This is a genomic window from Nannocystis pusilla, assembly GCF_020073745.1.
Classification (GTDB): domain Bacteria; phylum Myxococcota_A; class Polyangia; order Nannocystales; family Nannocystaceae; genus Nannocystis; species Nannocystis radixulma.
In genome coordinates this window covers 230,685-288,355 of the sequence record NZ_JAIRAU010000011.1, presented here as the reverse complement: position 1 = coordinate 288,355, position 57,671 = coordinate 230,685, and the positions used below count along the sequence as shown (strand labels likewise).

The following is a 57,671-nucleotide window of genomic DNA, read 5'->3' as shown; positions in this document are numbered from 1 at the left end:
GGGGGCGGAGGCGTCGGGGCCGGTGCACTGACGGCCGTGTCCGGCGCGGGCTTCGCCGCGGTGTCGCAACCGGCGAACGCGAGGCAGACGACGAGGATGCGAGGGGCTCGCTGCGACATCACCCGGACATCTTGCCGCAGAACGCCGCGCACGAGCGCGCGTGCGGCGAGCCACCGGCACTGTCGGGGGCAGCAGAAGACAATGGCAACACCCAACATTCACCGGTGCGCCCCCGTTGCGCGCGCGGCGGGTGAACGCGGCAGTTGCCGCCGGGGCCGGCCCGGACCAAACCTCGCGGCGCGTGCTCGACCTCGTCCTCGTCCTGGCCTTCGTCGCCTACTCGGTGAACGCAGGCCTGCGGGCGCGGCGCTTGGCCTCGCGCGATCTCGGCGAGTACTTCCTCGCCGGTCGCACGCTGCGCGGCTGGCAGGCCGGCGCGAGCATGGCGGCGACGCAATTCGCGGCCGACACGCCGCTGCTCGTCACGGGCCTGGTGGCGCTCGGGGGCCTCGGGGCGCTGTGGCTGCTGTGGATCTACGGGCTGTCGTTCCTGCTGCTGGCGCACGTGTTCGCGGGGCCGTGGCGGCGCGCGGGGGTGCTGACCGACGCGGAGCTGGTCGAGCAGCGCTACGGCGGCCGCGGCTCGCTGGCGCTGCGCGCCTGCAAGGCGCTCTACTACGGCGGGGTGCTCAACAGCGCGGCGCTGGCGATGGTGCTGGTCGGCGCGGTGCGCTTCACCGAGGTGTTCTTGCCGTGGCACGCGTGGCTGCCGGCGGGCTTCATCGATCCGCTCGCGCGGGCGGTCGGCGAGTTCGCCGGCGGGTTCGTGGCGAGCAGCACGGTGGCGCCGGAGGTCGCCGGCGCCGACGCGCTGATCAGCGTCGTCGTGCTGATGGGCTTCACCGCGCTCTATTCGATGACCGGCGGGCTGCGGGCGGTCGTCGCCACCGACATCGCCCAGCTGGCGATCATGATCGTCGGCACGGTGATCTACGCCGGCGTGGTGCTGGTCGACCTCGGCGGGCCGGGCGGGATCGTCGACGCGCTGGTGGCCCGTCACGGGGCCGCGCAGGCGGAGCGCTGGCTGTCCCTCGGGCCAGGTAGTGAGCTGGGCCCGGCGCTGCTGGTGGTGCTGGCGCTGCCGTGGCTGTTCCAGGCCAGCTCCGACGGGACCGGCTACCTGGCCCAGCGCTGCATGGCCTGCACCGACGAGGCCGAGGCGCGCCGCGCCGGCGTGATGTTCGCGTGGCTGCAGATCGTGCTGCGCAGCCTGCCGTGGGTGATCGTGGCGCTGGGGCTGCTGGTGATCGTGCCGCCCGGGCCCGGGGCGGTCGACGTGGCGGCGCGCGAGCAGACGTTCGTGCAGGGCATCGACCTGCTGCTGTCGCCCGGGGCGCGCGGGCTCATGCTGGTGGCGATGCTGGCGGCGCTGGCGTCGACGATCGACACGCACCTCAACTGGGGCGCGAGCTACTGGAGTCACGACGTCTACGGCCGGCTGTGGTGCGAGGCGCTGCGCGGGCGCAAGCCGTCGGGGCGCGAGCTGGTGTGGGTGGCGCGCGCGGCCAACGTGGCGCTGGTGGTCGTCGCGTTGACGCTGGCGGCGCGGATCGGATCGATCCAGGCGGCCTGGCACATGAGCCTGCTGTTCGGCGCCGGCATCGGCGCGGTGCTGCTGCTGCGGTGGACGTGGGAGCGGATCAACGTGTGGAGCGAGTTCGCGGCGATCGCCGCCAGCCTGGTGCTCGCGCCGGTGCTGCTGCTCCACTGCGACGAGGTGCCGCTGCGCCTGTCGCTGATGGCGATCGCGTCGACCGGCATCACGGTGGGCGTCGCGCTGTGCACCCCGCGGGCGGAGCCGGCGGTGCTGGCCGAGTTCTACCGCCGGGTGCGCCCGCCCGGCTTCTGGGGCCGCACCGCGACGGCGCTCGGCGAGGAACCTCGCGCGTCGCGGCGCGAGCTCGCGCGCGGGCTCGGCCGCGTGGTGCGGGAGGGGCTGGGGCTGTACCTCGCGCTCTACGGGTCGGTGCGGCTGCTGTTCCCGCTGCCGGGGGAGGGACGGCTCGGGGCGGTGGTGGCGCTGGCGATCGCGGGGGGGCTGGTGCTGTGGTCGCGGCGGCGCGGCGATTGATCACAGGAGTGTGGGGACATGTCGAATGAGACATGTCTTCGTGATCATGTGCGGGCGCGCCCTCACGGCGACTCACCGGCGACGGCGACCGGGAGCTCGACGATGAACGTGGCCCCGGCGCCCGGGAGGCTGTCGCAACGGATCGAGCCGCCGTGCGCCTCGACGAGCCTGCGGCTGAGGTACAGCCCGAGGCCCAGGCCCCCGTAGTGCTTCTCCGACACCGCACGCTCGAAGCGGCCGAAGATCCGCTCGCGCTGCTCCGGAGCGACGCCGATGCCGTGATCCCGGACCGCGAGCTGCGCCACGCCGCCTTCCCCGCGGACGAACAGCTCGATCGGGGCGCCGGCCCCGAACTTGATGGCATTGGCGAGCAGGTTGGTCACGACGCGGTCGAGCCGCTCGCGATCCCATCTCCCCACGACGGGAGCCCCGCTGTCGATCGACAGCGGGCAGCGGGCGCGCGCGAGGTCCATCTCGAAGCGCTCGGCCACCTCGCGGACGAGGGCGACGAGGTCGACGTCCGCGAGCTCCAGCGCCAGCGGCCCCGCCTCCATCCGCGAGACGTCGAGCAGATCGTTGGTGAGCCTGGTCATCCGGGCTCCCTGCCGCTCGGCGAGCACGACCAGCCTGTCGATGGTCTGCGGATCGAAGGGCCGGCCCGAGAGCGTCGCCCGGCGCAACGACTCGAGCGCGAGCATGAGCGAGGTCATCGGCGTGTGCAGCTCGTGGGAAGCGACGGTGAGGAACTCGCTGCGGGCGCGGACGGCCTCCTGGGAGGCGCGGTAGAGGCGTGCGTTGTCGATCGCGGTCGCGGCGCGGCACGCTGCTTCCTCCGCCAGCTCGAGATCGGCGCGGCCGTAGCGGCCCGGGACGGCCGAGACGAGGGTCAGCACTCCGAGCGTCTCCCCGCGCGCCACGAGCGGGACCACCATGGCGCTCTGCGCTCCCAGCTCGCGGAGCAACCGCTTGTGCTCGGCGTCCACGGTGGTCGTTCGCATGCGCTCGTCGGGGAGCCGGGGGAACAGGAGCGGCGCACCCGTCCTGAGGACCACGGCTGCCGGGTGGGGCGAGTCCCAGCGAGGGGGATACCGCCGCTCGAGCTCCTCGAGCAACCGCTCCTTCGCGGGATCCTTGTGGGCCCCGGAGACGCGCTGGATCGCCCCGGCCTCGACGATGTCGATCAGGCAGAAGTCGCAGAACGAGCGCACGCACAGCCGCCCGAGGCGGTCGAACGTCTGCTCGTAATCGAGGGAGGCGGAGAGGATCTTCCCGGCCTCGACCAAAAAGGCGGCGCGCTGCAGGAGCAACGCGTTCTCGAGGGAGATGGCCGCCTGCGTGGCGCACAGCGAGAGCGCGACGAGCCGATCGGGCGTGAAGGCGCCGGCGAGGAGGTTGTTCTCGAGGTAGAGCAGGCCGACCACCTCGGCCTGCCGCAGGATCGGCAGGCAGAGGATCGACTTGGGTCGGTGCCGGTCGAAGTAGTCGTCGCCGGCGAGCTTGTCGGCGTCGGCGGCCGCGTCGCTCAGGATGACGCGCTCCTTCGTCCGGTGCGCATAGTGGGCGACGGACGCGGGGATCCGCTGGGAACCATCCACGGGCATGGGCTCGAGGACGGTCGTCATCACTCCCCTGGGTTCGAGGATCGCCTCCGCCTCGATCGAGAGGCTCTCGCCCCGGCACAGGACGAGGCAAGCCCGCTGCGCGCCGCCCTGCTCGAGCACGATCGAGAGCAGCGTGCGCACCAGCTTGTCGAGGACGATCTCGCTCGAGATGGTCTGCGAGGCCTTGGTCACCGACCAGAGGTCGAGCTCCACCGGGCGGACCGCGACGGTGGCGGTGGGCGCGAGGGTCCTCGGCTCGAAGAGGCGAGGATGCTGTCGGTCGAGCTGCTTGACCTTGCCGTCGGCCCCCCACAGGGCATAACAGGCGCGTGCGTCGCGGAGATGGGCGAGGCCGTTCCTGTCGAGGCCGCGGTCGAGATAGAAGCGGCCGGCCAGCTCGTCGGCCAGCGCCTCGTTCTGCACCAAGCCGGCGTCGTGGGCCGAGCGGATGGCCCGCTCGTAGAGGTGCATGGCCTCGAGGTCGCGGCCGGAGATGCGGGCGAGCTCCGCGCCCACCAGCGCCGCGCGGTTCTCGAAGTTCTCCGGGCAGTGCTGAGCCCATCGTTCGAGCTGTTCGTGGTGGGCGGCCAGCGCTTCGACATGCTGTTGCCGCTGGCCGGCCGCCGCGGCGGCGCCGGCGGCGGCGTGGGACAGCGCGTCGTAAAAGTGATAGTCGGCCGTCTCGATGAATGACGGCAATGTCCAGAGCAACCGTCGCGCTCGCGGCGCGGCCGCGAGGGCGGCTTCAGGATCGCCGGCGAGGAAGCGCGCCTGCAGCTTCTCGATCCAGTAGCGGCACTCGGCCTGCGCGAGCGCCGGGTTGCTGGCCAAATGGCGCTCGAACCGGCGCTCGTCGAACTGCCCGTCGTCGAAGGAGCCGAACGTCGGCGTCGCGCCGCGCAGCATCCGGACGAACTGCAGCTGCGTGGCGACGATGTCCGCGGCGAAGCCGAACCGCACCTTCTGCACGAATGCCAGGCCGTTTTCGGCCTCGCGTTGCACCTCGACCAGCGGATCTCCGGCCGTGAGCCTGATGCTGTTCAGCTGGTAGCAGGCGAACGCGGCGAAGGTGACGTCTCCGGTCTCGTTCGCCGTCTCGAACGCGCGACGCGCCAGGTCCCGGCCGGCCCGGACGTGCCTCATCCACGGCATGATCATCGTCCCGAAGACCATGTAGATCCTGGGCTGGAAGCGCTTCAGGCCGCGTCGTTCGGCCAGTTCGTAGCCGAGCTGGCCGAAGCGGAATCCAGCCGCGGGGTGACCGAAGAGCGGCCCGGCGACCATGCCGACGTTGGGATATGCGAGGCACGAACCATCGCTGTTGCCGCGCTCGAGGCTGAGATTCGCGGCCCTGCAGGCGACCAGGGCGAACAGCCGCACATCCGTGAGGATCGCAGGCGAGGCGACTTTGGTCAGGACATCCAGAGTAGCGAGGGATGCGGGGTCGGTCATCAAGGGCAGGTCGATGAGCGCCTCGATCGCGCGCTTCCCGAGCCGGGACCAGAGCTGCTCGTATTCGCGTCGCGCCTCCTCCTCCGTGGGATGCGGCGACCAGTCGACGCCCACATGGCGGAGGTAATCGAGGGCGACGGCGACGGCGCGGTCGCTCCGATCGAGGTTCATGTACACATCCAGGCGCACGCAGGCGACGGCCGCCTGGTCGACGACGGTTTCGGCCCGACCCCGGAGCATCGCCAGCCGCTGCTCCGCGGCCTCGAGCGCGCCGGTCAGGAACTCGCATTCCGCCCGGTGGAGCTCCAGCGCGAAGGTGAGCCCGTACAGGCGCTCCCAGCGGTCCTGGGGGAGCAGCGCCGCGCCGGCGGCGAGGTAGGTCAGGGCCGATGCATAGGCCGTCGCCTTCCTGGCGCGTTTGCCGGCCATGAGATTGAGCCCGGCGATCCGCTCCCGCTCCTCTTGTGATTCGACCAGGTCGCTGCCGCGATTGAGCTGATTGACGACATCGAAGATCTTCTCGGCGATCTCGTCAGGCGTCAGCCGCGAGGCCAGGATCCGGCCGATGCGCAGGTGGGTCTCGGCGCGCGATGCTTCGGGGATCAGCGAATAGGCGGCCTCCTGAACCCGGTCGTGGAGGAAGATGTAGCCCTCGTCCTGGCGGAACACGAGGCCCGCCCGCACGGCGGCCCAGAAGGCGGCGTGGATCGCCTCCGCCGGCCGCTCGAGCACGAGGCCGAGGGTCTTGAAGTCGACGGTGTTTCCCAGGCAGGCGAACTGTTTCAGGGCGCCCTGCGTGTCCTCCGGCAGGCGAGCGAGCTTGGCCAGCATCAGGTCGACGACGTTGTCGGTGTAGCCCTTGGCGTGGATGCGCGGCAGGGCCCAGGTCCAGGCGCCGATGCCGGGGTCGAAGCGCAGGAGCTTCTCCTCGGCGAGGGTCGTCAGGAACTGGATGGTGAAGAACGGGTTGCCGCCGGTCTTCTCGAACACCAGGCGCGAGAGCGGCCGGGCCCGCTCGGGCGGACCGTGGAGCGCGTCGGCGACGAGCCGCTCGACGTCTTCCAGGGCCAGCGGGGCCAGGACGATCTCTCGCACCATGCCGCCCGCCTCGCGGATCGCCGCGAGGCTGCGCGTCAGCGGGTGGCTGCGGTCGACCTCGTTGTCGCGGTAGGCCCCGACCAGGAGGAGGTGATGCACGTCCGGGTGGGTCGCCAGATCGGCGAGCAGGGCCAGCGTCCCGGCGTCCAACCATTGCAGGTCGTCGAGGAAGAGCACCAGCGGATGCGCGGCCCGGGCGAACACGCCGATGAGCCGCCGGAACACCGTCTGAAACCGGTGCTGCGCCTCCTGGGGCGGCAGCTCCTCGACCTCGGGCTGGGGCCCGATCACGAGCTCGAGCTCGGGGACGAGGTTCACCATGAGCTGACCGCTCGCGCCCAGCGCCTCGCGCAGGGCGTCTCGCCAGCGCCCGATCCTCGCCTCGCTCTCGCCCAGGATCTGGCGGACCAGACCCTGGAAGGCCTGGGCCAGCGTGGCGTAGGGGATGTCGCGTTTGTACTGGTCGAACTTGCCGGCGATGAAATACCCGCGCTTTTCGACGATGGGCTTGTGCAAGGCCGTGACCAGGGCGCTCTTGCCGACCCCCGAATAGCCGGACACGGTCACCAGCGCCGACGCGCCCGTCGCCGCCACGGCGTCGAATGCGGCCAGCAGCGCGGCGGTCTCCCGCTCGCGTCCGTAGAGCTTGTGCGGGATCAGCAAGCGGTCCGAGACGTCGTCGCGACCGAGCGGGAACGGCTCGATCCGCCGGCACGCCTGCCACTGGGTCCGGCAGCGCTCCAGATCGGCCGCGAGACCGCCGGCGCTCTGGTAGCGCTCCTCGGGCGTCTTGGCGAGGAGCTTGAGCACGACGCGCGTGAGGGGCTCGGGCAGCCCGGGGACGAGCTCGGCGGGGGACGGAGGAGCGCGGGCCACGTGACAATGGACCCACTCCAGCGGATCTTCCGCGGCGAAGGGGAGCTCTCCGGTGAGCATCTGATAGAAGGTGACGCCGAGAGAGTAGAGATCGGCGCGGTTGTCGATCGCCCGGTTCATTCGTCCCGTCTGTTCCGGCGACAGGTAGGGCAACGAACCCTCGATGAGGCGCACGGGCTGCTGCTCGCGCGGGAGGCGGGACGCGAGCCCGAAGTCGGCGAGCTTGACCTCGCTCGTCGCGGGATTGACGAGGATGTTGGCGGGCTTGAGGTCCCGGTGGACGACGTCCCGCCGGTGGACGTCCGCGACGGCCCGCGCGATGCCGATCGCCAGCGAGAGAAAGCGGTCCACCGCCATCGGCGCGCCGAGCAAGGCGTCGAGCGCCACTCCCCCGAAGTCCTCCAGGACGAGGGCCGGCATGCCCTCGTACGTCTCGAGGGCGAGCGGCTTGACGACGGCCGGGGAGGCGAGCCGCGTGCCGATCTCGAATTCGTGCTTGAGCTGCTCGAGGTCCTGCGGTCGGCGGCGCCGCGGATCGAGCACCTTGATCACGACGGGGCAGCCGTCGGCGTTCCTGATCGCGCGATAGACGACGGCTCTGCCGCCGTGGGAGAGAGAGCTCGTGATGGTGTACGGAGGGGGCGAGGTCATCGCGCGGATCCGAGACGAGCGAGACGCTCGCCGGGCTCTGCCCGATGACGGTTGGGCTCGGCGGCCTCGTCCGGCGGGTCGGGCGGCGCCAGGACTGCACGGGCCATGATGTCGCGCGCCCTCGGCATGACCGGACCTGCGGTGCCGGATGACTGTTGCATGCCAGGAGAGCTTTGCAAGCCGCGCCGCGGCGCGCGAGTCGAAGGCGCGTTCGGGTCGGTGCAATCGCCGCTCGGCTCCGCGGCTCGCGGTCGATGACGGCGAGCGCCGCCGCCGCAGCGGCGATCGCCGGCGTGAAGGCGACGGCCCGCGCGAGCACCTCCTGGCCGGCGTGGGCGGCAACGGTGAGGCGTCCGGCGCGGCTCAGCCCGTCGACCTCGACGAGGCGGGACAGACGCGGCGCCCTCGCCCGCGGCCGCGGTGTCGTCGGAGACGGGGCGCCCGCGGTCCGCCCGCGACGCCATCGCCGGCACGGGCGAAGGGGTCGCCTTCACGTGTGATGATTAACCGAGAGCGCGGCGCTCGTCGAATCGCGCAGCGGGCGTCGGTATGTGCCGACGGGACATGTTTTTTTGGGACATGTCCGTTCGGGCATGTGACTGCGGTCGCCTCGATCGCGAGTGAACCTGGCTATTCGGACAGGCGCACCGACAGCGCGTCGCCGGCGGGGATGGAGATGAAGACGAAGTCGGAGAGGCCGTCCTCGTTGAGGTCGGTCAGCACGAAGCCGCGGGCGTAGCCGAGCTGGAAGCCGGGCGGTCCCGGGGACACGATCGTGCCGTCGACCTCGATCGTGCGGGCCATGGTCTGGCCGTCGGTGGCGGTGTAGACGACGTCGGGGCGGGTATCGTGGATCAGGTCGCCGAGGGCCATCTGCCGCTTGCCGGTCTCGAACAGCGGGCTGAGGACGACCGGGCTCCAGGCCCCGCCGCCGAGGTTCACGGCGGAGCGCATCTGGAGGGTGCCGTAGCGGTCGGCGGAGACGACGTCGTTGTCGCCGTCGCCCTCGAAGTCGACGAAGACGACCGGGCCGCCGCCGACGAGGCCGTTGCCGGGGTGCAGCGGGCCCAGGTAGGTGAAGCCGCCGAGGCCGTCGCTGCGCAGCTGACGGGGCGACTCGACGCTGCGGTCGGTGGCGACGATCACGTCGGTGTGCACGCCGTCGACGCTGCCGATCCCCAACCACGGGACCCAGGCGCTGTACAGGACGTCGGCGACGAACATCGTCAGCGGCTGATCGGAGTAGGTCCAGGAGGTGCCCGCATTCGAGGTGATGCTGCTCAGCCGCTTGTGGACGGTGTTGCTGACGCCTTGATGAATGGCGACGGCGTCGAGGTCGCCGTCGTTGTCGAAGTCGGCGGCGGCCAGGTGGGTGCCGACGGTGGGACCGCTCGGGAACGAGTCCTCGAGCACGAACCCGCCGAGGCCGTCGCCGAGCAGCAGATCGATCCGCGGCACCGGGCCGGCGAAGCTGACCACGAGGTCGAGCTTGCCGTCGCCGTCGAAGTCGCCGGCCGCGGCGCCGGTCGGCGGATCGACGGGGGTCAGCACCGGCGTGGCGAGGGCACCGCTGCCGTCGCCCCGCAGGACGGCGATCCCGCCGGTCGCGCCGGGGACGATCAGGTCGGCGTGGCCGTCCTGATCGACGTCGCCGGCGAGCAGCAGGCCGGCGCCGGGGACGGGGTCGTAGACGATCGGGGCGGTGTAGCAGGTGCGCAGGTCGTCCCAGGCGAAGTTCTGCTCGCATGGCGGAGCGCCGCCGGTGGTGGTGGAATCACCGGTGGTGGAATCACCGGAGGTCGAGGTGGTCGAATCACCAGAGGTGGAGGTGCTCGTGCTGCTCTCGCCGGCGGTGGTGCTCGAGTCCGCGGAGGTCGAGCTGGTGCTGTCGCTGGTGGTGGAGCTCGTGTCGCCGGTGGTGGAGCTCGTTTCTCCGCTGCTCGAATGGCAGGACGCGCTGGTGGCGGACGAACTGGTGGTGGTGGTCGAGGTCGCCGGCTCGCCGCCGTCGGGCGGCGGACAGGCGCACAGGGTGAGGACGAGCCATCCGAGGGTGTGGGTATACGTCGACTTCAGTTGCATCGGCCCGGGAGTGTTGGCCGGCGCGTCGCGGCTCGCAAGCGCGGTCGCCGGCGGGATCCTCATTTCGCAGGAGGGACGGATCGAGGCGACGGCGGCCAGATTGTGACCACGCGGAGCGAGACGTCGACAGGCCGGCGGTGGAATACTCATTTCGGGCGCGCGACGGAACGGGACGAGGGCGGCCAGATTGTGAGGCGTGGACGTCCCCGGGTCGTCGGCGAGGTGCTGATTTCGCGTGCGCGACGGAACGGGACGAGGGCGGCCATGCCTCACGCCTGCCGGCGCGCTTCGGTGGCGCCGCGGCGCACGAGCTCGTCGAGCAGCGCGAACAGGGCCGTGTTGCGGAGCACGGAGCCGTGGCTGCCGGCGAGCCGCGGGACCGCGCGCCGCAGCTCGGCGCGGAACGCTGCGGGGCCGAGAGTGCCGCGCGCGCGCAGGTCGGCGGCGAGGGCGGCGAAGCTGCGCTCCGCGGCGAGGGCGGCGAACAGGTTGCGGTGGCGCGGGTCGTCGCCGAGGGCCGAGCGATCGCCGAGGATGGCGCGCTGCAGGCGGAGGAGGTCGACGTCGTCGAGGTCGCCGAGGGTGCGGATCTTGTCGTCGGCGAGGCCGGCGGCGCGCTGGTCGGCCTCGACGTGATGAATGCGGACGTGCGCGGGCAGGGCGGTGGCGTGCAGCCGCGTCAACACGACGCTGTTCGAGACCATGTCGACCCAGGCCCGCTCGCGCCGCCAGAGCTGACGCAGGTCGAGGCGGGGATCGGCGAACCCGGCCCACGGGGTGTCGACGGCGAGCAGATCGACGGCGGCGAAGTCGGCCACGCAGGCGGCCTCGAGCCGGAGACCGTCGCGCACGGCCTCGGCGCTGCCGCGCACGCGGATCTTCCCGCGGCGCAGGCGGCGGTGCGAAAACAGCGGGAACCACCGCGGGTCGGTGAGCGAGTTGAGGGCGCAGCGAGCGACGATGCCGCCCATCGAGTGGGCCACGATCACGACCTCCGGCCGCGGCGCGTGACAGGCGAGCTCGGCGAGCGCGCGGGCGAGATCGTCGCCGCTGCGGTCGAGGTAGCGGCCGATGTCGTCGTACACGAACAGATACGGCTGCACCTCGCCGCCGCTCCGCGCACGCTCGGCGAGCGCGCGCAGCTCCCCCGGGTGGCCCTTGATGCCGTGGACGAGCACGAGCGGCCGCATCCGCGGGTTGACGCGGCCGTAGGGCGCGAGCACGCCGCGGCCGCCGTGGGCGGCGAGCAGCGCCTGCTCGCGTGATTCGCCGAGGTCGTCGGGGCCGAGCGGATCGAGCGAGAGCACGACCTTCGAAGATACGGCGAATGTCTCCAGCGGCAGGCCGCGGCGCGACCGAGGTCACGCGACGAAATGCGAGTACGGCGCCGGTCGGCGCGGCGACCGCCGGCTCCGGACGTATTGCTGGGTGCGGCGAGATCCGTGTATCTCTGCAGGAGTGGCCGCGATGTCCGGCGCGGGAGCGGTGCCCTCAATGCCGCGGAGCGAAGCCCCGCGCCGATCGTTGGCGCGGTGGTGGAATACGAACACGACCCGGCGAGTCATCACACGCCCTCTCTCGACGCACGCATGATTCACCGGGCGCTGGTCTTCGGGGTGCTGTTCGGCGTCGTCGCCTGTGGCCGCGACGCCGCGACGCGGGCGCCCGAGGTCGCCGTCGCCGCGAGCGAGCCCGTCGACGTGTTCGCCGGGTCCGAGCTGCCGCCGACGCACGCGGCGCTGCCCGGCGATCCGATGGAGGTCTCGGTGCACCGGCTGGCCAACGGGCTCACCGTGTATGTCAGCACCGATCGCCAGCAGCCGCGCTTCTCGGCCAGCATCGTGGTGCGCACCGGCAGCCGCAACGATCCGGCGGACTCGACCGGGCTGGCGCACTACCTCGAGCACATGCTCTTTAAAGGCACCGACGAGCTCGGCACGCTCGACCACGCGGCCGAGCGGGTGCACCTCGACGCGATCGCGGGGCTGTACCGCGAGCTGCGCGGCGCGAGCGCGCCGGAGCAGCGGCAGGAGATCCTGGCGGCGATCGACCGGGCCAACGTCGAGGTCGCGGCGGCGGCGATCCCGGGCGAGTTCGACCGCGTGCAGGCCGAGCTCGGCATGCGCGGGATCAATGCCTATACCTCCCATGATTATACGGAGTTCGTCGCCGACGTGCCGGCGACCCGCCTGGAGGCGTGGGCGGCCCTCGAGGCCGAGCGGTTCGAGGACCCGATCTTCCGCCTGTTCTACCCCGAGCTCGAGGTGGTCTATCAGGAGAAGAACGACTCGCTCGACGACCCGGGGGAGCGCGAGCTCGACGCGACGCTGCGCAACCTGTTCCCGCGCCACCCGTACGGCACGCAGACGATCTTCGGCGAGACCGAGCACCTCAAGCTGCCGGCCTATCACGACATGGCGGCGTACTACGAGCGGTGGTACGTGCCGAACAACATGGCGGTGCTGCTGGCGGGCGACATCGACGCGGCGGTGGCGCTGCCGGTGCTGGAGCGGACGCTCGGGCGGCTGCAGCCGGCGCCGCTGCAGCCGCCTCCGGCCGCGTCGCTGACGCCGATCGCGGGGCGCGTGCAGTCGGAGTTCGTGGCCGACGGCCAGGAGGAGGTCGTGCTCGGCTGGCAGACGGTCGCGGCGGGCCACCCCGACGAGCCGGCGCTCGCGGTGATGGCGGGCCTGCTGTTCGACGACACCACGGGGCTGGTCGACGTCGAGCTCGAGCTGAGCCAGAAGGTCCCGGCGGCCGGGGGGTGGTCGCACGGGATGCGCGAGGCGGGGCTGCTGGTCACCTACGCGGCGCTGCGCGCCGGCCAGACGCACGCGGAGGTCGAGGCGCTGCTGCTCGAGGTGATCGCCGGGCTGAAGCGCGGCGAGTTCACGCAGGCCGACGTCGACGCGATCGTGCTGCACCACGGGCTGGCCGAGAAGCGCCGGCTCGAGCGGGCCTCGGGGCGCATGGGCAAGCTGCGCGACGCGTTCGTCGAGCGCCGCGCGTGGGCCGACGTGCTGGCGCGCGACCGGCGGCTGCGCGAGGTGACCCGCGCGGACGTGATCCGGGCGGCGAACAAGTACCTCGGGCGGGGCTTCAGCGCGGTGTACCGCCGGAGCGGCACGCCGGAGGTCGCGCGCATCGAGACGCCGGCGATCACGCCGTTCGCGATCGACACGACGCGCCGCAGCCGCTTCGCGGAGCAGATCCTGGCGATGCCGGGCGCGACGCTGGCGCCGGAGTGGCTGGTCGAGGGTACGCACTACGGCCGCGTGCAGCTGCCGGCCGGCCCGCTGGTGGCGGCCCGCAACGCCCGCAACGACCTGTTCGAGGTGACGTACCTGTTCGAGCGCGGCCTGCGGCGCGAGCCGCTGCTGTGCCACGCGCTCGCCGTGCTGGCGGAGTCGGGCACCGCCGGGACGCCGGCGGAGGCGCTGAAGAAGCGGCTGTACGCGCTCGGGACCCGGGTGCGGTTCGCCTGCAGCTCGCTCGGCTCGACGGTCACGATCGACGGGGTCGACGCCAACATGGACGCGAGCGTGCGCCTGGTCGAGCGGTGGTTCCGCGAGGTGCACGTCGACGCGGAGCGGCTGCGGGCGATCGTCGACAACGCGCTGTCGACCCGCCGGCACGCGCTCGCGGACCCGGCGGTGCTGGCCGACGCGCTCGCCGACTACGCGCTGCTCGGCGCCGACAGCCCGTACCTGCTCGAGCCGAGCAACGCGCGGCTGGTCGAGGCGACGCCCGCGCGGCTGGCCGAGCTGTTGCGCGAGTTCCCCGACCATCGCCACCGCACGTTCTACTTCGGGCCGCGCACGGCGGCGGCGGCCGCGAAGGCGCTGGCCCTCGGCGACCGCCACCGCACGGTCCGTGCGCGCGCGGCGTGGCGCTTCCGCGAGGTGGCGGCGCCGACGCTGTACTTCACCCACCGCGAGGTCGCCAAGTCGTCGATCGTCGTCGGCATCCCGACCGCGCCGCAGTCGCGCGAGCGCAGGCCGTCGGCCCGGCTGCTCAACGAGTACCTCGACGGCAGCATGAACGGGCTGCTGTTCCAGGAGCTGCGCGAGGCCCGGGGGCTGGTCTACGACGCGTCGGTGCGGCTGTTCCCCGGCGAGCGCCCGCGCGACGCGTGGCTGCTGCGCGGCGGCTTCGAGACGCAGTCGGAGAAGGCGACCGAGGCGCTGCAGACGTTCCTCGAGCTGCTGCGCCGGCCGCTCGACGAGCACCGCCTCGGCAGCGCGCGGATCGCCGTCGAGGAGGAGCTCCGCGGCGCTCGCGTCGACCCGCGCCACAGCGTGTGGATGGTGGCCCGCTGGGACGACCTCGGCGAGCGCCGCGACCCGCGCCCGTGGCTCCGCGAGCAGCTCGACCGGCTGACGCCGGAGGCGCTGCAGGCGTTCGCCGGCAGCTACGCCGAGCGCCCGCCGGTGGTCAGCCTGGTCGGCAACCGCGACCGCGTCGACCTCGACGGCCTGCGCCGGCTCGCGGCGATCGTCGAGGTCGAGCCGGCGAGCCTGTTCTCGTTCGGGGAGTTCCCGGCGGGGGAGTGATGTGTTTGATGGGACATGTTCAAAGAAGCATGTCCTGTCGAGCATGTCTTACCCGCGCTGGTTGACCTCGATGGCGGCGCGGACGGCCGACTCGAGCGCGCCCTCGACCCACGCATGCTTGAGCGAGGTGTGCTCGCCGGCGAAGTGCAGGGGACCCTCGGGGGTGGCCACGAAGGGGTGGAGCTCGAGCATCTGGCCGGGGATGAACACGGCGGCCTCGCCGAAGGCGTAGGGGTCGCGCATCCAGCTCTGGGTCTGGCCGCGGCCGGTGAAGAACGCCTCGACGCGGTCGCCGTGGACGTCCTGCACGCCGCGCAGGGCGTAGGCGTAGCGGTCGTCGTCGTCCATCGCGTCCCAGCGCGAGGCGTCGTCGGCCCAGGTGTAGGAGGCGAGGAGGACGCCGCCCTGGGCGCCGGGGATCGCGTGCGAGGGGTAGTAGATCGTGCGGTTGGGGTTGTCGGTGACCGAGCCGCCGCCGAACACGCGGGTGACCAGGCCCTTCTCGTACTCGTCGTAGAGGCCGGGCTGGATCGCCTCGAGCTCCTTGTGCCAGTCGTCCTCGGTGAACTCCCACCAGCGGCGGCTGAACTCGAGCACGATCTTGGTGGCCGAGTCGTAGTGCATCTCGATGATCGCGCGGCGCTTGCCGTACGACAGCGGCGGCTCGATCTCGACGTGGCGCAGGGCCGAGAACGGGATCGTCACGATCGCCAGGTCGGCGGTGTACTCGCCGGTCGGGTCGCCGGCCTCGTCGACGGTCTCGACGCGCACGGCCGGCCCGGCGACGCCGTCGCCGGTCTCGATGCGCACGACCCGGCGGTTCATCACCAGCTGGTCGCGCAGCTCGGGCTCCAGCGCGTACGGCAGCCGCCAGCAGCCGCCGTCGATCTCCCAGTAGCGCGCGCCGGGGTTGATGTCGCTGCGGCCGATGAAGGTGTGCATGAACCCGAGCGGGAGCCGCGAGGTCGCGTTCTCGATGGTGCCGATGGCGTCGACGGCGCTGGTGTCGAGCATGGCGTACTCGGTGAGGTAGCGGTACATCGACCAGCCGTCGAAGTCGTACAGCGCCTGGGCCCAGCCCTCGATCCACTCGGCGGTCGGCTTGTTCTCCCGCGTGCCGTCGGGCAGCTCGTCCGAGAAGTAGTCGCGGACCGGGTCGAGCGCGGCGTTGAACAGCTCGGCGGCGGTGCGCCCGGCGTCGGTGCCCATGACGCCGAAGCTGTCGTTGATCGCCTCCGGGTCGTCGGCGTAGTCGCGGCGGCGCACGCGCTCGCCGTTGACGGCGATCCAGGTGCGCAGCGCCTGGTCGGGCGGGGCGAAGGCGGGGGCGAGCGGGCCGTTTTGCCACACCTCGCCGGTGAACGACTTGTAGACGACCGGCGGCACCGAGGTGGGGGTCGGCGCGACGACGTCGACGTAGTAGAACAGGCGCCGCGGCAGGCCGAGCTTGTCGATCAGGGCGATCGTCAGCGGGTGGAAGTCGGGCAGGCGCATCGCCCCGGCCTCGGCGTACTGCTCCGGGTCGGCGAACGGCGGGTCGTGCGGGTCGGTGGCGCGGAAGGTCTTGATCCGCCCGCCGATCCGGTTGGCGTTGGCCTCGAGGATGGTGACGTCGTGGCCGGCGCGCTTGAGCAGCGTCGCCGCGGCGAGGCCGGCGATCCCGGCGCCGAGGACGAGCACCTTGCGCGGCCGCTCGGCCGGCGGCAGGCCGTCGTCGATCAAGATCTTGAGATACTCGAGCTTGAGGTCGCGCCCGTCCGGACCGACGAGCAGCAGGTCGCGCGCGACCTTCATCGCAGTGTCCCAGCGATCGCCGTCCAGCTGCGGCTCGGCCCCCCGCTGCTCGAAGTCGCAGGCGACGCCCAGCGCCAACCATCCACTCAGCTTGCCGAATTGTCTGCGCCCCAGCGTCGTCATTGCGCGCTGTCCATAGCGGAGCCGCTGCGGGTTGCACGTGCTCCGGCGCATGAGGCAGGCGCCACGGCGAACGCTGCGCCGAGTGTGCGAGCGGGCGGGCGATCGCGAATGCGAGGAGTGGCGGTCGCCCGGCGGGCGAAACTGCGCGTGGGTCGGTGCATAAGATGTCCCGAGGGACAGATTCGTTCGGCGCCGCGCGACCGGGTATCCTGGAACCCGTGAGGGACGCACCGCGCGACGATCGAGGGCTGCTCGCAGGCCGCTACCGGCTCGACGCGTGGCTCGGCGGCGGGGCGATGGGCGACGTGTACGCGGCCGAGGACGCGGCGACCGGCGGGCGCGTGGCGATCAAGCTGCTGAACGAGCGCCACCGCGAGCGGCCGGAGGCGCGCGAGCGGTTCCGCCGCGAGGCGCAGGCGGCCGCGCGCATCGACCACCCGCACGTGGTGAAGCTGCTCGACTTCGGGGCCGAGCCGGGCGGGCTGCCCTACCTCGTGATGGAGCTGCTGGCCGGCGAGAGCCTCGACTGCACGCTCGAGCGCGAGGTCCGGCTGCCGTGGCCGGCGGTGACGACGATCGCCGGGCAGGTGGCGGCGGGGCTGCAGGCCGCGCACGACCTCGGGGTCGTGCACCGCGATCTCAAGCCGTCGAATTGCTTCCGCACCGGCGACGGCGAGGCCCAGGTGATCAAGATCGTCGACTTCGGCCTGGCCAAGCTGCGCGGCGGGCCCGAGGGGGTGCGCGAGCTGACGGCGACCGGGGCGTGGCTCGGCACGCTGCGCTACATGGCGCCCGAGCAGGCGCACGACCCGGCGAGCGTCGACGGGCGCGCCGACCTGTACTCGCTCGCGGTCATCGTCTTTCGCCTGCTCACCGGCGCGGCGCCGGTGCAGGGGGACAACGAGCTGCACTTCCTCAACAACCTGCTGCACGCGCCGGCGCGCGCGCTGGCCGAGGCGGCGCCGGGCTTCGCGTGGCCGGAGGCGCTCGAGGGGTTCTTCCGCACGGCGCTGGCCCGGCGGCCCGAGGAGCGCTTCGCCGACGCGCGCAGCTTCGCGGCCGCGCTGCTGGCCGCCGCGCCCGGGGGCGTGGCGCCGCTGCCGATCGTCGGGGCCGCGCGCGACGACGAGGCGTTCGCGCCGACCGAGCTGGCTGCGCCGTCGCGGCGCGAGCCGGCGTCCGCCCGCGCGGTGGCCGACACGTGCCGGGAGATCGCGGCCATGACGGCGATCTATGTCGACGCGCGCCAGAGCTGGGACGACGAGCGCTACCCGCTGCCGGGCGGCACGACGCTGGTGATCGGCCTCGGCGAGCTGTGCGTGGCGCAGGAGCAGGCGATCGTCTGCCCGATCGCCGGGGTGGGGCCGAGCCCGCGATCGATGGCGCAGCGGGTCTGTGAATTCGCCGGGCCGCAGGTCGCGGCCGCGGTGATGTCGCTGCGGGCGCGCTCGCCCGGGCACCTGTATCCGCTCGACGGGGGGCGGCTGGCGGCCGGGCGCGTGCTGTTCGCGGCGATGGCGAGCGAGGCGATCGGGGTGCTGCGCATGCGCGAGTGGAGCGAGGTGTTCGCCGCCAACACGCTCGCGCTGGTCGAGCGCCTGCAGATCGCGGCGCTGGCCGTGCCGGCGCTGTTCTGGGGCGCGCCCGGGGCGGGGCGACGGTCGGGGATCGTCGCCGTGGTCGAGGCGTTCGCGCGCGTGCTGCTGGCGGCGCCGTGCCCGGGCCTGGCGACGCTGCGGCTCGTCATCCCCGACGGCGGCGAGGCGCTGGTGCGGGCGGGCGGCGAGCTGTCGCTCGACCTGTCGCCGCTGTCGCCGGCGCCGCTCGAGCGGACGCAGCGGTTCGTGCTCGGCCGCTATCGGGCGATGCACGAGCTCGGCGCGGCGCTGCGGGCCGCCGTGCCGCGCGAGCTGCGGGCCGACGAGTACGGCGAGCGCTGGAGCTTCCGGGTGGTGCAGACGGGCCGGACGCTGGCGCGCGCGGAGCTCGAGGGCGGGGTGACGCCGGCCGCGCTCGGGCTGAAGCACGGAGCGCGGCTGGTGCTCGCATTGCCGTGAGTCGGGCCCGATTCACGGTGTCATCATTGGAACTTCGGGACAGGGCCGAGGCGTCGCTGTCCGCGCCGGCGCGGGAGCGTCAGCGGTTGCGCCAGGCGACGACCTTCGGGTGGGCCGCGACCGCCTGCTCGAGCGCGCCGGCTCCCTCGTCGGCGCCGCCCCGTCGCTGGACCTCGCGCGTCACGCGCTGCGGCGCCGAATGCTCAAACTCAGGATCGAGCGCCCGCACCCGTGAGCCGTCGCGGTCGGCGGCGTCGAGGTATGAGCGGGCTACGAGCGCCGCAGCCTTCCACCTGTGTGTGACGGCCCGCGCGATCAGGAACGAGCCAATTAGCCACGCGGCGGCCAGTGCCTTGCTGACCCATCCCGGGTAAAACAGCAGGAGAAGGAACTCCAGTTCGGACGTCAATTGGACGACGCCTGAAAACCGGCCATATATGCGAGCATAGTAAACGTCCCAATCTTCTGCGGCAAAAGCTGGGACTCGGGGTCGTCTGTTGACGCCCGGGCTTGAATTCAGAGCCGGGGCCGCGACGGCGGCCGCCTGGAGTCGCTGCCGCCTGGCGAGGTAGCCTCTGGCGTAGCGCTCCACAAGGCCGCCCCATATTTCATGGTACAGCCAGAGCGCCAGCGCGACCTGCCACCAGACCAGGCCGAGGTGATCAAGCAGCGGGAAGTACACGAGCAAGCCGAGGTAATAAATCAATGCAATCGGCGTCAGCGCGGCGAGGCCCCAGAACTGATTCGTCGGCAAGATGCCCCACCGCTGCGGCGGCAAGGGCTTGGGCGTGGAGGTCGCCAGCGTCTGCGTCACTTGTTCTGCGCTCCGTTGCACTTGTCAGTAATCCAGCCGAACACCTTTTGGGCCACAAAGGTACCGGCGCTCCCGCACTGCTTCTTCTTGGTGAGAAGGAAGCAGCTTCCTCCAACCAGAGTGGCGGCGGTAGCGCCAGCGATCCCGCCGGCCACCGTACACTTTAGATCACGGGAATCGTCGAACGTGCCCGTGAAGTTGGCCTCTTGCCAGACCTGCGCGACGCTCGCGGCGACGGCAAGGGCCTGAGCGGGCTCCAGACCTGCGAGATCCGTCGCCTCCGCGGCCAGGTGCCCATCGCGAAACCATACCTCGGCGAGGACAGCATCGCCGAGCATCACTGCGCCGTACCCGGGGCCGTCCTCCTCGCCGGACACGTCCAGGGAAACGAGCCCGACCGCCGGCAATTCGTACGCGATCTCGAGGCGAACGCCGTCGCTCAGATCCAGGGAGACCTCGAGATTCTCGAGTGCCACTGGCGCCTGCAGCAGGCTCCCGAGGAAATCGCCGCCGGGCGCGACAGACGCCGGGCGGCGTGGCCGGAAATGGCGTGACCAGGAGCGAGAACATGACGGCGAGATTGCTGAGCATGGTTCCACGATGTGCCGAGCTGTGCGGCTCCGGCAAGCGAGCAGAGGGCGTGGACGGTGCTCCATCACACGTCGCTACTCGCCAGCGGCCTGCGCCTGCCTCGCCGCCGCCGCTCTGCGCTCGCCGGGGCGGTCGGGCTCGCCGTGCTGTCATCGACGCGCAAATACTCCAGGGCGAGCGCCGCGCTCGCGCTGTGGGACGAGGTCGTGGTCGAGCCGCGCCTCGTCGTCGACGTCGGCTCGACGTCGCGATCGCGCTGCTGCGGATCGCCGGGCGGTCGGGAGCAGCGCGACGAGCCGGCGCGGGAGCGTCAGCGGTTGCGCCAGGCGACGACCTTCGGGTGGGCCGCGACCGCCTGCTCGAGCCCGACGAGGCGCGGGAACTCGGCGAACACGTCGCGCGGCACGTGGTCGACGACGCCGGACGAGAACCACCGCGCGGCCAGGTAGAGCTTGAGGTCGGCGACGTGGATCGCGTCGCCGGCGACGAACGGCCCGGCGCTGAGCTCCTGCAACCGCCGCTCGACGCTCCGGCCCCAGCGCTTGAGGAAGCCGCCGGCCAGCTCTTCGCGCGCCTTGAGCTTCTCGGCGGGGTCCTGGATCCGCAGCACCGGCCCGACCGTGTGCCGCAGCTCCTCGACCGCCTGCATGAGCTCCTCGTGGCGGGCGGCCAGCCAGTTGTCGCGCGGGTGCAGGCCGTGCTCGCGGCCGATGTAGACGAGGATCGCGTTGGACTGGGCGAGCACGCCGCGGCCCTCGACCTCCAGGGTCGGCAGCGCGCCGTACGGCGTCTGCTCCTTGCGCGCGGGCCAGTCGTCGCCTTTGAGGCGCTCGTCTTCGAAGGCGACGCCGGCGATGTGGAGGGCGAGACGACACTCCTCCCCGCGGCTGGCGGGGAAGTCGAAGTAGGTCAGCTTGGGCATGCCGGGACCCTACGCCGAAAGTCCGGGCATCTGACCGGCCTCGTGCGCGAGCAACCACTTCTTGGCGGGGAGGCCTCCGGCGTAGCCGGTCAGCGCGCCGCCGGTCGCGACGACGCGATGACACGGGAGCACGATCGACAGCGGGTTGCGGCCGTTCGCTGCACCGACGGCGCGCACGGCCCGGGGGTTGCCGATCGCGCGGGCGAGGTCGGCGTAGCTGCGCTGCTCGCCGAAGCGAATGTCCGCGAGCGCGCGCCAGACGGCGCGCTGAAACGCGGTGCCGCGCGGATCGAGGGCGACGGTGAACTGGCGGCGGCGGCCAATGAAGTACTCGTCGAGCTCGCGCGCCGCGTGGTCGAGCAGCGGATGCCGGGCGACGTCGTCGCCGGCGTGCGCGGGGGCGGGGCGGTGCTCGGGGAAGTAGATGCCGACGAGGGCGAGGTCGCTGGCGACGAGGCGCAGCGGGCCGAGCGGCGAGGGCAGGATGCGCTGGACGAGGCGGGTCATGGGTTCATCCTCCGGAGGACGCGGCGCGCCACAGGTGCATCACGCCGTAGGCGCGCCACGGTCGCCACGCAGCGGTGCGGGCCTCGGCGGCGCGGGTGGTGGTGACGTTCAGGGCGCGGCGGACCACGAGGTCGCCGCCGGGGAACCCGTCGGGCCAGCGGAGCGCCCGCATGGCCACGTACTGCGCGGTCCACGGCCCGATCCCCGGCAGCGACTCGAGCGCGGCGACGGCCCGGTCCGGATCTGCCCCGATGGACAGGTCGACCCGGCCGTCCGCGACCGCGCCGGCGAGCGTGATCAAGGTGCGGGCGCGCTGCTCGGGCAGGCCGATCGCCCGCACGTCGGCCAGCTCGGCGCGCGCGAGGACGGCGGGCGCCGGGAACACGGCGGTCAGGCCCGGCAGTAACTTCGGGACAGGTCCACCGAAGCGCGCGACCAGCCGGGCGCACAGCGTGGTGGCGGCGCGGACCGAGACCTGCTGGCCGAGGACGGCGCGCGCGGCCAGCTCGAAGCCGTCGAACGCGCCCGGGACGCGCAGGCCGGGGCGCGCGTCGACACTGTCCTGAAGGACAGGATCGCGGCGGAGGTGGGCGGCGATGGTGTCGGGGTGGGCGTCGAGGTCGAACAGGCCGCGCAGGCGGGCGACGATCGGCATGAGGTGCGGCGCGAGCGACAGCGACACGCGCACGCGCAGCGCCGGGCGCGTCGGGTCGGGCGTGACCTGCAACCAGCCGACGCGATCGCCGAGCGCGACGGCGCGGGCGTAGCCGTCGTCGTCGACGCGCTCGACGCCGGCGACCTCGCGGCCGCGCATGAATTGGAGCAGCGCCGGCCAGTCGAACGGCGGGCGGTAGTCGAGGCGCAGGTCGATCGCGTCGCCGCCGTCGACCTCGCCGGCCTCGCGCCGCAGCGCCGAGGGCGGCCGACCGAAGCGCTGCTGCACCAGCGCGTTGAAGCGGCGCACGCTGGCGAAGCCGGCCGCGAACGCGACCTCGGCCGGCGGGAGCGCGGTGTCCTGAAGCAGCTGCTTGGCGAGCGCGAGCCGCCGCGTCTGCGCCAGCTCGACCGGCGTGGCCCCGAGCTCCGCCTCGAGCGCGCGCCGCAGATGACGCCCGCTGACGCCGAGCCGCTGCGCGAGCGCGTCGACCGAACCGTCGTTGAGGTCGCCGGCGTCGATGCGCGCGAGCGCGGCGGCCGCGAGCCGCGACAGCGAGTCGACGGCGGCGCGCCCCGGCGCGAGCTCGGGCCGGCAGCGGAAGCAGGCGCGAAACCCGGCCCGCTCGGCCTCGGCGGCGCGGCGGAAGAACTCGCAGCGCCCGCGCCCGGGCGTGCGCGCCGGGCAGACGGGGCGGCAGTAGATGCCGGTGGTGGTGACGCCGACGAAGAAGACGCCGTCGAAGCGGCGGTCGCGGGCGCAGAGGGCGTCGTAGCAGGCGTCGGGGTCGAGCTGCACGCGGACGATCTAGCGCGGCGGCGGACGGCAGTCTCGCCGTTTTCGGACGTCGCCGCGAGATCGCCGAATTGCGGCGAAACGCCGGCGACGGGGGCCGAGAGCGCCGCGGCCCCCGGGCGCGCACTACATCGGCTGGCCGCAGAAGTCCTTCGGCTTGGCCCAGGCGAACATGTTCACCCAGAAGTCCTGGACGTCGGCGTAGCCGAGCCAGTCGCTGTCGAACGTGATCCACTCGTCGCCCCACACGATCACGCGGCCGCCCTGATCCGCGGTCTGATGGGCGATGCCCGCGTTCGTCCCCTGGATCGTCGCGAACACCTCCGACGTGCCCTGGTTGCCGGTGTCGGCCGGCGAGATGCCGCCCGCGAAGTTGACGTCGATGATGCCCATCGAGATCGGGTGGTTCTGATCGAACGTCGGCGTGACCCCGTTGCCGAAGTAGCCGCCCTGGTAGGCGAGGCCGAACGGCGTGAGCACGCTGTTGGCCCGGTCGCGCTCGGGGGCCGGGTTGAGGTTGTCGAAGTTGTAGCCGATGAGCGTGATGAGGCCGCGGCCGTCCTCCTTGACGAACGCCTCGATCGCCGCCGCCTCCTCGGGGCTGAGCTGGCGCTCGATGCGGTCGATGATCAGGAGGTCGTAGTTGGCGAGCAGCGCCGGCGTGACCGCGCCGGGGTTGCCAGCCAGCAGCGTGCGGGTGACGGCGGAGCCCTGCGCCTCGAGCCAGGCCTCGAAGTTCGCGCTCGGCGCGTAGCCGGTGTCGCCGAGGATGCCGATGCTCAGACAGTCGCAGATGCCGTCGGCGCCGACGTCGACGTCGTCGATCTCGCCGTCGCAGTCGTTGTCGATGAGGTCGCACGTGACCTCGAAGTCCTCGGTCGGCACGCAGTCCGGCGGCTCGTTCGTCGTGCTCGAGCTGCTGTCGCTGGTCGAGCCGGTCGTGGTGTCGTCGGTCGTGGTGGTGCTGGTGCCGTCGGTCGTGGTCGTGCTGGTGCCGTCGGTCGTGCTCGTTCCCTCGCTCGTGGCGGTGCCGTCGGTCGTGCTGGTGCCGTCGGTCGGGTCGACGCTCTGCGTCTCGCTGTCGGTCGTCGTCGGCTCGCCGGTCGTCGTGGAGCTCTCGGTGCCCGAGACGGAGCCGTCGGTCGTGCTCGTCGGGGTGCTCGTGGGCTCGGTCGCCGTCGGCGTCCCGGTCTCGCTCGTGTCGGTGGACGTGCTGGTCGCGCCGTCGGTCACGCCGGCCGTGTCGTTGCCGCCGGGGTTGCAGGCCATCGCGATCAGCCCGAGGCTCGCCATCATTCGCACAAGAACAGTCTGGAACCTGTTATCTAGCATCGGGCCGAGGATAGCGGGCAGCCACGAGCAGCGCTAGCACGCGCGGACCCGGTCGCTGCAGCTCGACCTATCGTCTCCGGAGAATCGCTCGCCGCGTCGTCGCTCGCCGTTCGCGTCTGGACGGCTCCTGTCGGCCCGTTGGGCCGCGCTCGCGTGGACGTGTCGTTTTTACGAGTGCCGGCGGTCCCGCCGCCATGCATTCTCTCACGCTCGAGAGTCGCGTCCGTGCTCGGTGGGAGCGACGGATACAGCCGGGGCGAAAGATGATTAAGGAGATCGCTGTGAAGTGGATTGCCGACTGCTGCGATTCCGTTCCGGATGGAGAGCCCGCGGGCCGACGGTGCGCAGCGCCTCCTCGATCCGTCGAGGGCTGCGGGATCGCCGGGTGAGCGTCAGCTCACCAAACGCCCTGGATCGCCAGGAACGTGGCCCGTGCCCGGGGGGCGACGCAAATCGCCGAGCCTGGCGATTGTGGGGAGTCGGTTAATTAAGGTACATGCGGTCTCGTCGCGGCTCGCCGGCTGTCATGCCGGTCGCGCGGCTTGCCGCTGGCACTCGACGTCGACGACGCGGCGCACCGCGTGCACCAGCGGCAACATCTCGACCAACACCCGGCGCACCCGTCGGAGGTCCGTCGTCGTGTTGCGCCACTCGACGGTGACGATCATCCACTCGCTCGCGGGCCACTCGACGTGCGCGGTCGGTTCGGCGACGAGGACGGCTCGCTCGGCCCGGGGCAGGGCGCCGCGCAGGCGGATCACGAGCGGGCCGAGTCGGCCGCCGCGAGGGCCGAGCCAGCCGTGGAACTCGCGCACGGGGAACGGCAGGCGCGCGACCTCGGCGCTGAGCGCCTCGAGGGCGCGCTGGTGGCGGGCGATCGAACGCACGCGCAGGTAGTGACGGATCGCCAGGCCGACCGCGAGGATCCACAGCGGCGCGAAGCTCCGCGCGTCGGGCACGAACACCAGCAGCCCGACGGTCGCGGCGATCGCCGCGAGCGGCACGCTCCACGTCCACACGCTCTCGCGCCGCCGCGGCAGCGGTCGCGGTCCGTGCTCGATCCACCGCTCCAGCGCCGCCGCCTCGCTCATGCGCTGAGAGGCGCCTGGCGGGCGGAGCTGCGGCGGCTGATCGGCGTGCGTCGGCATCGGGAACGATGGTGGCGGCGAGGCTATCAGGTCGCGGGTCCGACGGGCGAGCGCAAGCGAGTGCGCACGCGAGGCTCATGGCCCTCGCACGCGCGGCTCCGCGACGCAGGGGATGGAGCGCAAGCCGGCGGCGTGCGATGCTCACGCGGCACGCCGGTAGGCGCCGAGGAGCCGGCCGTGTTCGTCGATGTCGCCGGGCTCGCCGCCGAGAGCGTCCGACGGGAGCGCATCGACGACGCGCTCGTCGCCGCCGTGGCAGCGCGTCGGGACCTGGCCGCCGCCGCTGAGAACCACGCCCACGATCTCCCCGCGATGGCTCATCTCTTCGATCGTCATCCCACGCCCGGCGAGCGTCGGCAGCTCGATCACCTCGTCGGCAGGCCGCGCGAGCGCGAGGTCGCAGCAACAGCGTCGCGCGTGCGCGCCAGGGCGCGGAGACACACGCGAGTGAGATCCATGCATCGACGAAACGTGGGCGACGCGCGGTGGCTCGCAAGCACGCTCAGGGAGCGCGCTCGCCGACGTCAGCGGCGGCGAACGAGCGCCGGGCACGGCGATGAAGCGCCGCATCGACGCGTCGGCGGACAGGCGGCCGCGCGCGGGCGGAGCGCGAGCGATGCTGCGTGGCGAGGTCGCAAGTCGATGGCAGACGGAGGAGCAGCAGGTCTTGCGAGAGGCGATGGCGGCGACTCGCGCTCGTCGTCGGCGTGTCGCGGACATTCGTCTCGCGACTTCCGCGACGGCCGACGCGAGAGGCGGCGCCTGGCGCTCCAGCGTGGAGCGCGCGAGTCGCGGTATCGCGCTCGTGAGGGCCGCAGAACGGCGTAGGCGACCGGCCGGCCATTCGCTAATGTCTACGGCCGCCGCACCGGTCGCCTGCGTATGCTCAAGATCCGTCGTCCGCAGATCGAGGCCCTTGCGAACCTGTCGCGGCGGCGATTCATCGCCTCGGCGATCGTGCATCTCCGCGACGCGCACCCGGAGCGCTGGGCCGAGGCGCCCGACGACGTCACGGGCGCGTGGGTCGAGCGACGCGTGGCTCGCGGCCTCGAGCTCGGTTTGGTCGAGGAGGTCTCGTTGCTGCGGCACCTCGAGGTCGCGTCGCAATTCGACGAGCGCTTCGCCGACAGCGACGACGCGATCGGCGTGCTCCACAACCTCGAGGAGCTGCAATCCTGGCCCGAGCCGATGGACCTGCTCGCGAGCCTTTACGGGAGCCCGGCAGAGACATGACCCAAAGACCAGCTCCACGACCCGCGCCACGACCCGCCCCGGGCAAGACCCCGCCGGCGGCGCTGAGGAGCAACGCCGGCCAGCCGGCCAACAAGCCGTGCGCGACCTGCCAGAAGCAGCAGCCGCGCAAGGTGCCGCCGTGCGACTTCGACAAGCTCGAGTTCAGCTGCTCGCACTGCGGCAAGCCGGGCAAGCGGGAGATCGTCAGCCTCGCGTTCTGGCTCGACCAGGGGCGCGGCATGATCATGACCAACCGGGTCAACTCGCCGAACCCGCGCCAGCCGAAGGTGACCGACCGGTTCGAGGTCATCGACCCCGACACGATCACGGTCAAGGCGTCGGGCGGCCCCGGCTACTCGCCCGGGCACCCGACGCTGACGGTCGTGCCCCCGGCCAGCCTCGGCACGACGAGGGTGCTGCGCGGGCCGAGCCATCAGGTCGCGGTCAAGTACGAGCCGAACTGGTTCCAGACCCGCCTCAACAAGGTCAACCAGCTCGGGTTCTTCGTCGGCCTGCGCCAGTTCTTCTTCCCGCCGGCCGCGGTGTGGCAGTTCGCGTTCGCGGCCTGCGGCGCCCGCCCGGCGCCGCAGCGCAAGGCGTTCTACGGCTGGAAGCACAAGGTCGCGGTCTACCCGCCCGACATCTTCAAGATCGGCCTCAGCCTGCCGTCGGTCAGGAAGAAGGAGAGGGCCAACTCGTCGGGCACCGAGGGCAAGGTCCGCTACGACAACAGCTCGGTCACCGACACGCGCGGCATGGCGCGCACGTCCCACTCGGTCAAGGAGGAGATGCGGACGTCGAGCAACACCGAGCTGTATCGCCGCACCGAGTCCGTCGGCAACAGCAGGGGCACGGTGACGCAGACCCAGCAGCTCGGGACGATCCGCGGCCGCGACTACAGTTCCGACCGCTACGAGGGCAGCGACGCGCCCGACAGCCGCAAGCTCGCCACCGCCAAGAGCTTCACGTTCACGCGCAACGGCAAGGACTGGACGTCGTCGTTCAAGGCGGCGGAGTTCATCGAGTTCGTCTTCACCATCCGCAAGCAGGTCCTGGGCCTCATCGAGTTCTTCAAGGCGCTCGGCCGCAAGATGCCGAAGATCGGCTGGAGCTTCTCGGTCGAGGTCGACGTGTGCGCCGGCAGCCTCGAGTACGAGTGGGGCTACAAGGAGTGGCCGAAGAATCACACCGTCTATCGCTACTACAAGCTCGAGGTGTCGCTGACGGTGGTGTCGGCCAAGGCCGAGATCGCGTTCGGCCTCGAGCTGCTGAGCGCCAAGGCCCAGGTCTACGGGGCCGTGACGGGCGAGCTCAAGATCACCGGCACCCGCGAGGCCAACCCCGACCGCACCGGCCCGGCCGCGACCATCTCGGTCCCGCCGACGGTCGGCGGCGAGATCGGGGTCCGCGGCGCGCTCGGCGACTGGGTCGAGGTGGTCGGCAAGATCAACGCCGGCTTCGAGGGCGCGGCGGTGATCGAGCTGGCCCCGTTCTCCCTCAAGGCCAACCTCGACCTGTCCGAAGGGAAAGGTACCTTCACGGCCAAGAGCAAGCTGCTGTTCAGCGTGACGAAGTCCGCGACCCTGTGGGACAAGCGGCCGATCTGGGCCAAGACCATCCTGTGATGCGATAGCACCGTGACCACCGTCGATTACCTCAACGTCTCGATCCACGGCTACGCCTGCGAGCTGTTCGTCAACGGCGCGCCGATCCTCCGCACGCCCGTCGACACGCCCTACACCGCGATCCCCTCGGTCGGCGAGTGGCTGGTCAGCGGCGACAACGAGATCGCGGTGCGCATCGACGCGATCGCGCCGCCGACCGCCATCGTCGATCCGCTGTCGCCGCGTCGGCTGATCGTCCAGCGCTGCGTCGGCCCGCTCGGCGAGGTCGTGCCCGCCGGCGAGGACCAGGTCGTCGACGGCCTGACGTTCGCGCCGCTGCCCGACGACCCACCGCCGACGCTGCCGCACCGCGTGGCCTACAACTTCAGATTGCCGCCGGGGCCGACGTGGGCCTGGCAGACGGCGGCGGTGCTGTCGCTCGACATGGCGACGACCGCCGAGCTGTTCATGTTCCTCGACGCGCTCCACGCCGACCTGGTCGAGGGCGACATCCCGGGGCTCCTGTCGCGGCAAAAGATCAAATTCGCCGAGCTGGCTCCCCTCTACGGGACGACGCCCGAGGCGGCTCGCGCGGCGCTCGAGCAGCAATTCTCGGAGCTGGCGAAGGACGGGGCGTGGACGGTGGCGCCGCTGCGGCACGAGGAGGTGCGCCTGCACCTGTGCTGCGGTGGGCGGGTGATCGAGCCGCGAAGCGCCCGCGACGACGGGCCGGTGTTCCGCGGGCTGGCAGCCGACGGCAACGCGTGGTCGCTTCCGGTGTTCATCAGCAGGATCGACGGGATGTTCGAGGTGGTGCGGTAGGGGAAGAACCCTACGACAGAGTAACCCTGCGGTAGCCCTTTCGGGGCCGATGCACAATTCCCGTTACGCTTGGCTGCTGATGTCCGGGCGAGTTTGAACTACGGCAGCGTACTCAGCCTGGATTAAGAATCCGAATGCTGGGCGGTCGAAGAGCGTGCGCAGCGAACTGCCTCCGTATGCTCTGTCGCAACTCTCGTGCTCCGTCCGTCGCTTGCAGAAACACTAACGCGACGCCCCGGGAACCCCGGCCAGTGTTCCATTCCTCGAGTAGTCGTGTCGAGACTTCGCGCGCTGCACCCTCCGAGCGTCCGTCTGCCTCACGCGGCAACGCATACAGATAGGTTGCCCCCACAGATGCGAATAACTCGAAGACATCATGGCGGTGAAGCCGGCCGATGTTCAGGTACGGAGCCAGTCGGGCGTCGAACACAAACCGTGGATGGTACGTCACTAGGATTTCGGCGAATTGCGTGTCCGTCAACCGTGATACGTCGACCAGTCCAACGAAATCGCTCGTTCGCTGTTCGGAGAACAGCGTCAATTGCTCTCCATCACCGATGATTGGTGGTGGATCGAGCGCATCCGGGACGAGGCGCAAATTTGGTGTCGATCGCCTCACGTTTCGGCAACCTCTTCCTCGGCGAGTTGGGCCTCGAGCTCGACATAACTCTTGCGGAAGATGTCCCATCCGTCGGTCCATTCCGCCTCGCCCAGTCGCTTCTCGCCGGTCCGGTCATCCTTGAGCGGACGGTCCTTTAGAAACGCGCGCTCGTAGAGGCGCGGGGCTACCCCCGTGAACGGACGAAACAAGACCTGCTTCGATCCACCTTTGCTTTCGCTCGGGCGTACCCAGCCCTGACGATTCGTCGTGATCGAATCCGAATGTAGATCAAGTGCCAGGCTCTTTGGATATGGTTCGATGAATTGGACCTCATCGACGCCTGCGCCGACAATGTGCCGGGCACAGTAGTGGCACGGAAAGGTCGTCACGAAAATCCGCGTGCCGAGCGTCGAGATACCTTGCCGCGCGACGGATAACAGGGCGTCCATCTCGGCGTGAACGGCACGACTAAACTCCAATAAGCTCCCCACGCGGGTCTTTCGAATTTGCTCGCGTAGATCATCTTTCGCGTCGGTGAAGATTAAACGTAGTGCTGCCTGCGTTTCCGGAGAGAGGTTTTTCAGTTCGGCCACGGCATTGGGGGGCAGTTTGGCCTCTGTGGGCAGATGGTCGATCAGGTCGTCAATGATCTCCGACTGCTTCTTCGTGTTCCAGCAGCCTTGCCAAGAACCGGGCCGATTGGCACATCGGTGGTCATCCCGGGCCGAGGACACGAGGGTTTGTCCATACACTCCGCCGCCGGCCTGAGGCACTTCATTGGTGCCGGAGGCGAGTACGTTGCCGCCGCGATCGACCACCGCCGCGCCAACCTGCCGTGACAGGCACGCGCTCCGCTGCTGTGCCCCGTAGGCGACGAACATGGCGTGTTCCTCGATCGTCGGGCGGACGACCTCCGTGCGAGCAACGATGTTGACTGTGCGCCGCAATTGGTCGGGGATATCCCATGCCTCGTTGGGGACCTTGCGCCGCTGTTGCTCGTCCGCACGCTCGGATTCGACTGTATTATCCAGAAATACGTCGGAGAGGAAGAACGCGTCCCGAACGCTCTGGCTGTGCTTGGCGCCGGCACGGGCGTCATACTCCATGATCTCGTCGACGGCTGGCTCACCGATATCCTCATACTTGCGGACGATGCGTTGACGGCGCACCTGCTCGTCACAGACCACACCGATCAACGCGAAGGCATTACCGTACACCGCACGCAAGAGATGCACCTCAGCCGGGTGCCGTACGCTGTCGAGCACATATGCGTGTCGCTTGCCGTCCGGATGCACTGGTCCCTTCGCGGAGCCCTGACCCAGCCGTTGTGCACGCTCGCTCTTGATCGCTCGCACGAGCTGGCGGGCGACTGCACCGTGATCCCGCACTCGAATCTCGTCCCCGAGATCCTGCATCGCGCGTAGGCGAGCACGACTCCGGGAGGCGTGCCCATCGACCGCTTTGTCCTGAGATTTCGCCCACTCGCGGATACAGTCGCTCGCCTTGATATAGCTGACGTGGTACTTTTCGCCTTCAAGCACGGCCACTAGGCGGCGGGCAATAGTACTCGTCCCCGAGCCGATGTGGCCGACAACTGCGAACACGAGTTCGCCAGAGGTCTCGGCTTTCACCACGCCCCGGCTGTCTCGGCGAGACGGAGGGCGAAGTTGCACAATAGCAGGAAGCACAGTCATAGTGACCTACGACCCCCGCCGACGGGCGGCCTTCTCGTCGTTGCTGGTACGGACAGGATATCCGAGGTAGCGCAGTAGTACAGCGAAATTCCTGTAATCTACAATACAGAAAAGGCTGTCGATGATGGTATTGGGACGGCCGTTCCAAACCGCGCCGTTTGTTTTCGCGCGGCGATAGTGCCTCAGCCCGGTGTAACGGCGATGATGATATACCGCACATATGTAGGTTTCCCAATAACGGCGCCTCGCCCGCGTCTTTCCAGGGGAAGGCGCCGTGGCGCTTTGCGCGCTTAATAGCTGCAAGCAGCCCGCAGTGGGAGACTCAGTCGGCCCTCGCACTAGCGAACTACGAACCGAGCTTGGGCAGGTGTCATTCCACAACGCCCATGTCGCTCGTGTTCGTCGCCGAAGAACGAAAGCGGCAGAGCCAACTCTTGATCGACGAGCGACCGCCGTCCTCCCGCGAAGGTGTCGCAGCCCGTTCTGGACCTCCGACCGGACTGGTCGTGCGCAGGGACGGAGCGTCGGTGTCACCCGCCGTCTTCGCAGAGGACGCCGCCCGCGGCGTCGCTGCACGCGCCGCCGCAGAACTCGTCGAGGTAGGGCTGCAGGCAGGCGCAGGTCGGCGTGCCGCCGCTGCACTCGAACGGGACCGGCGCGCAGGTGCTCGCGCCGGACTGGGAGTCGACGCAGGTCCAGCCGTCGCCGCAGGAGTCGGCGGTGCAGGGGCCGCCTTCGCAGTAGCGCGGGTCCATGCACGGGCCCCAGCAGCTGTCCTTCACGGAGTTGACGGTACCCTCGGCGCACTGGGGCTTCGCCTCGTCGCAGGCGACCGGGCCGTCGCTGCAGGTCACCCTGGCGAACTCGCACCTGCCCGAGAGGCACGCGACCTGGACGTCCCGCAGGCCGAGGGCGTCGCAGGTCGATTGCAGGCAGGTCGCGTCGCACTCGGGGAATTGGGCGCTCTTGGGCGCGGCGGTGCACCGGCAACAGTCGTTGAAGAGCGCGCAGTCGGCGTCCTCCTGGCATTCGGGCGCGGTGGGGACGCCGCCGGTGCTGTCGCCGGTGCTGGTGGGCTGCGTGGAGGCGGTCTGCGGGTCGCCGGTCGCGGCGGTCGACGTCTCGCTGCCCGAGGCCGTGCCGCCGTCGGCGGGGCCGCACGCGAGCGCGGCAGAGAGCGTGGTGAGAAGGATAAGCGAGCGCATGCGGGCATCGTACCGGCGCGCCGGATCGGTGTCACGCCGCGAGGCCTCGCAGCGGACGAATGCGCGAGGCAGCTCGGGGTCGCACGCCCTCGGCGGACTCGACGCGAGGGCCGGACCGCTCCCATCGAGCGGCCCGCCGAGGATTGGACGGCCCCACTCGAGCGTTCCATCCGAGCGACCCGACCTGCGCTGTCGCTCGCGCGCGCCGCGGAGGTCCTCGCCGGCTCAGCGCGCGTCGAGGCGCCACCAGCCGGATGGGTCGTCGATGTCCTCGCAGATGTGACAGCGGATCACGGTGCCGAACCACTGCGTCAGCTCGGCCGGGGTGCACGACTCGAGGAACACGCGCAGCACGCCCGGATCGTAGAAGCGGAAGTAGGTCGGCTCGGGGGTGCCCTCGCGCTGGACCAGCAGGAACTTTCGCAGGTGCTGCCGCACCTCGTGGAGCGACTTGTCGCTGACGAGCCACACGCCCCAGCGATAGCCCCAGCCCTCGCGCACGAGGTCGTCGCGCAGGCGGGGGTCGGCGGACACGTTGACCACGTGCGGGGCGGCCTCTTGCAGGCGGGCGCCCTCGACGCCGTCGAACAGGGAGCGCCACGGGGCGACCGACTCGCGCACGAGCTCGGCGATCCGCGGCTCGCTGCCGGTGTCGAGCACGGCGAACAGCTGGCCCGGGACGCGCTGCAGCCCGGCGAGGGCCCGCGCGGCCGCGGCCTCGTCGTCCGGCTCGCGCGACCACGGGGTCGGCGTGAGGGCCTCGACGTGGAACAGCAGATCGACGGCGCCGACGCGGATCCACTCGCCGTGCTCGATCGGCGCGGCGGTGGTGACCGCCTGTCCCGAGAGCAAGGTCAGCGCCTCGCCGCCGAGGTGGTAGAGCCGCGCGCGCTCGCCGTCCCACTCGATCGCGGCGTGGGTCGGGGCGAGCGACTCGTCGGCGAGCGAGAGCGTGGCCGACGGGTCGCGCCCGATCGTCCAGCGCTGCCCGGGGGTGATGACGGCCTTGGAGCCCTGCTGCGGGCCCCAGCACAGCTCGACGATGCCGCGGCGCGGCCGACTCATGCGATTCCCTGGGGCAGCGTGAAGACGACGATCTGCGCCCCGGCGCGCTCGAACGCGAGGAAGCGCGAGGGGCCCGACCAGACCGCGCCCTGCAGCCCGCGCGAGGGGCCGAGGTCGAGCAGGGTGCGCGGGCCGACGGCGAGCATCATCCAGGTGACGCCGCCGGTGCTGATCCGGACGTCGAGGGCGTCGCCGGCGGGGGCGTGGGCGCCGAAGGCGAGGTCGCCGACGGCGTGCAGCTTGGCGAATCGCCGCACCTCGAACGCGCCGGTCTCGGTCCAGGTGATCCGGTGCAGGACGAAGTCGCGGACGCCCATCATGTCGGCGGTGCCGGCGGCGAGCATGGCGATCGGTAGCGTCGGATGGATCCGCAGCGCGTGGACCTCGCTGGCGCCGGCCTCGGCGAGCGCGGCCCGGGCGGCGCGGGTGAGCGGGTGATCGGCGATCGGGCTCATGTCGGCGCCGAACACCGTGAGGCCGCCGCGCTCGGCGATCGCCACCACGCCGGCGCCGGCGGCCCAGCCCTGGCCGGCGGCGCGGGCCTTCGGCAGCGAGGCGGCGCCGAGGCGGCGGCCGCTCGCGCGCTCGAACACCTCGACGCGCCCGAGCACCAGGCCGCCGTCGTCGTAGCGGCTGGTGTCCTCGACCTGGACGGCGAGGCGGTTCTCCTGTCCCGAGAGCCAGATGCCGGCGATGACGACGTTGTCGCCGCTGACCATGCGGAGCTGCTGGGTGGCCCGCTGGTCGAGGTCGTAGCGGACCATCCGCCGGCTCTGCAGATACGTGCAGGCGCGGCCGGGCGCGGCCGGGCGGATCGGCGCGAGGTCGCCGCTGGCGATCGCGGGGACGACGTCGGTGACGAGCTCGCGGATGGCGGCGCCGTGCTCGTCGACGTGGAGCGAGCACAGGGCGTTCTCATAGGAGATCACGGCCGCGCCGCCGGGGGTGCCGACGGGGACGACGCAGGCGACGAGGGCGTCGTCGAGCGGGTAGTTGTGGAAGGCGACGGCGAGCAGCTCGCGGCGCTCGACCTCGGGGCCGGGGCTGACGATCACAGCCAGCCCTCCGGTCCGGTGAAGCGCAGCGGGCCCTGCTTGACCGCGGTCTGCATCTTGGTCATGCGCGCCTGGTCGCAGGCGGCGGCGAGCACCTGGTGGCGCCGCTCGAGGTCGGACAGCATCTTGGCCTTGTCGCCGCCGTCGAGCCGGCCGATCGCGGCGGTGAAGTTGTCCTTGAGCTTGTCGACGATCTTGTCGAGCCGGTAGAACTTGATCGGGTTGATGAGCGCGAACTGGTGGAACAGGAAGTGGGCGCTGAACTGGCCCTCGAGCGCCTTCGAGACCTCCTCGAGCGCCTTGATGGTGTCCTCGTACCATTTGCGGTAGCCGAGCTTGTCCATCAGGATCATGTACCAGTCGGTGCCGAACATCAGCTTGTCGACCATGTGCGGGTGGTCGCGCAAGATCTCGACGAGCGTGTGCCAGTAGGGCGTCTTCTCGCCGCCCCACGCCGCGAACTCCTTGAAGATCGGCAGGTACGAGAGGTCGGTGTAGAAGTTGGTGTATTCGCCGCACATCTCGACGATGCTGCGGATCCAGCTCTTGGCGTAGACGTTGCCGTTGGCGTCGACGGACGGCATGGCGTGGCTCTTGCCGTAGGGCGACTCGGGCCACAGCTCGTGGAGGTTGCGGTGGTAGCGGTTGCCGGCGCGGCCGATCGCCCACTTCTGGAACTCGCGCAGCTCGGCACGGGTCATGGCCGGCTTCTTGAAGTCGGCGACGGAGTCGCGCCACAGCTTGTCGTCGGAGGCCCAGTGGGCCAGGCACAGCCGCAGCGACGGGTTGTCCTGCATGACGAAGCGCCACGCCTCCGGGTGCACGAAGTGCTCCTGGAAGTATTGCATGCGCTCGTCGTCGTCGAGGTCGCCGGAGATCGGGTGCCTGTACTGGTCGCGCACGGCGTCGGTGGCGAGGTCGACGTAGAGCTTGCGGTGGTGGGTGTACCAGCCCTCCGGGGTGCAGTGGGTCTGGAGCGGCAGGCCCTCGCCGGCGAGGCGGCTGAAGAAGGCGCGGGTGACGTCGCCGGTCTTCTTGCCGCGCTCGGTCGACTCCTTCGGCATGTAGCCCTGCGAGGTGTACATCTTGAGGCCGACGTAGATGCCGCCGTTCTCGACCAGGTGCTTGAACGGGGCGTCGGGGGCCTCGAGCGTGATGTAGCGGCGCGGCTCGTAGTGGTAGAGCGGGAGCAGGCGCAGGGGGTTCTGCGCGGCGACCATCTCGGTGCGGCGCCGCTGCTGGCGCCACGTCTCGTAGCAATTGGAGCGCTGGTCCTTGAGGTAGCGGTCGAACTGGCGCGAGCTCTCGAGCGGCTCCTCCTGCGCCTGCGGGTCCTTCTCCTCGGCGTCCATCGGCAGGTCCTCGTTGGAGTCGAGGTAGACGCGCGAGCAATCCTCGTAGCGCTGGGTGGCGTTCTTGCGGTTGGCGTACCAGCGGCGGCCCTCTTCGTCCTCCTGATAGATGTGCAGGCCGTCGTAGCCGTCGAGGTGGCAGAAGTCCATGTCCATCGTCAGGACGATCGAGATGCCGACGAAGTAGCCGCCGGCGCCGCCGGCGAGGAAGTCGACGCCGTTGTTCTCGCTGATGAGGCGCTCGCCGACCACGTGGGTCGGCTCGGGCGCGACCTCCCCCATGTCGCCGACCATCAATGAGCTGAGGATCGGCACGCCGGCCATGAAGTTGACGGTGCCGCGGTCGATGCGGATCCCCATGGCCTTGGCCCGCAGCGGCGGCAGCGGGGCGCAGTTGCCGCTCTGGATGTGCATGTGCGCGTCGATGATGACCGGCGGGAAGCCCTCGAGCTCCGGCGGCAGGTCCTCGTACGGGCACTTCTCGCAGAACGGCTTGTCGGTCTTCAGCGCCTCGGTCTGCGCGGTCGAGCCGATGAGCACCGTCGGGCAGCCCTGCGCCAGCGCGCCGCCGTGGGCGGTGGCGTCGCCGAGGCGCGCGGCCGGCATGTTGCCGAAGATCACCGTGTTCTCGCCCTGCGAGATGAGGTCGGGGCCGCACGGGCAGATGAGCCCGTCGCCGAGCCGCGCGGCCGGGACGTTGCCGACGATGATCGTGGCGTCGCCGACGCAGACCGGCCCGCCGCCGTGCACGGGGCAGGTGTGTCCGTCCGTGATGCGTGCGCTCGGCGGCATGGCTCAGGTCTCCGCTCCGCGGTCGGCCGGGCGCGGCGAGAGCGGCTCGGCCGGGCGCGCGTCCTCGGGCTCGACGGGGCTGCAGCCGCTGCCCGACAGCGCCGCGCCGCCGCTGTTGACCTTGACCAGGCGGCCCTGGATGACCACGCCCGAGGCGTCGATGGTGATGAAGCCGCCGGGGCCCTTGACGGTGATGCCCTGGCCGGCCTCGATGACGATCGTCGGCGCCTTGACGTGGACCTCGGCGCCCGACTCGATCGCGGTCTTGCTGCCGACCTTGAGGTGCGCCTCGTCGCCGACGGTCAGCGAGGTGGTCTTGTCGACCCTGGCCATCGCCGAGCCCTCGACGTGGTCGTGGCGGTCGACGTGGACGAGGGTGTACTGGTTCTTGTCGATGATGACGTGCTGGTTGCCGTCGCCGTCGATGCCGCCGACGTGGACGTAGGCGTCGCCGCCGACGTGCTCGTGGCGGTGGCGGTCGATGCGGATGTGACGGTCGCGCATCACCAGCTCGTTGAAGTCGCCGACCTTCTCGCCGTTGACGGCGTCGCCGACCCGCAGGTGGCGGTCGTGCAGCACGTTCTCCATCCGGTCGTGGTTGACGTGGATGTCGAGGTCGCGCTCGGCGTGCATGAAGATCTGCTCCGAGCCCTTGAGGTCCTCGTAGCGGAACTCGTTGTAGCCGCCGCCGCCGAGCGAGCTCTCCGACTTGATCGTGCTCTTGGTCTTCTCGGCCGGCAGCGGGTAGGGGACGTGGTTGTTGCCGTGGTAGACGCGGCCGGTGATGATCGGCTTGTCGGGGTCGCCCTCGAGGAAGTCGACCAGGACCTCGTGGCCGATCCGCGGGATGAACATGGCGCCCCAGCCGGCGCCGGCCCACAGCTGGCTGACGCGGATCCAGCAGCTGCTGTGATCGTCGAACCGACCCTGCCGGTCCCAGTGAAACTGGACCATGACGCGGCCCTGATCGTCGACGTGGACCTCCTCGCCGGGCGGGCCGACGACGACGGCCGACTGCAGGCCGCGCACGAACGGCCGCGGGGTGGTCCGCGGCGGGCGGTAGACGACGGCGCGCTCGATGCAGGTGAAGCGCGACTCGTAGACGAAGGCGCCGGCGCTGGCGCTGGCGTCCTGGTCGAGCACCTGCGGCTGCTCGGCGCGGTGGTGCACGGTGAGCAGGGTGTAGTCGCCGTTGAGCTCACTGCGCCGGTGATTGGCCAGCGTGAACGCGTAGCCGGGGACGAGGCGCATGCAGTCGCCCTTGCCGGCGCCGCTGCGCCGGGTGGCCTGCATCGCCTCGAGCCGGTTTTTGGCGATGCCGGCGCCGCGGTCGGGGTCGTTGCCGGAGGCGAAGCGGTACTCGCCCGGGTAGTCGTAGACCTCGAGGTCGGGGTCCTGCTTGGCCTCGGCGCGGACCTCCATCGCGGCGTCGGGCGTCGGGAAGTAGAAGTCGCGCAGGCTGGCCTTGCCCGACCGGATCTGCTCGCCGAAGCGGAACTCGTGGATGTGCTCGCGGTCCTCGACGGCGCCGTCGGCGAGGTTCCACCACACCTCGGCGTCGCCGGCGATCGGGCGGTGGGTGCCCTTGTGGTCGGACATGACGAGGACGTGGCGGTCCTCCTCGTGCTCGAAGTAGTAGAAGAGGCCGTCCTCCTCGAGCAGCCGGCTGATGAAGTCCCAGTCGCTCTCGCGGTACTGCACGCAGTAGTTGCGCGGCTGGTACGCGCCGACGATGTCGAAGCGGAACATGCTCTGCTTGAAGCCGGCCACCTCGAGCACGCCGCGGATGATGTCGGGCGTGCGCTGCTCCTGGAAGATCCGGCAGTCCTGGCGCAGCGTCAGCCGCCACATCCGCGGCACCAGGGTGACGGCGAACAGCGCGAACTCGCGGCTCTCGCCGACGTACTCGCACTGCGCGACGATGCCGTGGACGAACCGCGGCTCGTCGACGCCCTCGATCGTGAGCACCGCGGTGCGGCCGACGAGCTGCTGCACCTCGAGCATGTGCGGGCAGGCGAGCTCGACGCGGAACTCGTAGAGGGCGCTCACGCCCTCGTGGCCGGTGAACCGCAGCACCCGCAGCGGCGCGTCGGCGCCGTCGACGGTGAAGGTGTAGACCGGCCGGTTGCCGATCAGCGCGAGAATTGACGCGAGCCCTGCCATCCGACCCCTCCCCGACCAGCGCGGCGAACGAGGCGGCGACGGTAGCCGAAGGGGCGCCGGGGGAACAAGGCCGCAGGTAGCCGGGAACGCCGTTTATGTGCGCGCAAATGGCCTTGGAGCGCGATGCCGGCGCCGGGGTTTCCCGGGCCGGGAGGCCGCCGGCGCGTCAGCGATAGTGGCCGCGGCGGCCCTCGACGTGCTTGCCGACGACCACGAGCGCGGCGAGCCGGTCGAGGTGCGCGAGCGGATCGGCGAGGGGGGCGTCGAGGGCGAGGCGGATCGCGGCGCCGTCGATCTCGATCTCGCTCGCGCCGGCGCACAGCGGCGCGAGCGGGAGCTCGCTGGTCGGCGCCGGGCCCTCGTCGGCGCGCCACACGAGGTGGTGCCGGCGGTCGATCGCGACCGCGGGGCGGACCTCGAACACGGTGCGACGCGGCCGGCCGGGGCCGTCCCACTCGGTGCGCACGGCGACGGGGAGGCCGTCGAAGCTGCCGGCGATCGCCATGCCCGCGCGCTGCAGGCGACCGCCGAGCCGGCCGGCGGCGCGCTCCCACGCGGGCACCAGCGCGGCCATCACCGCCGGGGCCGGGATCGCCTCGCGCGCCGCCGCGAGCGCGACCGCGACGGCCTTGACCTCCTCGACGAAGCGCTGCAGCTGCCCGGCGTCGCGGCCCGAGTCGTCGACCGCGAACACCAGCCCGTGGTCGGTGGCGGCGCTCGGCGGGCGCTGCAGCAGCAACTTTCCGACGTGTTCTTCGAGGCATGTCGTTTGCGACATGTCCCGGGAGACAAGTCGTCCGGCGACCAGCGCGAGGCCGAGGCCGAGGTCGGGGACGCTCAGGCGGGCGACGGCGACGGCGCCGCGGCCGTCGACGTGCTCGCGGGAGATCCGCAGGCGGGCGCCGGCGAGGCCGCCGTGCATCGCGCCGGCCTCCCAGGCGAGGCCGCTGCGGGCGGCGACCTCGCGCCAGAGGGCCTCGACGCGGCGGGTGCCGACGGCGAGGGGGGCGTGCTCCTCGACCAGCGCGGACTCGCGGCGGCCGACCACGGTGAGGGCGATCCACACCTCGGGGTCGCGCGCGCGCGGGACGTCGACCCGGGCGTGGAGGTACCACGAGAGGGCGACGCCGCCGTGGTCGAAGCCGGCGACGAGGTCGGTCGGCAGCTGCAAGGAGAAGGCGAGCGACTCGGCGTCGCGCAGGCGGTCGGCGGGGAGGGTCCAGCGGCAGACCTCGTGCTGGCGGACGGTGCGGCCGAGGAAGCTGTCGGTGCTCTCGAAGGCGACGAGGGCCAGGGTGGCCTGGCCGTAGGCGTGGTGGCGGGTGTTGGCGAGGGCGATCGCGCCGCGCAGCGACTCGCCGGGGCCGACGACGTTGGTGCCGAGCGACAGCTCGAACTGCGGCGCGGTGCCCTGCGCGGGGCCGGAGGCGAACACGCGGGTGGCCGGCGGGCTCGAGGCGAGCGGCGGGGCGCTCTCGACCAGGGCGACGAACTCGGCGCGGGCGTCGGGCCACCACGGCACGCTGGCGTGCACGTGGTAGGTGTAGGCGATCCGGTACGAGGCGCCGACGTAGCTGACGGGCGCGCCGGCGGGCAGCTGGAAGGTGACGCTGGCGTGGTGCTCGCCGACGTCGAGCCGGCCTGCCTCGCGCACGCGGGCGCGCCGGCGCAGGAACACCCGCGGCTTGTGGGTGGTGCCGAACTCGCTGTCGGCCTGGAACGGCTCGACCACGCCGCGCAGCTCGATGTCGACGAAGTCGAGCGGCACCGGCTCGTGGCAGCGCAGCACCACCCGCGCGACGAACAGCCGCTCCGGCACCACCACGCGCGGCGTGTACAGCTGGATCTGCGGCCGGCGGCGGAGCAGGGGCATCGGCCCCGAGGATAGCCGAGCGCGGGGACGGCGACGTGTGCCGGCGCGCGCTCGGGGGGCGGGGAACAGCGACTCGTGCGCGACGAGGGTGTGGTCGTCGCCGGCGAGGACGATGGTCTCGGCGATCTCGCCGCCCGGCCGGCGCTCTGCCGGACGACGGCGAGGCGCTCGTCGGCGTCGCCGGCACGAGGCGGTCGACGAGTCGCTCGCGCGCCAGGCCCGGCTCGGCGAAGGGGTGCTGGTGACGCCGGCGAATCGTCGGCGACGTCAGGCGAGGTGAGGTCGGCGGGCCGGGGGTGCGCGGTCGACGGGTCGCGCGTGACGCGGTATCGTCGCGCGGTGCCACGAGCCCGGCGCGAGTTCGAGAGGCGTTTCGTCCCGGTGGGGCCGCCGGCGTGGGCTGGCAATTTCTGCGCGCGCTGCGGCGGACTGTCCGAGCGGCCACTCTGCCGCCATTGCGGGGGCAGCATGGTCGCGCTGGCGTGGGAGGCCGCTGAATCGCCGGGGCCGAGCAGCGTACTCGGCTGGCTGTTCCTCGTGTTCGTGACGCTGTGGAGCGCGAGCGTCTTCGTGTTCTGCGGCGCGGCCCTGGTGTGGTTCATCGTCACGACGGCGCTGGACGACTCGCGGACGGTGGACGAGGCCATCGCGATGGCGCTGATGAGCGTCGTCCTCGCGCTCGTGATGGTGCTCATCGGCGTGTTCCTCAAGGGGGGAGTGCAGTCGTTCGGGCGCGAGTGGGCGTTCTGCGGCGCCGACGAGTCGTTGCTCGGGCGGGTCGAGTCGTTGTTCGGACGGGTGATCGCCAGCCACGGCACGCGGGTGGTGAGCATCACGCCGCTGACGCTCGCGGGGACCGCCCCGAGCGCGGTGGAGGTCGAGGCGGCCGGGGCGTCGGCGGTGGCGCGGGCGCTCGAGCCGCTGCTGCCGCCGGGGACCGTGGACAAACCCGGGTCGCTCGCCGGCGAGGCGGTGCTCGTGCTCGCCGCGGTGCTGCACCTCGCGGGGGGAGGCGTGGTTCAGCTCGAACGCGTGACGTTGCAGTCCTGGTGCCGCCCCAAGGGGCACGACGAGGCGCAGGACGTCCTGGCAAAAACGCGGGACGTCTGGCACGTGCGCCCCGGCGAGGGCTGGCCGGCGCCGCACACCGTCGAGTCGATGGTCTGGCGCGCGATGCTCGTGGCGGACGATGGCTCGTCGCAGCGCACGAGCGGGACGCCGTATCGGGACGGGGGCGCGACGCGGGCCGGGGCACGCGGGGGCCCGCTGCGGCTGGACATGCCGGAGCTGTTCTCGACGCTCCGGGCGCGCGTCGCCGACCCGCCGCGCGCCGAAGGGAGCGAGGCCGCGGGGGCCGTCGCGGCCCGGCTGGCGGCGGCGGCGGTGGGGAACGCGGACTTCGCCGCCGAGCTGATCGCGGAGGTGACGAGGCTGCGCCGGATCTTCGCGACCCCCCACGTGGTCCACGAAGACACGCGGTGCCGGGTAGAGACTTGAGGACATGTCGAATGAGACATGCCCGGAAGGACATGTCTACAGGAGCATGTCCAAAAGACCAACGTGATCCGCTCACTCGCAGCGGCGGTGGGCCTCGGGGCGGGCGCGGAAGTCGGGGCTGTCGACGGCGGGGCACGCGTCGCGGATCTGCCGCTTGAGGTCGTCGACCTCGGGGTGCGTCAGGGCCATCGCCGGGAACACCAGCGGGACCGCGCCGCCGGCGGCGAGCTCCGCGTGGAGGGCCGCGAGCGCGCCGTCGTCGCGGCCGGTGTCCCAGATCGCGGCGAAGTTGTCCTCGTAGCGGTCGACGAGCTCCGCGGCGGCGGGGCCGCGGAACACCAGCATGTTCTCGAAGGTGTTGTGCTCGGCGTTGCTCGACAGGTTGTAGCTGCCGGTCCACAGCTCGTCGCCGTCGACGATCATGTACTTGTGGTGCATCTGCTCGGCGTAGCTGGCGTGCCAGCGGTAGGCGTAATACTTGTAGCGGACGGCCACGCCCGCCGCGCCGACGAGGTAGCCGTAGAGGAACCCGCGGTCGTTGCATTCGCGCCGCTCCGCGGGGTCGTCGCCGGCGGCCGCGAGGCACTCCGCGAGCGCGTCGACCTGCTTCTCGTGGGTCGAGGCGGCGATGAACTCCTGGCCGTCGAGGTAGACGCGGACGTCGAGCGGTGGGTCCTCCGCGGCCCGGGCGATCAGCGCCTCGGCGACGGCGCGCAGCCGCAAATGGCCCGAGGCCAGGTGGATCGATCGGCGGGCGCCGGCGATGGCGGCGACGAGGGCGTCGCCGATCTCCTCGCCGCCGTTGACGACGAAGGTGTCGCCGCCGCGCACGTCGAAGTTGGCCGAGGTGAAGTGGACGTGGGTGTCGGGCTCGTCGGCGATCGTGGCGTCGTCGATCGTCAAGGTCGACGGCCGGCTGGCGAGCCCGGGGTCGCCGACGAAATCGCGGGAGTGGGTCCAGAGGTGCTCGAACTCCCGCTGCATGCGCAGCATCAGCTCGGAATGGCCGCGCAGGAACAGGGTGTTCTCGTCGTAGAACGTGGCGGCCCCCGGCGACCAGTTGGCGCTGCCGGTGACGAGGAAGCCGAGGTCCGCGGCGTCGAGGGCGTCGCGCGGGCCGTCGACGATCATGAACTTGTGGTGCATGATCTTGTTCACCCAGCGCACGTCGACGCCGTCCTGCTCGAGCTTGCCGGACTTCGAGCGCTGGCGGGCCTCGCCGGTGAGCTTGCGGTCGGCGCTGGCGGTCTCGAACAGGAACCGCACCTCGACGCCGCGCGCGACCGCGGCCGCGAGCGCCGCCTGGATGCCGGCGTCGGACAGCGAGTACATGGCGATGTCGAGGGTGCGCTCGGCCTCGCCGATCAGCTGCTCGACGCGGCGATTGTGGCTGTCGGCCGCGGGCTGGGGCGAGAAGACGACGTCGCTGACGCGCTCGGTGGCCGGCGATGCGTCGGCGCGGACGGCGACGGGCTCGAGCGGATCACAGGCCAGCGCGGTCGCGCCGAGCCAGGCGATTCGCAGGGGGGACAATGACATGAGGGCCGCCTCGCAATGGCAAGCGTCGCATCGCCGGCGGCGGCGCGCCAGGATTGTCTCCACCGCGAAATCCGCCGCGGCGGCCGGGTCTGCTGATTCGGGTCGCGGCTCAGCGGTCGGCTTCGCGGACGCGAGTGACGAAGTACAGCATCTGCAGCGCGGTGGCGACCAGGGCGGCCACGTAGGTGAGCGCGGCGGCGCCGAGCACCTTCTTCACGCCCTCGTCGTCGGCGCGGCTGACCAGGCCGGCGGCCATCAGCCGCCGGCGCGCCCGGGCCGAGGCGTCGAGCTCGACGGGCAGGGTGACGAGCTCGAACAGGAAGATGCCGGCGAACAGGAACACGCCGAACCACGCCAGGCCGAGCATGTGCAGCGCGAGGCCGGCGATGATGACGATGTACGACAGCTGCGAGCCGATCCGCGCCGGCAGCACCAGGGCCTGGCGCACGCGCATGAGCCCGTAGCCCTCGGCGTGCTGAATGGCGTGCCCGGCCTCGTGCGCGGCCACGCCGGCGGCGCTGACCGAGCGGCCGGCGTAGACCTCGGGCGACAGGCGCAGGACCTTGTGCGCCGGGTCGTAATGATCGGACAGCGCGCCGCCGATCGGCTCGATGCGGACGTCGCGGACGCCGGCCTGCGCCAGCACGGCGGCGGCCGCCTGCGCGCCCGTGACGCCCCGGCCGCCCTGCAGCGGGACCTGCGAGTAGCGGCGGAAAGTGGAATTGACGTACCACGAGGCCAGCAGCGACAGGAGCAGGCCGGGTACCATGTAGAGCATGTATTGTGGATCGAAGGCCCACATTGCCCGATCAACATGAGGCGGGGGCGGCGGAGGGCAAGAGCGGCGGGGGCGGCGCGTGGGGGCGGGGGCGGCGTGATCCGGCGCATGTGCGGGCGGGCGCGGCCGGTGGGGCGGTGCGGCGGAGCGCGGCGGCGCGGCGCCCCGTGCCATAAGCTCGCGGACGATGACCGCGGCGAGCCGGCCGAAGCACGGCGCCCACGACCGCATGCTGCGGGCGATCGCGCTGTTCAAGTTCTTCAAGACGGCCCTGCTCGTGACCGTCGGCCTCGGCGCGCGCGAGCTGCTGCGGCCGGAGGTGGCCGAGCAGGCCCAGGAATGGGTCGCGGCGCTGTCGCTGCGCTCGGAGCGGGTGGCCGCCCAGGATCTGCTCGGGCGGCTCGACGACGTCGCCCCCTCGCGCCTGGCGGCGCTCGCTGCGGCGTCGTTCGTCTACGCGACGGTGTTCGCGGTCGAGGGCGTGGGGCTGTGGCGCGCGCGCCGCTGGGCCGAGTACATCACGGTGGTGACGACGCTGTCGTTCGTCCCGCTCGAGGCGCATCACCTGCTGCGCTACCCGAGCGCGCCGGGCGTGTCGGCGCTGGCGCTGAACCTCGCGGTCGTGCTCTATCTGATCGCGCGGCTGAAGCGGCGTGGTGTATCAAAATGATACAGGTGACCGGCGAATCGCAAGACTGCCGGTTCGACGCGTGGTCGGTCGCAATGGTCGGAGTGCGGTCGCGGTACGAAACAGCATGTCCTTAAAAACATGTCGGTCCAGGCATGTGATCGCGGGTGCGCGCCCGTGGAGGAGGTCGAGGCAGGGGCGGTCTCGATCGCGCAGGCGAGTTCGCGGATGCGTGCGACGGCGGCGGCCTCGGCGAGGTCCGCGATGACGTGTGGGTGAACGGCGGCGAGGGGCCGCCCGCGCCGAGTGGCGACATCGGCGAGGCACGCGGCCAGGCTGGCGAGGCGCGACGGCGATTTCCATGGCGTCGTGGCTGCGCGACGGCGAGAGGTCGGGCGCCGGCCTCGACGACTTCCGTGGAGTCGCGTGCGCGACGGCGAGAGGTCGGGCGCCGGCCTCGACGAATTTTAAGAAGGCGCGTGCGGGACGGCGAGAGGCCGCGCGCCGGCCTCGGGCGCGGCCCCATCGCTTCGGGTGGCCTGCACATGCGCGCCCGGTGCGATCGACCGGCGGTGCGCGGTAGGATGGGCCATGCCGGGGACGAAGGGGGGGCTCGTCGCGCTCGTGCTCGTGGGCGCGTGTGCGAGCGGGCAGGGCCGTGACGACGAGGGCACGTTGCCGTCGGAGGCGACGACGACGGGCGAGACGGGCGACGGGGCGACGACGGGCGAGCCGACGGGCACGACGAGCACCGGGGCGCCGTCGACCGGCCCGGGCGACGCGACGACCTCGACGGACACGACGACGACGAGCGGGGCGCTGACCGGTCCGGACAGCGAGACCGCCGACACGACCGGGCCCGTCGCGGGCTGCGGCGACGGCGTTGTGCAGGCGCCCGAGCTGTGCGACGACGGCAACCTCGTCGACGGCGACGGCTGCAACGCCGACTGTCACCCGGCCGCCGAGGTGCTGTGGTCGGCCACGCACGGCGGCATGCTCGGCCTCGCCGACGAGGCGCTCGGCTGTGCGGTCGACGGCAACAACTCGATCTACGTGATCGGCTTCGTCGGTGTCGGCGCCGACGACACCGATTGGTGGATCCGCAAGTACGCGGCCGACGGCGCGGAGCTGTGGACGCAGAGCTACGCCGGCTCGGCGATGCTCGCCGATCAGGGGCGGGCGATCGTGGTCGACGCCGCCGAGACGGTCTACGTCGCGGGCCTGGCCCAGGAGCCGATGGAGGGCAACGACGTGGTGGTGCGCAAGCACGCGGCCGACGGCAGCCCGCTGTGGACGCGCACGTTCGCCGGCGCGGCGATGCTGAACGACGTCGCCAGCGGGGCGGTGCTCACGCCCGACGGCGGGCTGCTGGTCGGTGGGTCGACGGCGGTGGTCGACGCGGGCAACGACACGTGGCTGCGCAAGTACGCGCCGAACGGCGACGTGTCGTGGACGCGGACCTACAACGGGGCGGCCGGCAGCAACGACGCGACGCAGGCGGTCGCGGTGACCGAGGACGGCTACATCTACGCCGCCGGCTACGAGGCGGCGCCCGGCGAGAGCAACAACGTGTGGATCGCCCGCTACGACGCCGATGGCAACCTGCTGTGGTCGCGCCTGTACAACGGGGCCGACAGCAAGGCCGATTATCTGCACGGCGTGGTGGCGATGGACGACGGCGGGGTGGTCGTGTGCGGTTACGAGACGGCCGAGAGCGTGCCGTGGAAGAGCTTCGTCCGCCGCTACGACGTCGACGGCCTGACGGTGTGGACCGAGGTCGAGGCGGGCCCCGAGGCCGCGGGCGCGCTGTGCTACGGGCTGAGCCGCGCCGACGACGGCGACCTCCTGTTCGCGGGCGCGACGATCGTCGCCGGTCAGCGCGAGCCGTGGCTGCGCCGCCTCGCGCCCGACGGGACGCCGCGCTGGTCGACGCCGATCGCCGGGGCCGGCGCGGGGAGCAGTCACGCGCGGTGCCTGCGGCAGGCGCCCGACGGCACGCTGGTCGCGGCCGGCGGGGTCGACGGGGGCGTCGACGGTCGCGACGTGTGGGTCGCACGCCTCAGCCCGTAGATCCGTTGTGGCGGCGCGACCACGGGGCCGCGGCGCCTCGCCGGCCTCGTGGCGAGTCCCCGAGGACATGTCCCAAGAGACATCTATCGTGCGGAGGCCCGGTCCCGGCCGCCGGGGGTGCCGACATTTGCGGAGGAGCCGGACGCGCCTTGAAATCTCGCGGCGGGCGGACGATGGTCTGTCGTGACCAGTCAACCGGCTGCCCAGGAGAGTTCGACATGACAAGGCTCGCATCCCCGGTCGCGCGCGTGCTGTGCGGGGCGACCATCCTCGTCGTTCACGGCTGTGGAGATCCGTCGGGGACGCCCGGCGCGAGCTCGTCGGACTCCGACACGGCGGCCACGAGCACGAGCACGGGCAGCAGCGGCGAGGCGAGCGGGCAGGTGCCGACCGAGGGCGCGACGACCGAGGAGGACGGCAGCGGTTCGCACGGCCAGGACTCGAACTCGAGCAGCACGGGGGCGATCGAGCCGCCGCCGCCGGGCTGCGGCAACGGTACGGTCGAGCCGGGCGAGGCGTGCGACGACGGCAACGACGACGAGTTCGACGGCTGCCTGGCCGATTGCACCGAGGTGCCCGCGCTCGACGTGCCGCCGCTCGAATGGAAGTACGTCCCCGTGCCGGGCACCCGGTGCATGAACGGCGACACGGCGGGCTTCGGCATCAGCCTGAACCCCGACTCGAAGAACGTGATGATCTACCTCGAGGGCGGCGGGGCCTGCTTCAACGACGCGTGTGACTTCAGCGCGTTCAACATCCCGTTCATCCCCCCGCCTGACGGGATCTTCAACCGCGCGAACCCGGGCAACCCGGTCGCCGACTGGAGCATGATCTACGTGCCGTACTGCACGGGCGACATCCACGGCGGCGACAAGGACACGATGCTCGGCGGCCAGGTCCGGCACTTCCGCGGCTACACCAACATCACGAAGTACCTGCAGCAGTGGGTGCCGACCTTCGCCGACGCCGAGAACGTGCTGCTGACGGGGATCAGCGCCGGGGGCTTCGGGGCCGGGCTCAACGCGGTGCAGGTGGCCGAGGCGTTCGGCCCCGGGCCGCAGATGATCGTGATCGACGACTCGGGGCCGCCGGTCGGCAATCAGGTCATCCCACCGTGCCTGCAGCAGACGTTCCGCGCGGTCTGGGGCCTCGATCAGACGATCCTCGCCGAGTGCGGCGGCGACTGCTCCGACCCCGACGACTTCGCCACCGGGGTGCTCGCGCACACGCTCAAGAAGCACCCCGACATCCGCTTCGGCCTGTTCTCCAACACCGCCGACACGATCATCCGCGCGTTCATGTCGTTCGGCTGGGGCAACGGCGAACACGACAATTGCGGCGGGGTGCCGCTCATCGTCCCGGCCGACGTCTACGAGGACGGGCTGCTGTCGCTGCGCGCCGACCACGAGAGCACGGCTTCGACGTACTACGTCGGCCAGACGCAGGTGCTCTACAACTTCGGCCTGGGCCACACGGTGCTGCGCTCGCCGACGTTCTGGACGACCGCGGTCGACGGCGTGCAGGTGTCGGAGTGGGTCGGCCAGGTCATCGCCGGCGAGGTGAGGCACGTCGGGCCGTGAGCGGTCAATGACGGGCTGTCCCTCGGGGCAGCCCGTCTCGCAGCGGCCGGCGCCTCAACGGCCGCGGCTGCTCTCGACGATCTCGACGAACAGGGCGGTGATGTTGTCCTTGCCGCCGCAGAGGTTGGCGTAGCGGATCGCCGCCGGGGCCGCGACGCGCGGGTCGAGCCGGAACAGGTCGATCAGGGTGTCGGCGGCCTGGTCGAGGTACTCGTGCAGACCGTCCGAGCAGAGCAGCAGGCGATCGCCGGGCTGCAGCGGGAAGGCCATGATGTCGACCTCGACGTGATCGCGCAGGCCGATCGCGCGGGTGATCGAGCTCTTGCGCCCGCGGACCTTGTCGGCCTCGACGAGGCCCTGCTTGACCTGCATGTTGAGCAGGGTGTGATCTTCGGTGAGCTGGCGGACGTCTTCGCCGCGCCCGAGGTAGACCCGCGAATCGCCGACCTGGCCGACGATCGCCAGCTCGCCGGCGACGAGCACCACCGAGGCGGTGGTGCTCATGCCGGAGTAACGCGCGTCGACCTCGGCCATGCTGTGGACCATGTAGCAGGCGTTCTGCAGGCCGCCGCGGACGAGGGCGCCGAGGCGAGCGACGGTGTCGGCCCCGAGGCGGATCTGCGGGCCGTCGTGCGCGTGGCCGTGCACGACCATGCGCCGCGCCATGCGGGCCTCGTCGGCGGCGGCCTGGATCAGCGCGGCCTCGCGGTCGACCCAGTCGCGGATGAGATCGACCGTCACCTGCGAGGCGACCTCGCCGCACGCGCGCCCGCCGACGCCGTCGCACACGACGAACAGACCGAGCTCGTCGGTGGCAAAGAAGGCGTCCTCGTTCTGGCTCCGACGCCGCCCGACGTCGGTGGCCCCGTGATGACGGGTGCGCACGCGGGGGAAGATACAACACGGCCTGCGCGCGAGCATCGCCGCGGCCCGCCCTCGCATGTCGCGAACTCGTGCCCGCGGCGGGCTCGCTCGCACGGCGAGCTCCGAGGTCGGCGCCACCCGCAACGTCGACGTGGTGCGCCGATCCTGCGGTCCTCGGGTCGCCTTCGTGAGGCGTCGATGGCGCGGGTGCGGCGTTGCGCGCGGCGCTCGCATTCGCCGCACCACGACGCGGGCGAGAGGCACACCGATGAATGTTCGATTCCGCGCATAGGCGTGAGCAGGCGCAATGACGATGTGTTCGATGGGACATGTCCTCATCGACTCACGAGGCGGAACGGGGGGCGTGGAGCCGCGGGTGCTGCCGGTGGTGCCACAGAGCGGCGAAGTCGGGCCGCAGCGCGAGCAGGCGGGCCCGCAGGTGCTGGCAGCGGCCGGCGAGGGCCGCGGTGTCGAGCACGTCGAAGGCCTGCACGAGCCAGGCCTTGAGGGTGGCGTCGTCGCAGTGGGAGCGGGGCTGGGCCCCGAGGACCCACTCGCGCGCGGGGTCGCTCAGAATTTTTTCGCGGACGCCCGGGCGTCGGCCAGGAGGGCCTCGGCCTGCAGGGAGGTCAGGTGCGGTTCGGGCAGGCACGGCTCGAACTTGGAGAGCCGGCCGCACATCGCGCTGGGGGCGTAGCGGAGGGCGTCCGCAAAGGTCGGGCGCCCCTGAGCCGTACAGCGGGTCAGCAGCTCGCGGACGGCCGCCTCGCTGGCGCCGGCCTCCTGACGAAAACTCAGGGAGACGTCGCGAGCGACCACCTTGCCGCCGAGCTCCGCCTCGAGGAGCCGCGCGAGGAGGAGGTTGGTGCGGCCTCCGGCGAAGTTCCACCAGCACAGCTCCGACCCGTCGCGCAGGAGTGGCGCGTCTTCGTCGCGGAGGAATGCGTGGAGCGCTCGCTGCTCTCCCAGGATCTTGCGAGCTCTCGTCGACCAGATCGGAGGCACCGAGTCGTCGCAGAGGATCCGCCGCATCGATTGACAGAGGGCGGCAGACAATGGGCGAGGGCTGCCGCTCCAGCGCGTTTGACCGCCGCGATCGGCAGGGACGACCCGGCAGATCGCGCGCGACCAGTCGATGCTCGTGATTTGCCAGGCGCGGCCGTTCAGTGTGAAGGTCGCGGGGTCGCCCGATTCTCCGAGCGTTTCGAGGAATCTGGCATCGACGGTGCCCAGTTCGCGATCGTGGGCGTGGACGCGGATGAGGCGCGGTGTGCTGAAGACGGCGTACAGCTCGGCGAAGTGACGGCGACCGTAGAGCCGCTCCCCGCGCGGTCCGAGCCACAGGCGACCGCCGTGGTCGGCGAGGATGTCGCGCGCGAGCATGGTGGTGACGAGCTCGGCGGCCTCGCCGGGGGTGATGTCGGCGAAGGCGTACGGGACCCGGCGCGGATCGTCACCGGCAAGGCCGAGGAAGGCGAGCAGGTCGGTGGCGGGAGCGCCCCCGAGCTGGAGCGCGAGGGCGAGGAGCTGATGGGCGAGGATGTGAAAGGCGCGCCGACTCGGCCGCACCGGTTCGACACACCCGCGAGCGTGCAGGTCGAGCAGGGCGGCGGCTTGCAAGGTGGCGGCCTCGCTGGTGGTCAGGAAGGTGCAATTGGCGACGGTCCCCGCGCGCCGGCCCGTGCGGCCCATTCGCTGGAGGAAGCTGGCCACGCGGGCGGGGCTGTCGATCTGCAACACGTGATCGAGGTCGCCGACGTCGATGCCGAGCTCGAGGGCGCTCGTGGCGACGATGACGCAGTCCTGGGCGCTCTCGAAGGCGCGCTCGGCCTCCCGTCGCGCGGCCGCCGAAAGCGACCCGTGGGCGACGTGGGCGGTGACCCCGAGCTGCAAGAGGTGCTGCGCCAGCTCCTCGACGGTGCGACGCGAGTCGGCGAACACGAGGCGCTTGCGGCCTCGGTGGAGCTGCTCGATCACGTGGGCGGCGTTGGTCAGGCCGCCGACGTAATCGAGGGTGAGCTGCGGCTGGCCGGCGGCCGAGGGCGGGCGGATGACCTGCGCGGGCCGGCGCGAGCTGCCTTGCAGCCAGACGAGGAGCTCGTCGGGGTTGCCGATGGTGGCCGACAGGCCGACGCGCTGGAGGTCGCGGCCGGCGAGGCGGGTGAGGCGCTCGAGCAGGGCCGAGAGGTGCGCGCCGCGATCGTCGTCGGCGAAGGCGTGGACCTCGTCGATGATGATGCACCGGAGGCTCGACAGGAGGCGGCCGGTGGAGATTCGCGGGCTCATCAGCATGGCCTCGATCGATTCGGGGGTGGTGAGGAGGACGTCGCCGGGGTCGGCGAGGAATCGCCGCCGCGGAGCGGGGCCGACGTCGCCGTGCCACACGAAGGCGCGCCGGCCGAGGAGCCCGGCATAGCGCTGGACGCGGGCCTCCTGGTTGTTGAGGAGAGCACGGATCGGGGACAGGTAGAGCAGCGAGACGGGGCGCCAATCGTCGCTGTCCATCGCCGACAGCGCGGGGAAGAACGCGGCCTCGGTCTTGCCGCCGGCGGTCGGGGCGAGCACCACGCAATTGTGACCGTCCAGGATCGCGTCGATCGCCAGGTCCTGGACGGGTCGGAGCTGGCGAAAGCCGAGTTGGTGCACGATCTGGTGCTGGAGTGTGGCGCTGAGCCGGTCGAAGGCGGTCATCGCGGTCCGGGCGGCGAGGGGGTGTGCCATAGCCGTTCGAGCGCGTCGATCTCGGGGTGGAGGCGGCGGAAGTGGTCGCGGAGGAGGTGAAAGAACTGCGGATCGATGTAGCCGGCGCGGCGCAGCTGGTCGCAGACCTGATGGACGACGTCGGCGTAGTTGCTCTCCCACACGATGTTCTGCGCGACGCGCTCGGCGTCGAGGGCGGTCTCGACGAAGCGCTTGAGCGAGGTCGACTCGAATCGCTCGAGGACGAACACGTAGAGGGCGTTGCGCTGGTTCTGGGCGGGAGGTACCGGCAGCGAGACGCTGGCCTCGGTCGGAGCGGGGGTCGGGATGAGGCGCTTGATCTTGGAGTTGTGCCAATGGATCTTCTGATCGGCGACCAACTGCTCGAGGACGGCGAAGAAGCGCGTGGAGGTCCACTGGAAGTGGCCTTGCAAGCTGCCGAGCTCGACGTCGTCGCCGTTCTCGGGCAGGCGGCGCCACAGCATCTCCTCGTCGCGCAGGACCTCGGGCGGCCGGGGCTCGACCGGAGCGGGCACCTCGTCGGTGAGGACGACGGTGTCGAGGCGGACGCGGCGCAGGCTGCCGCCGCGGCCACGTCCGACCTCGACGAGGCCGCGCTGGCGCAGGCGCTTGCGGGTCTCCCAGTAGCGCTCGTCGTCCCAGCCGTAACGATTGACGAGCTCGTTGCGCAGCCGGGTGTTGCCGATCGCGCCGGTCTCGGGGATGAGCTCGAGCAAGTGGCGCTCGTCCTCCGCGGGGTCGCCCTGCGCGGCGGGGGCGTCGCGGGCCGGGTCGTCGTCGGCGTCTTCATTCTGAGCGCGAGCGATCGCGCCGCGGCGGCCGGGACCGACCTCGAGCCGGCCCTGCTCGAGCAGGGCGTCGAGCACCTGCTCGAGGTAGTCGGGGTGCCACTCCATGTAGCTCTGCAAGGTGGCGCGGGTGCACGCGGTCCCCTCGGCCTCGAACTCGTCGATGGCGTCGAGGAGGGCGCGTCGGTCGTTGCGGACGTGGCGGATGCTGCCGCCGGAGCCGCCGCGGCCGACGATGATCTCGCCGAGCTCGCGGAGCTCGCCCATGACGTGCTCGATCTCTCGGGTACGCCAGCCGGCCTCCTGGAGCTGGGCCATGAGGCCGTAACCGCTGATCGCGGAGCCATCGTCGGGCAAGAATGCGAGGAGTTGGCGTTGATCTTCGGAGAGTCGTCGCGGCATTGTCGTTAGGTTCGGTGCCGTTCCGCGCGGAGGACGATCAAGGCGAGCGCAACAGGGCGGCTGCGTGAACTCACTCGATTGCGGCGGTCAAGGCAGCTCGAGGTGGATGTCGTCCACCGTGGGGGCGGCGATTCCCGCGGCGGCGCGCTCCTCCGCGGTGAGCTCGCCGGCGCTGACGACGAGGTGGAAGTGCTGGGCGGGGTCGTAGTCGGGGTGGGCGTCGACCTTGTCGAGGAGGTCGAGGACGAGCTTGCGGAGGAAGACTCGCGGGGCGACGCCGATCTTGCCGCCGAGTTGGCCGGTGATGCCGTGCGCGAGCCGCCGCAGGGTGTCGTCGGTGACGCGCGCGGCGACGCGTTCGGGGTGCCTGGCGGGGTAGAGGGCACGGACGCGGCGGCCGACCTCGAGCAGCTTGGTGTCGTCGAAGGTGCCGAGGCGGAGCTGGGTGCCGCGGCCGGTGTCGAACCGCTCGGGGCCGCTGAAGTCGGTGTGGAGCCGTTGCTCGAGCGGGGGGAGGCGGCGGATGCCCTGCGGGCCGTCGAAGAACTGTGGGGTGCCGGTGACGACGACGTAGAGCCCGGGGTAGACGCGCGAGTCGAGGTCGTCGACGAGCTGGCGGAGGGCGTTGAGGCTCTTCTCGCGGCTGTCGGCGCGGACGCGCTGGATGGTCTCGACCTCGTCGAGGACGAGCAGGAGGCCGCTGCGGTCGGTCTGATGGAGGACGGCGAGCAGGCCGCGGAAGAAGCCGGAGGCGCCGCGGTGGTCGAGGTCGCCCTTGATACCGGCGGTGCGCTTGATGTCGGCGCCGACGTTGGGCTGTCCCATGAGCCAGGCGAGCAAGCCCTCGGCGACGGTCTGCTCGCCGGCGATGCGGGCGCGGTGGATGGCCCGCAGGGCGGCGGCGAACAGCGGCTGGGTGGCGCTGATGCTGGCGAGTCGCCGCTCGAGCAATTCGCCGACCGCGCGAGCGATGCCCTCGAGGTCGTCGTCGGCGATGCCGGGGGCAGCCTCTTCCTCGAGGTCGAAGAACCACCGGTCGATGAGGCAGCGAAACGCGCCGGTGGTCCACTCGCGGGTCTGCAGCGACTCGAGGGCCCGCCGGTAGAGCGTCTCGAAGCGGTAGAGCGGGGTGTCGGTCTCGGAGATCTGGACCAGCGCGGTGGCGTAGCCGCGCTCGCGCGCGCGGTGCTCGAGCCAGCGGGCGAAGAAGGTCTTGCCGGTGCCGTAGTCGCCGCGGATGGCCTTGAAGCCGGCGCCGCCGGTCGCCACGTCGGCGAGCTCCTCGTCGAGGACGGCGACGAAGCGATCGAGGCCGACGGCGAAGGTCTCGAGGCCGTGGTGGGGGACGGTGCCGCGCCGCAGCGCGTCGATGATCTCGCGGCGTTTGAGCAGGCTGATCTCGGTCACGGATGCCTCCAAATTCACGCGCCCGCGAGCTCGAAGCAGTGGCGCAGGCGCCCGAGGTGGAGCTCGGCGCGGCGGTTGTGAGAGTCGTATTGCAGGACCGCGTAGCCGTCGACGTTGAGGACCTCGCTCGCCGTGACGATGAAGCCGGCGACGCGCCGCGCGGGCAGGCCGAGCGCGGACGCGAGGGCGTTGTCCTCCGCCGAGTTGCCGAGGGCCAGCAGGGCCTCGACGGCGCGCCTGGCGAGGTCGCGCTGGCGCGGCTCGGTGGCGCGGGCGGCGAAGATCGGCGATGCGAGCAATTGGCGGAGAGTGGGGTGATTCGAATCACCGGTCGAGGCCGGCGCGGCGGGCGTTTCGGGCAATAGTGGCAGTTGTGGGCCGACGTCCTTGGAGGTCGGCCGCGAACGACGGGTCTCTCGCGGCGGCTGCGGCTCGAGGTGAAGGTGCCACCACGGCGGCGGCACGGCTGGGCGGATCGACAGCGCGGGATCGTCATGATCGCTGTCCATGCCCTCCCACCCGAGGAGGCACATCGGAGTGACGACCTCGGCGAGCGTGGCGCCGCCGCTCTCGCCAGGCGAGGCGCTCGCCGGGGTGTGGCGGTGCTCCTCGTCGTGCACGACGATGACGCCCTGGGCGCCGCGCGGGCTCCAGGCATCGTCGGCGGAGAAGGCGGTCTCGTATGCGTGGACAGCGGCGCCCGCCAGCCGCGGACGCCAGCGCGAGCTGGCCCGCGGGTTGCGTTCTCCGGTCGGTTGCAGGCGGCCGGCGGGGACGTGCCCGTGGTCGCTGGCGAGGAGCACCGCGCGGCCGGCGGCCTGCGCGGCGTCGAGGAGCTCGAACAGGGGCCGAATGCTGCGAGCGCGCCAGACGGAGGTCTGCGGCGCTTCGAGGTCACGCGCGCTGTCGGTGGCGTCGAGGATCACGCCGACCAGTCGCGCGTGGGGGTCGCGGATCTGCGCCAGCACCTCGGTGCCGGCGGAGTCGTCGAGGGCGCGGCGATGGAACAGCGGCGGCGGTCCGCCAGGCGAGAGGCGGGCGAGGCCGCGGTGTTCGGCGAGACGCTTGCGGTCGCCCCCGGGGTCGGGATTGAAACCTGCAGGCACCGGTTTGCCGGTGAGCAGGGCGCTGCGGGAGATCGCGGCGACGGACGGGATCGCGGCGAGGACCGCGGGACACGGCACGCCTGACCTCGCCTCGGGCAAGCCGTGCCACGCGAGCGGCCCCCAGCGCGAGGCGTCCTCGTCGAGCGAGGCGAGCAGCTCGAGCGTCTGCGTCCACGCCATCGCAGGGAGCAGGACGACGAGCAGGCGGCGCGCGGGACGATCGTGGAGGAAGCGGACGGCGAGGACGTCGAGGGCGTCGACGATCGGGATCGCGGCGTCGCCGACGGTGTTGTCGACGAGGGCGCGGGCGAACCGGTGGTCGAGCTCGCGGCGCTCGTCGTCGACACGGGCGGCCACGGCGGCGACGCCAGTGCCGAACGGATCGCCGGCGGAGCCGCGCGCGGTCTGGCGAGCGCTGTCGAGGTAGCCGCCCTCGTCGACGTACCAGCGCGCGAGCGCGTCGGCGCGGCTGGCCTTGAGGACATGCGGAGATTCGCCGCGCGCGACCAGCCAGGCGAGGAGGCGGACCCCGGCCTCGGCGCGCGCGAGCTCGCCGGCGGCGCGGCCGTCGGGGCTGTAGCGCGGGCGGTCGTGGTGCTCGAGGTTGCGCAGGACGGCGATGGCCTGGTCGAGCTGCTGGTGGGTCGGTGCCGCGGCGGCGCGGCTCAAGAGCCGGCCGAGAGCGGCGAGGCGCTGCTGCCAGGAGGAGAGCAGGCGCCGGCTGTCGATCAGCGCGTGGCGGACGTGATCGTCGGCGAGGGCCTCGGCGGCGTCGAGGGCGGTGCGCAGGGCGATGCGTTGCGAGCCGCGGCGGAGCTCGCCGAGGGTCGGCGCGGCGAGCTCGCCGAGTCGGTGCAGCAGCTCGCTGCGCTGTTGGGCCTTGCCCTTGGCGCCGAGGAACGCCTCGGCCTTGAGCGCGAGCCAGGTCCGGAGCGATTGATCGTGGTTTGACTTGGGGACCAGGGTCTCGCAGAGGATGGCGAAGCCGAGCAGCATCGCGCCGCGATCGGCCAGCCAGGCGCGAAGGATCGCGGTGGCCGGCTCGCCGAGGCGGCGGGCGAGGACGGCCTCGAGCTCGGACTGCACGCCCGTCGCGGCCTCGTGGGCGAGGGCGGCGGCGAGGCGAGGTCCGAGACCGTTGCCGGCGGCCCAGGCGAGCAAGGTGCTCAGGCCCGAGGTGTCGAGGTCGAGGCCGCATTCGTGCTGAAGCCAGGCGTCCCACAGGCCCTTGAACGTCAGGCGACCGCCGGGGCTCGGCAGCGGGGCGGGCGGCGGCACGCGGAGGAGCCAGGCGACGAGCTTGCTCGACAGCACCTCGGGGTCGATCGATTCGAACGGGGCGGTGAAGAGGTGCGAGACGCGGACCTCGGTGTCGATGCGGAAGACGCGGCCGTCGTGGGCGAAGTAGCCGGCGACGTCGAGCGGGATCCGCGCGGTCCAGGGCACCAGGTACACGGTGCGCCGAGGCGCGGCCTGCCCCGGCTCGTGGAGCAGCCGGCGCAGGCCGAGCTCGCAGTCGGCGAGGACGACCTCGAAGCGACCGACGCCGGGGAGATCGATGGGGCGCGGGTCGTCGCACACGCCGTGGATCGCTATCAGCGGCCGATGCTCGCGGCCGCCGGCGAACATCCGCGCGAGCTGGTGACTGAG

Annotated in this window: 37 protein-coding genes (1 of these 37 only partly in view); 10 read left to right on the top strand and 27 right to left on the bottom strand. The window is 71.6% G+C overall.

Annotated features, from left to right (window positions below; all coding sequences use genetic code 11):
- The first annotated feature begins 301 nt into the window (after window positions 1-301).
- Window positions 302-2,131, top strand: coding sequence for a sodium:solute symporter family transporter (locus K7C98_RS12685; RefSeq protein ID WP_224191884.1), 1,830 nt, complete (start codon window positions 302-304; stop codon window positions 2,129-2,131).
- A gap of 62 nt (window positions 2,132-2,193) precedes the next feature.
- On the opposite strand, the gene K7C98_RS12680 is transcribed toward K7C98_RS12685, so the two are convergent.
- The 3 genes from K7C98_RS12680 to K7C98_RS12670 form a co-directional block, all read right to left on the bottom strand.
- Window positions 2,194-7,809: an AAA family ATPase gene (locus K7C98_RS12680; protein WP_224191883.1), complete on the bottom strand. Its 5,616-nt coding sequence runs from the start codon at window positions 7,807-7,809 to the stop codon at window positions 2,194-2,196.
- Window positions 7,810-8,439: 630 nt separating this feature from the next.
- Window positions 8,440-9,891, bottom strand: coding sequence for an FG-GAP repeat domain-containing protein (locus K7C98_RS12675; protein ID WP_224191882.1), 1,452 nt, complete (start codon window positions 9,889-9,891; stop codon window positions 8,440-8,442).
- A 269-nt stretch (window positions 9,892-10,160) separates the two neighbouring features.
- Complete coding sequence (locus tag K7C98_RS12670; RefSeq protein WP_224191881.1) at window positions 10,161-11,198, bottom strand: esterase/lipase family protein; 1,038 nt, start codon at window positions 11,196-11,198, stop codon at window positions 10,161-10,163.
- 282 nt (window positions 11,199-11,480) lie between these two features.
- On the opposite strand from K7C98_RS12670, the gene K7C98_RS12665 reads away from it, so the two are divergent.
- Window positions 11,481-14,444, top strand: coding sequence for a M16 family metallopeptidase (locus K7C98_RS12665; protein ID WP_224191880.1), 2,964 nt, complete (start codon window positions 11,481-11,483; stop codon window positions 14,442-14,444).
- 48 nt (window positions 14,445-14,492) lie between these two features.
- Here K7C98_RS12665 and K7C98_RS12660 read toward each other — a convergent pair whose 3' ends face one another.
- A complete protein-coding gene (locus K7C98_RS12660; protein ID WP_224191879.1) occupies window positions 14,493-16,361 on the bottom strand; it encodes a flavin monoamine oxidase family protein in 1,869 nt (622 codons plus the stop codon).
- Between the two features lie 218 nt (window positions 16,362-16,579).
- Here K7C98_RS12660 and K7C98_RS12655 point away from each other — a divergent pair, with 218 nt between their 5' ends.
- The gene (locus tag K7C98_RS12655; RefSeq protein WP_224191878.1) at window positions 16,580-18,418 is read left to right on the top strand and encodes a serine/threonine-protein kinase; all 1,839 of its coding nucleotides are present in this window, start codon (window positions 16,580-16,582) and stop codon (window positions 18,416-18,418) included.
- Between the two features lie 79 nt (window positions 18,419-18,497).
- Here K7C98_RS12655 and K7C98_RS12650 read toward each other — a convergent pair whose 3' ends face one another.
- The 8 genes from K7C98_RS12650 to K7C98_RS12615 form a co-directional block, all read right to left on the bottom strand.
- Window positions 18,498-19,232 carry a hypothetical protein gene (locus K7C98_RS12650; protein ID WP_224191877.1) on the bottom strand — a complete coding sequence of 245 codons (735 nt, stop codon included), beginning with the start codon at window positions 19,230-19,232 and terminating at the stop codon, window positions 18,498-18,500.
- Complete coding sequence (locus K7C98_RS12645) at window positions 19,229-19,708, bottom strand: hypothetical protein (protein WP_224191876.1); 480 nt, start codon at window positions 19,706-19,708, stop codon at window positions 19,229-19,231. Before K7C98_RS12645 ends, K7C98_RS12650 begins: the two co-directional genes overlap by 4 nt.
- Window positions 19,709-20,133: 425 nt before the next feature.
- Complete coding sequence (locus K7C98_RS12640; protein ID WP_224191875.1) at window positions 20,134-20,745, bottom strand: glutathione S-transferase; 612 nt, start codon at window positions 20,743-20,745, stop codon at window positions 20,134-20,136.
- Between the two features lie 9 nt (window positions 20,746-20,754).
- Window positions 20,755-21,252, bottom strand: a complete 498-nt coding sequence (locus K7C98_RS12635) for a methylated-DNA--[protein]-cysteine S-methyltransferase (RefSeq protein WP_224191874.1) — start codon at window positions 21,250-21,252, stop codon at window positions 20,755-20,757.
- Window positions 21,253-21,256: 4 nt separating this feature from the next.
- A complete protein-coding gene (locus K7C98_RS44725; protein WP_224191873.1) occupies window positions 21,257-22,705 on the bottom strand; it encodes an AlkA N-terminal domain-containing protein in 1,449 nt (482 codons plus the stop codon).
- Window positions 22,706-22,828: 123 nt separating this feature from the next.
- A complete protein-coding gene (locus tag K7C98_RS12625; RefSeq protein WP_224191872.1) occupies window positions 22,829-24,034 on the bottom strand; it encodes a hypothetical protein in 1,206 nt (401 codons plus the stop codon).
- 524 nt (window positions 24,035-24,558) lie between these two features.
- The gene (locus K7C98_RS12620; RefSeq protein WP_224191871.1) at window positions 24,559-25,182 is read right to left on the bottom strand and encodes a hypothetical protein; all 624 of its coding nucleotides are present in this window, start codon (window positions 25,180-25,182) and stop codon (window positions 24,559-24,561) included.
- A gap of 141 nt (window positions 25,183-25,323) precedes the next feature.
- A complete protein-coding gene (locus K7C98_RS12615) occupies window positions 25,324-25,551 on the bottom strand; it encodes a hypothetical protein (protein WP_224191870.1) in 228 nt (75 codons plus the stop codon).
- Window positions 25,552-26,064: 513 nt separating this feature from the next.
- Between K7C98_RS12615 and K7C98_RS12610 the strand changes: the two genes are divergently transcribed.
- From K7C98_RS12610 to K7C98_RS12600, 3 genes are read left to right on the top strand one after another with little or no spacing between them, the layout of a single operon-like run.
- Window positions 26,065-26,415 (top strand): hypothetical protein, encoded by a 351-nt coding sequence (locus tag K7C98_RS12610; RefSeq protein ID WP_224191869.1) that lies wholly within the window; start codon window positions 26,065-26,067, stop codon window positions 26,413-26,415.
- Window positions 26,412-28,040 (top strand): hypothetical protein, encoded by a 1,629-nt coding sequence (locus K7C98_RS12605; protein WP_224191868.1) that lies wholly within the window; start codon window positions 26,412-26,414, stop codon window positions 28,038-28,040. The genes K7C98_RS12610 and K7C98_RS12605 overlap by 4 nt, the downstream gene beginning before the upstream one ends.
- Window positions 28,041-28,052: 12 nt before the next feature.
- Window positions 28,053-28,841, top strand: a complete 789-nt coding sequence (locus K7C98_RS12600; protein ID WP_224191867.1) for a hypothetical protein — start codon at window positions 28,053-28,055, stop codon at window positions 28,839-28,841.
- A 615-nt stretch (window positions 28,842-29,456) separates the two neighbouring features.
- On the opposite strand, the gene K7C98_RS12595 is transcribed toward K7C98_RS12600, so the two are convergent.
- The 7 genes from K7C98_RS12595 to K7C98_RS12565 form a co-directional block, all read right to left on the bottom strand.
- Window positions 29,457-31,076: an anti-phage dCTP deaminase gene (locus tag K7C98_RS12595; protein ID WP_224191866.1), complete on the bottom strand. Its 1,620-nt coding sequence runs from the start codon at window positions 31,074-31,076 to the stop codon at window positions 29,457-29,459.
- Window positions 31,077-31,666: 590 nt separating this feature from the next.
- Complete coding sequence (locus tag K7C98_RS12590) at window positions 31,667-32,341, bottom strand: hypothetical protein (protein WP_224191865.1); 675 nt, start codon at window positions 32,339-32,341, stop codon at window positions 31,667-31,669.
- Between the two features lie 225 nt (window positions 32,342-32,566).
- Window positions 32,567-33,406: a DUF4123 domain-containing protein gene (locus K7C98_RS12585; RefSeq protein WP_224191864.1), complete on the bottom strand. Its 840-nt coding sequence runs from the start codon at window positions 33,404-33,406 to the stop codon at window positions 32,567-32,569.
- The gene (locus K7C98_RS12580; protein ID WP_224191863.1) at window positions 33,403-34,461 is read right to left on the bottom strand and encodes a hypothetical protein; all 1,059 of its coding nucleotides are present in this window, start codon (window positions 34,459-34,461) and stop codon (window positions 33,403-33,405) included. The genes K7C98_RS12585 and K7C98_RS12580 overlap by 4 nt, the downstream gene beginning before the upstream one ends.
- Window positions 34,458-36,605 carry a PAAR domain-containing protein gene (locus K7C98_RS12575; protein WP_224191862.1) on the bottom strand — a complete coding sequence of 716 codons (2,148 nt, stop codon included), beginning with the start codon at window positions 36,603-36,605 and terminating at the stop codon, window positions 34,458-34,460. Before K7C98_RS12575 ends, K7C98_RS12580 begins: the two co-directional genes overlap by 4 nt.
- A 3-nt stretch (window positions 36,606-36,608) precedes the next feature.
- Window positions 36,609-38,768: a type VI secretion system Vgr family protein gene (locus K7C98_RS12570; protein WP_224191861.1), complete on the bottom strand. Its 2,160-nt coding sequence runs from the start codon at window positions 38,766-38,768 to the stop codon at window positions 36,609-36,611.
- Window positions 38,769-38,934: 166 nt separating this feature from the next.
- A complete protein-coding gene (locus K7C98_RS12565; protein ID WP_224191860.1) occupies window positions 38,935-40,641 on the bottom strand; it encodes a hypothetical protein in 1,707 nt (568 codons plus the stop codon).
- A 468-nt stretch (window positions 40,642-41,109) separates the two neighbouring features.
- Here K7C98_RS12565 and K7C98_RS12560 point away from each other — a divergent pair, with 468 nt between their 5' ends.
- Window positions 41,110-42,138 (top strand): hypothetical protein, encoded by a 1,029-nt coding sequence (locus K7C98_RS12560; RefSeq protein WP_224191859.1) that lies wholly within the window; start codon window positions 41,110-41,112, stop codon window positions 42,136-42,138.
- 72 nt (window positions 42,139-42,210) lie between these two features.
- Here K7C98_RS12560 and K7C98_RS12555 read toward each other — a convergent pair whose 3' ends face one another.
- Together K7C98_RS12555 and K7C98_RS12550 are read right to left on the bottom strand one after the other, a co-directional pair.
- Window positions 42,211-43,677 (bottom strand): phospholipase D-like domain-containing protein, encoded by a 1,467-nt coding sequence (locus tag K7C98_RS12555; protein WP_224191858.1) that lies wholly within the window; start codon window positions 43,675-43,677, stop codon window positions 42,211-42,213.
- A 109-nt stretch (window positions 43,678-43,786) separates the two neighbouring features.
- Window positions 43,787-44,455 carry a zinc metallopeptidase gene (locus K7C98_RS12550; RefSeq protein ID WP_263429434.1) on the bottom strand — a complete coding sequence of 223 codons (669 nt, stop codon included), beginning with the start codon at window positions 44,453-44,455 and terminating at the stop codon, window positions 43,787-43,789.
- 187 nt (window positions 44,456-44,642) lie between these two features.
- On the opposite strand from K7C98_RS12550, the gene K7C98_RS12545 reads away from it, so the two are divergent.
- The 3 genes from K7C98_RS12545 (at window position 44,643) to K7C98_RS12535 (ending at window position 48,733) form a co-directional block, all read left to right on the top strand.
- Window positions 44,643-45,125, top strand: a complete 483-nt coding sequence (locus K7C98_RS12545; protein ID WP_224191857.1) for a DUF2127 domain-containing protein — start codon at window positions 44,643-44,645, stop codon at window positions 45,123-45,125.
- 549 nt (window positions 45,126-45,674) lie between these two features.
- The gene (locus K7C98_RS12540; RefSeq protein ID WP_224191856.1) at window positions 45,675-47,153 is read left to right on the top strand and encodes a hypothetical protein; all 1,479 of its coding nucleotides are present in this window, start codon (window positions 45,675-45,677) and stop codon (window positions 47,151-47,153) included.
- Between the two features lie 218 nt (window positions 47,154-47,371).
- Window positions 47,372-48,733, top strand: coding sequence for a pectin acetylesterase-family hydrolase (locus tag K7C98_RS12535; protein ID WP_224191855.1), 1,362 nt, complete (start codon window positions 47,372-47,374; stop codon window positions 48,731-48,733).
- Between the two features lie 54 nt (window positions 48,734-48,787).
- On the opposite strand, the gene K7C98_RS12530 is transcribed toward K7C98_RS12535, so the two are convergent.
- The 6 genes from K7C98_RS12530 to pglZ all read right to left on the bottom strand — a co-directional run.
- Complete coding sequence (locus K7C98_RS12530; protein WP_224191854.1) at window positions 48,788-49,618, bottom strand: PP2C family protein-serine/threonine phosphatase; 831 nt, start codon at window positions 49,616-49,618, stop codon at window positions 48,788-48,790.
- A gap of 322 nt (window positions 49,619-49,940) precedes the next feature.
- A complete protein-coding gene (locus tag K7C98_RS12525) occupies window positions 49,941-50,090 on the bottom strand; it encodes a hypothetical protein (RefSeq protein WP_224191853.1) in 150 nt (49 codons plus the stop codon).
- A 77-nt stretch (window positions 50,091-50,167) separates the two neighbouring features.
- Complete coding sequence (locus tag K7C98_RS12520) at window positions 50,168-52,288, bottom strand: DEAD/DEAH box helicase (protein WP_224191852.1); 2,121 nt, start codon at window positions 52,286-52,288, stop codon at window positions 50,168-50,170.
- Window positions 52,285-53,508 (bottom strand): hypothetical protein, encoded by a 1,224-nt coding sequence (locus tag K7C98_RS12515; RefSeq protein ID WP_224191851.1) that lies wholly within the window; start codon window positions 53,506-53,508, stop codon window positions 52,285-52,287. The genes K7C98_RS12520 and K7C98_RS12515 overlap by 4 nt, the downstream gene beginning before the upstream one ends.
- Before the next feature lie 87 nt (window positions 53,509-53,595).
- The gene (gene brxD / locus K7C98_RS12510; protein ID WP_224191850.1) at window positions 53,596-54,915 is read right to left on the bottom strand and encodes a BREX system ATP-binding protein BrxD; all 1,320 of its coding nucleotides are present in this window, start codon (window positions 54,913-54,915) and stop codon (window positions 53,596-53,598) included.
- 14 nt (window positions 54,916-54,929) lie between these two features.
- Window positions 54,930-57,671, bottom strand: the 3' portion of a protein-coding gene (pglZ, locus tag K7C98_RS12505; RefSeq protein ID WP_224191849.1) for a BREX-2 system phosphatase PglZ. Its footprint extends 30 nt past the window's final position; the window shows 2,742 of its 2,772 coding nt (coding positions 31-2,772); its start codon lies beyond the right edge, outside the window; it ends in the stop codon at window positions 54,930-54,932.

Coding starts and splice junctions, on each gene's coding strand:
- K7C98_RS12680 (WP_224191883.1), bottom strand. CDS start 7,809: ATGACCTCGCCCCCTCCGTACACCATCACGAGCTCTCTCTCCCACGGC.
- K7C98_RS12675 (WP_224191882.1), bottom strand. CDS start 9,891: ATGCAACTGAAGTCGACGTATACCCACACCCTCGGATGGCTCGTCCTC.
- K7C98_RS12665 (WP_224191880.1), top strand. CDS start 11,481: ATGATTCACCGGGCGCTGGTCTTCGGGGTGCTGTTCGGCGTCGTCGCC.
- K7C98_RS12660 (WP_224191879.1), bottom strand. CDS start 16,361: ATGACGACGCTGGGGCGCAGACAATTCGGCAAGCTGAGTGGATGGTTG.
- K7C98_RS12640 (WP_224191875.1), bottom strand. CDS start 20,745: ATGCCCAAGCTGACCTACTTCGACTTCCCCGCCAGCCGCGGGGAGGAG.
- K7C98_RS12635 (WP_224191874.1), bottom strand. CDS start 21,252: ATGACCCGCCTCGTCCAGCGCATCCTGCCCTCGCCGCTCGGCCCGCTG.
- K7C98_RS12625 (WP_224191872.1), bottom strand. CDS start 24,034: ATGCTAGATAACAGGTTCCAGACTGTTCTTGTGCGAATGATGGCGAGC.
- K7C98_RS12620 (WP_224191871.1), bottom strand. CDS start 25,182: ATGCCGACGCACGCCGATCAGCCGCCGCAGCTCCGCCCGCCAGGCGCC.
- K7C98_RS12610 (WP_224191869.1), top strand. CDS start 26,065: ATGCTCAAGATCCGTCGTCCGCAGATCGAGGCCCTTGCGAACCTGTCG.
- K7C98_RS12605 (WP_224191868.1), top strand. CDS start 26,412: ATGACCCAAAGACCAGCTCCACGACCCGCGCCACGACCCGCCCCGGGC.
- K7C98_RS12590 (WP_224191865.1), bottom strand. CDS start 32,341: ATGCGCTCGCTTATCCTTCTCACCACGCTCTCTGCCGCGCTCGCGTGC.
- K7C98_RS12585 (WP_224191864.1), bottom strand. CDS start 33,406: ATGAGTCGGCCGCGCCGCGGCATCGTCGAGCTGTGCTGGGGCCCGCAG.
- K7C98_RS12575 (WP_224191862.1), bottom strand. CDS start 36,605: ATGCCGCCGAGCGCACGCATCACGGACGGACACACCTGCCCCGTGCAC.
- K7C98_RS12570 (WP_224191861.1), bottom strand. CDS start 38,768: ATGGCAGGGCTCGCGTCAATTCTCGCGCTGATCGGCAACCGGCCGGTC.
- K7C98_RS12565 (WP_224191860.1), bottom strand. CDS start 40,641: ATGCCCCTGCTCCGCCGCCGGCCGCAGATCCAGCTGTACACGCCGCGC.
- K7C98_RS12560 (WP_224191859.1), top strand. CDS start 41,110: ATGGTCGCGCTGGCGTGGGAGGCCGCTGAATCGCCGGGGCCGAGCAGC.
- K7C98_RS12555 (WP_224191858.1), bottom strand. CDS start 43,677: ATGTCATTGTCCCCCCTGCGAATCGCCTGGCTCGGCGCGACCGCGCTG.
- K7C98_RS12550 (WP_263429434.1), bottom strand. CDS start 44,455: ATGCTCTACATGGTACCCGGCCTGCTCCTGTCGCTGCTGGCCTCGTGG.
- K7C98_RS12545 (WP_224191857.1), top strand. CDS start 44,643: ATGACCGCGGCGAGCCGGCCGAAGCACGGCGCCCACGACCGCATGCTG.
- K7C98_RS12540 (WP_224191856.1), top strand. CDS start 45,675: ATGCCGGGGACGAAGGGGGGGCTCGTCGCGCTCGTGCTCGTGGGCGCG.
- K7C98_RS12535 (WP_224191855.1), top strand. CDS start 47,372: ATGACAAGGCTCGCATCCCCGGTCGCGCGCGTGCTGTGCGGGGCGACC.
- K7C98_RS12520 (WP_224191852.1), bottom strand. CDS start 52,288: ATGACCGCCTTCGACCGGCTCAGCGCCACACTCCAGCACCAGATCGTG.
- K7C98_RS12515 (WP_224191851.1), bottom strand. CDS start 53,508: ATGCCGCGACGACTCTCCGAAGATCAACGCCAACTCCTCGCATTCTTG.